Genomic DNA, 52493 nt, shown 5'->3' with positions numbered 1-52493 from the left:
TGTGGAAGGTTGACTCGAAGGATCACACGGTGACCGCGTCCACGTCCGAGACGATCACGGCAGCCACCGCGCTACACCACTATGCGGGACTCAACTGAGGGTGACGGCGACGGCCTTCCCAAGACGTTGGTTTTCTGTGACCCAAAGGGCAGCTTGACACTCAATGGACTGCAAGTCTCCAAGCGAGAATGCGGCCCAGTGCCATCCGGCCGAGCGCGCCCTCAACTTGTGTTTTTCGGGCGCGCCGCCGAAGTGCGCGACGAGTACGCAGTGAGGGAAGTGGCGTCAACGCTCGACGGCATCGAGGAGTTCGCAGGGTTCTCACCAATGACACTAACGGAGACGTTTCGACCCGAGGCCGGAGTCGCGGTGAGAGTCGATGTGGATGCCTCAGAAGTAGTTCACTGGGCGCACGGCGAATTCGAGTTCGAGATCCGCGCGAACCTCGCATGGCGTGCCACGGAAGGGCGCTCTTTCACTACTGAGAGCAGTGCCCCACTACTCGTCACGAAGCACCCCGAAGGCGCGACTGTCCAGGAGCACATAGGGCAACAACGTGCGATCCGGGCGCTCCTCACACTGGCATTTGGGCGCCCCCTCCGTTGGCGAAGCCACCGCGCCAAGGACTCCGCGTTCCCCATATTTACTTTAGACGGACAATCACACCCCGGACAATCGATTGAAGTCCAGTACCGTCAGACGGTGCGGAAGCTGAACCGGGAGGCCGTTCCGCACAGCCAACTCTTTGCGCCTGCTTTATCGCTACGTACGCTCGGAAGCGAAGGACTCAAGCGATGGATGCGACTCTATGACGACGAAGGAGTCCGTAGAGCAGTCGATGCAGCCGTCGCCGTCTTCGACGACGTTGAAGGGTACCTCGAACCGCAGATGATGATGCTGGCGACCGCCCTGGAAAGGTTCGCACACTACTGGAAAGGTGGTGGGAAAGCTGATCGCCTCGCGCGCAGCATCGAGCGCTGCCTTGAGAATACCGACGTCCAGTGGGAGGAGAGGCTCGGCACGACAAAGGATATCGCGAAATTCCTGGCCTGCATCAACAACGACCTAAAGCATGCGGACCGACCGAGCTTCCCCGATGGAGCCGAGCTCTACTGCGCTGTCGACCTAGCCGAAATAGTCGTTCGTATGCAACTTGTAAAGATGCTCGATCTCGGAGAGGTGGGGCGCGAAGGCTTCGAGAAGACTAACGACTTCCGTAATGCTATTGACGGGTTCGAGAGGAACAGTGTCAGCATCCAGTGATCAAGTCGCGATACGAGTCCAAGGCTGCGCCCCGAATCGGCTTCGGATTCCTGGACAGGGCTCACGCGATGCCGTGGTGAAGGTACTGGGTGCGGTATAGCCCCACCAGGGCCAGACCGGCGCTTCCCTGCCCATTCAGATCCAGTCGGCGGTGCGGTCCTTCAGCTCCCGGTAGGCGGCGAGCACCTCGGGGGTGGGCTCGGCCTCGAGGGTGCGGCTGCCGGTGACCTCCCACGCCGGGGGCCCCTCGGTGCCGGCGAGCGCCCAGGCGGCCTGGCGGGCGGCGCCGAGGGCCACGTACTCCGCTGCCGGGGCGACGGTGACGCCGCGGCCGAAGATGGCCGGGGCCAGCTGCTGGACGGCCTCGCTGCGGGCACCGCCGCCGATCAGCGTGATGCCCGCGGCGGTGGTGCCGGTGACCTCCTCCAGCGCCGTGACGCCGTCGGCCAGGGAGCACAGCAGGCCCTCGATGTAGGCGCGGGCGATGTCCTCGCGACTGGTCGAGGTGGACATCCCGGTCAGGGTTGCCCGGGCGTCGGGCCGATTCGGGGTGCGCTCGCCGTCGAAGTAGGGCAGCAGCGTCACGCCGTGGGCCCCGGGAACGCTGGCCAGGGCCAGCTGCGCCATCTCCTCGTGGGAGACGCCCAGCAGCGAACGGCCGGCCTCGAGGATCCGGGCGGCGTTGATGGTGGTGGCCATGGGCAGGAAGCGCCCGGTGGCGTCGGCGAATCCCGTGATCGAGCCGGTGGCGTCGTTGGGGCGGGCAGAGCTGACCATGGCGCACACGCCGGAGGTGCCGATGGAGACGGAGACATCGCCCTCGCCCTGGGAGAGGCCGAGGGCGGCGCCCATGTTGTCCCCGGTGCCGGCGGCGATCGCGGCGCCGGACGGGGTGCGGGCCATGACCTCCTGCGGGGTGCCGGGCAGCCGCGGCAGCTCGAGGGTGCGGCCGAGGGCGAGCTCGACGAGGTCGGGCTTCCATTCCTCGGTGCGGGTCGAGTAGTAGGCGGTGCCGGAGGCGTCGCCGCGGTCGGTGAACGCCTCTCCCCCGCCGGCGAGGTGACGGGAGACATAGTCGTGGGGCAGCAGCACGCTGGCAGCCCGGCGGGCGCTGTCGGGTTCGTTGTCACGCACCCAGCGCAGCTTGGAGGCGGTGAAGGAGGCGACCATGAGGCTGCCGATCTCCTCGACGGAGGCCTCCGGCCCGCCCATCTCCTCGATCAGGGCCTCGGCCTGCGGGGCGGAGCGGGTGTCGTTCCACAGCAGCGCATCACGCACCACCTCGCCGCGCTCGTCCAGCAGCACCATGCCGTGCTGCTGGCCGCCGACGGCGACGGCCTCGGCGCGCTCCAGCAAGGGGCCCGCGGCCTCGTCGACCGCGTCGAGCCAGGCTCGCGGATCGACCTCGGTGCCGTCAGGGTGGGCGGCGCGGCGCTCCTCGAGGACGGCTCCGGTCTCGGCGTCGACGAGCACTGCTTTGGTCGCCTGGGTGGAGGAGTCGATTCCGAGAACGGAGGGGGCCATGAGGGGTCCTTTCCTGCGGCGGTGGAGGCTGCGGCGGTGGAGGGTGCGACGGCGTGGAGCGAGGGCAGGGCACGGCGAGGGCGGCGCACGCAGCGATCCTACGTGCGCCGCCCTCGGCCAGTCAGACGGGTCGGCCGATCAGGCGCGGAAGCCCAGCAGGTGCTGCATGGCCAGCTGCTGGAGCCGCACGAAGCCGTAGTTGCGCTCACCGGCGGCATCGGCGTCGAAGTCCTCGTAGGTGGAACGGTCCGCGAGGACGTCCTGGAGGGACTCGCCCTCGCCGATGGTGGGCTCGGCCAGCTCGCCGATGCCGGAGTAGGCCAGCGCCTCCTGGACCTCGGAGTCCTGACGGAACGCGAGCGCGCGCTCCTTTAGCATCAGGTACATCTCCATGTTGGCCGCGGCGGAGTCGTACTGGCCCTGCTCGTGCTCGGTGCGCGAGGGCTTGAAGTCGAAGTGGCGGGCGCCCTCGTAGGCGCCGGGCTTGGACGGGAAGCCGTTCTCGAGCAGGTCGACGGTGAAGAAGGCGCTGATCAGGTCGCCGTGGCCGAACACGAGGTCCTGGTCGTACATCGGGCCGTGCTGGCCGTTGAGGTCGATGTGGAACAGCTTGCCGGCCCACAGCGCCTGGGCGAGGCCGTGGGTGTAGTTCAGCGTGGCCATCTGCTCGTGGCCGGTCTCGGGGTTGATGCCCACGATGTCGCCGTGCTCAAGCTGCTCGATGAAGGCCAGCGCGTGGCCGACGGTGGGCAGGAAGATGTTGCCGCGGGGCTCGTTGGGCTTGGGCTCGAGGCCGATGCGGAGGTCGTAGCCCTTGTCCTTGATGTAGCCGGCGACGGTGTCGATGCCCTCGGCGTAGCGCTGCATCGCGGCCAGGAGGTCCTTGGACCCGTCGTACTCGGAGCCCTCGCGGCCGCCCCACATCACGAACGTCTTCGCGCCGAGCTCAGCGGCGAGGTCGACATTGGCCAGCACCTTGCGCAGGCCGAAGCGGCGCACGGAGCGGTCGTTGGAGGTGAAGGCGCCGTCCTTGAAGACGGGGTGGGCGAAGGTGTCGGTGGTGACCATCTCGATCACCAGGCCGGTCTCGTCGGTGACCTTCTTCAGCTGATCCAGGACGCGCTGGCGCTCCTCGGGTGTGGCGTCGAAGGGGATCACGTCGTTGTCGTGGAACGTGAAGCCCCAGGCGCCCATGTCGGCGAGCTTGCGGACGTGCGCGGTCAGGTCCAGCGGCGGGCGGGTGGCGGCGCCGAACTGGTCCTGGGCCTGCCAGCCGGTGGTCCACAGACCGAATGAGAACTTGTCGTCACGGGTGGGGGTGGGTGCGGTCATCGTGAGCGCTCCTTCATCGGATCATCGGGCGGACGGCAGGCCCGCCAGGGGTCGTCCCTACGGGATCGCGGCAGGCGTCTCGACCTGGTCGCCAATCCTTAGTAAGTTTCCGTTACTAATCTAGACGTGCGACGCTGTCCGGCACAAGTCGGAGCCCGGGCGGCCAGGAGGAGGAACCGCATGCAGTCGATGCACCTGCGCGAACACAACCTCTCGGAGATCCTGCGGGCGCTCGCCGAGGCCTCCTCCCCCACCTCGCGCGCCGGCCTGTCGAAGCTCACGCGGCTGACCAAGCCGACCGTCTCCAAGCTCGTCGAGGAGCTGGTCGAGGCGCGTCTGGTCCAGGAGGACACTCCCCTCTCCTCCGGGTCCGGGCGCCCGATGGTTCCGCTGCAGCCGGCCGCCGGCACCCTGCTCGCCGTGGGGCTGGAGATCGCCGCCGACCGCATCTCCTGCCTCGGCATCGATCTGGCCGGCGGGACCGTCAGCACGTACACCGAGTACCTCCAGGTCACCGCCACGTCGGTGGATCAGGCGATCGAGGTCGCCGCGCAGCTCGTCGGCCGGGTCCGGGCCGACGCCGGTGCGCTGCCCGTGGTCGGGGTCGTGGTCGCCGTGCCCGGCCGCATCGCCCCGGACGACGGCCGCGTGCTCTCGGCCCCGAACCTCGACTGGACCGAGGTGCCCCTGGTCGGGCGCCTCCAGCAGCATCCCGAGCTGGCCGACCTGCCCGTGCGCGCGCAGAACGACAACCGGCTCTCGGTGCTCACCGAGATCGGCCACCGGCCCGGGGAGTCGTTCATCTACGTGCGCGGCTCCACGGGCGTCGGTGGGGCCGTGGTGCTCGGCGGATCCCTCCTGGACGGCGTGCACGGATGGGCCGGCGAGTTCGGGCACACCGTCGTCGCTCCCGGCGGGGCGCAGTGCCGCTGCGGCCGACGGGGATGCCTGGAGGCCTACGTCTCCTACCACTCGCTGCTGGAGCGCGCCGGGCTGGGGCAGGAGGTGCGCATCGAGGATCTCGTGGACGAGCTCTCGGCCCGCACCGACCGCGCCGAGGTGATCGGCATGATCGGCCGCTCCCTCGGGCTGGCGGTGGCCAATGCGCTGAACGTCCTGGACCTCTCGACGGTAGTGCTCTCGGGCTATCTCGCCCCGATCGCCGATGAGCTCGCCCCCGTGATCCGCGAGACCGTCGAGGCCCACGCACTCGCCGCCGAGGCCGGGCCCATCTCCATCGAACGCTCCGACGGGGTCACCGACCCCGCCCTGCGCGGCGCGGCACGGGCGGCGCTGCAGCCGGTGTTCGAGGCCCCCGGGCAGTGGATCGAGCGGATGGGCTGAGGGCGGGGAACGGTGGGCGGACGCTCGGTAACGGCGTCAGCTCTCGCCGACCGGTGCGGTGGATTCCCGCTCGATCAGCTGCGTCTCCAGCTTGAACGGGTGAGCGAACAGCCCCGGGTCCGAGGACAGCGCCAGCAGCCGCTCGACCGCCACCTGCCCCATCGAGAAGAGCGGCTGTCGCACCGCGGTCAGCTGCGGATGCGTCCAGCTCGCGATCATCGTGTCATCGAAGCTGACCACACTGAGGTCCTCCGGAACCCCGATGCCCAACTGCCGCGCCGCCCGCAGCGCCCCCACGCCCAGCGTGTCCGCGACCGCGAAGATCGCCGTCGGCGGCTCCGGCAATCGCAGCAGACGATCCGCACCGCGCTGACCGTCCTCGTAGTCGAAGCTGCCGTGCTCGATCAGGTCCTCGTCGACCGCGATACCGGCCTGCCCCAAAGCCGTGTGATACCCCTGCACCCGCTGCCGCGCCGGCACCGAATCCTCCGGTCCACCGATCAGCCCGATCCGACGATGCCCCAGATCCAGCAGATGCTGCACAGCCGCCGCACCGCCCTCCCAGTTGGTGGCGGAGATGGCGACGACGCCCTTGGTGCCAGGGCCGATGGTCACGGGGTCGATCGCGATCAGGGGCAGCTCGAGATCCTTGCTCCAGCGGGCGTGCTGCGGGCCGATCGGGGAGGTCACCGCGATGAGCCCCTCGATCCCGCGTGCGGAGAGGTCGGCCATCTGCGCGCGAGTGGGGCCTGCGTAGCCGTCGGCCTTGGCGTCGACGCTGATCACGAGCAGGTCCACGCCGGCCCGGCGGGCGGCATGCTCGGCGCCCTCGAGCACCTGCAGGGCGTAGGGGCTGGTCAGGGTGTCGAAGTGGATCATCACCGAACGCCGGCGGTCGCTCTCGCGCCGCTTGGGCTGGTACCCGAGGTCGCGGGCCGCGTCAGCGACCTCCTGGCGGGTCGAATCGCGCACGTCGGCGCGCCCGTTCATCACCTTCGACGCCGTCGCGAGGGACACGCCGGCCTTCTCGGCCACATCCTTCAAGGTGACCCGGCCCAGCCGCGCAACGTCCTCTGACATGTCCTGTCCTCATCCTCGCGTCTCGATACGGCCCCACGTCGCCCCCGGCACCCTGGAGGATATCCCGCGCCGGACTGCCTTGACCGGCCACGTCGGGGACTCTAGCCTAAACCCTGAGAGAAAATTCCGACGAATTTTCGGGCAGTTTCTGTCATTCGGCGGTCGCACCGATGCGACCTTCCTGATGACGACGACAGTACCGGTTCACATCGATGTGGAGGCGCCTCGTGGCCCTGTTCGACATGCCCCTCGAGGCCCTCCGGGAGTATCTGCCGGTGCTCGAGGAGCCCGCCGACCTCGACGACTTCTGGCGCGAAACCCTGGACCGAGCCCGCTCCCAGCCGGTGCTGATCGAGGTGGACGCGACCGAGAACGGGCTCTCGTTGGTGGAGACCTTCGACGTCAGCTTCGCCGGTCACGACGGCGCCCCGATCCGCGCCTGGTACAACCGGCCCGCCGGCGTCAGCCATGACCTCCCGGTCGTGGTCGAGTACATCGGGTACGGGGGCGGCCGGGGAGAGCCGCTCGAGCGCCTGGCCTGGGCATGCGCCGGCTACGCACACCTGTTGATGGATTCGCGTGGCCAAGGCGCGTCCGGCGCCGGTGGCCACACCCCGGATCCGATCGGCTCCGGGCCGGCCGTCCCCGGCGTGATGACGCGAGGGATCGAGTCCCCGCAGACGTCGTACCTCACGCGCCTGCTGACCGACGCGGCCCGTGCCGTCGACGCCGCCCGCGCCCTGCCCGGGACCGACGGGCGCGTGGCCGTGGCGGGGAACAGCCAGGGAGGCGGGCTCGCCCTCGCCGCCGCGGGCCTGGTTCCCGACGTCGACGCCCTGATCAGCAACGTCCCCTTCCTGACCCACATCCGGCGCGCCGTGGACATCACCGACGCGAGCCCGTACCAGGAGATCGTGCAGTACCTCTCCGTCCACCGCTGCGCGGAGGAACAGGTCTTCCGCACGCTGTCCTATATCGACGCTCTGCATCTGGGCCGACGGGCCACCGCGCCGGCTCTGTTCTCGGTGGGGCTGCGGGATGTGACCTGCCCGCCCTCGACCGTGTTCGCCGCCCACAACCACTACGGCAGCGCCACCGGGACGCCTCCGGAGCGGGAGATGGTCGTCTACCGCTTCAACAACCACGAGGGCGGCGGGCCCGTCCAGCAGCGCCGCCAGCTGGACTGGCTGCGCGAGCGTCTCTGAGAGTTCGGCGAGTTCATGAACCACCCCGGCCCTCCCAGCCGCCCCCGAAGGAGAACCTTGCGACGCCGCTCGAGGTCGTCGCCATGGCCGGTCTACGCAGCGGCGCTCAGCGCGCGAGGTCGTCAGCGGCACGGGCCAGCAGCCGCGCCAGCTCTGCCGGAGCGCTCAGCATCGGCCAGTGTCCGGAGTCGATGTCGACGTACCTGAGGTCCGTGGCCTTGGCCAACTCGGGGACGTCTCCGGCGCCGATCCACTGCTCGGCCTGCTCGACGCTGAACTCCGGGCAGAACAGCACCACCGGGACGTCGTAGCGGCGCGGGTCGGCCAGTTCGACCCGCGCCTGGGCGACACCGTCGGGCACCGGGATGGCGGTCATTGCCAGGTGCTCCTTGGTCGCCTCGTCCAGATCGGCCGAGTCCGGGCCGGCGAACGGCTCCCATCCCGGGAACGGCATGGTGCCGTCCTCGATCGGGAAGAAGTCGGCGTAAGCGGATCCGTGCTGACCGGGGATGCCTCCGATCATGCCCACCCCGGCCACCTGGTCCGGCCGGGCATCGGCGACCAGCCAGGCCAGGGCCGACGAGGCGGAATGCCCCACCACGAACGGCGAACCGTCGGCCGCGTCGACGGCTTCCGTGGCCGCGGCGATCTGGTCGACCAGAGTCGCCTCGGCATTGCCGTCCCCCTGCCCGGGAAGTGTCAGTGGGACCGCCCGGTGCCCTCGAGGTGTCGGGCGACCTCGTCCCACACCGTCACGTCCAGCCAGAGCCCGCCCATCAGAATGATGTCCATGGTGAGGACGATAGACGCCTATCAGGACACTCCAGGGCGAGAAGCGGATCCTCGCCCGCCTCACCGTGGCGCCTCTCTGCCTCGCCATGACGACGAACGGGCGGTGCATCAGTCCCGGGCGGGTCAGGATGAAGCGGACGTTCAGCCCTTGACGGAGCCGAGCATGATGCCCGAGACGAAATACCTCTGGACGAAGGGGTATACGCACAGGATCGGGATGAGGATCAGGATCATCGTGACGGACTGGATGTTCGCGTTGATGTCGCTGATGCTGGACCCCGAGGCCGCCGCCCCTTCCGACGCCGCGGTCGAGGCTCCGGCGATCAGATTCCTCAGGAACAAGGTCACCGGGAACAGGTCGGTGCGATCGAGATAGAGGAACGCAGCGAACCAGTCGTTCCAGTATTGCACCGAGTAGAAGAGCACCATCGTGGCGATGACAGCCTTGGACAGCGGCAGCGTGATGCGGAAGAAGATCCCGAACCACGAGAGGCCGTCGATGTGCGCCGCCTCCTCGAGCTCCGTCGGAAGGTTCTCGAAGAACGCCTTCATCACGAGCAGGTTGAACACCGACAGCGCGGGCGGCAGGATCACCGCCCACATCGTGTTCTTCATGCCGAGCGATGAGATCAGCACATAGTTCGGCACGATGCCGCCGTTGAAGAACATCGTGAACACGGCGATGCCGATGAGCAGACTGCGGCCCCGTAGATGCTTCTTCGACAGCACGAAAGCGTACGTCGTGGTCAGCGCCATGGCGATCGTCGTCCCGAGCACGGTGTACAGCACGGTGTTGCCGTAGCTGCGCCAGAAGTCGGCGTTGTTCGCCACGGCCCGGTACGTGTCGATATTGAAATCGACCGGGAAGACGCTGACCTTGCCGGCGTTGATCGCCCCCGCCGAGCTGAACGACTGCGCCACGAGCATGATGAAGGGGTAGAGCATCACGCCGCACAGCAGGATCAGGGCGGTCGTGTTGATGACCGTGAAGATCCGGTAGGACCGGGAGTCCTTGATCCTCGCGGCCCGAGGCACGACCGGCTCCCTGCGCGGGGCATCGGCTTTCATCGCGTCGATCACCACAGGCTCGTCCCCACCAATCGTCGAGAAATGTAGTTCGCGGTCATCACCATGGCGAATCCGATGATCGCCTGGAACAGACCGATGGCCGCGGCGTAGCTGAGGTTGTTGGAGACGAGACCCACCCGGTAGAGGTATGTGGAGATCACGTCACCGGTCGAATAGGTCATGGGGTTGTACAGCAGCAGCACCTTCTCGAAGCCGACGTTGAGGAAATTGCCGATGTTGAGGATCAGCAGCGTGACCATCGTCGGGCGAATTCCGGGCAACGTCACGTGCCACGTCTGCTGCCACCTGTTCGCGCCGTCGATCCTCGCCGCCTCGTAGAGCGCGTCATCGACAGCGGTCAGCGCCGCCAGATAGAGGATGGTTCCCCAGCCGACGGTCTGCCACGCTTCCGAGGCGACGTAGATGAACCGGAACCATTCGGGTCTCTGGAGGAACGCGACGGCGTCTCCACCGAAGAACTCCACGAGCTGGTTCACCGTGCCCTGCAGAGAGAGCAGCTGGTAGACCATGCCGACGACGATCACGACGGAGAGGAAGTGCGGGAGATAACTGATCGACTGCACGATGCGCTTGAAATGACGCCGTCTGACCTCGTTCAACATGAGCGCCAGGATGATCGGGAGCGGGAAGCACACGGCGAGCGTCATCGCGCCGATGATCGCCGTGTTCGCGAAGACGTTCCAGAAGGCGGGGTCCCGGATGAACATCTCCACGTAGAGCGTTCCCACCCACTCATCGCCGAAGATGCTGCCGCCCGGCCGGAACCGGCGGAACGCGATGGCATTGCCGAGCATCGGAAGGTACCGGAAGACGGCGAGGAACAGCAGCGGCAGCACTGCCAGCGCGTACAGCGGCCAGTCGCGACGCAGCGCTCGCCGCCAGGCGCCCGGGCGGCGTTCGGGAGCGGGACGTCGCGACGCGGGATCCTGCGCCGCGACGTCTCGGGATTCCATGATCGTCATAGGTCCACCTTCGTCGTCGACACCTTGCGATACATGAATTCGCTCAGCCGTTGGTCTCGGCGAACCGGGCCCGGGCTCCATTGAGAAGTTCGAGATATCGCGGCAGACCCGCAGCCTCGAGCTCCTCAACGAACGCCTCCCATTCGCTCATATCGCGCTGGCCCATGATGAACTGCAGCGTGGCGGTGTCCACCGCGTCCTTGAGAGGTGTGGACAGCAATGAGGCCTGTTCGAGCTCGGCCTCGTCCAGAGGCGCCGGCGGGATCGGATCCCGCGGCGTGCGCACCGTGAGCACGTCATCGATGTACTGGACGAACTCGGGCGTGCTGTAGGACTCCTTGAGGGCACGGGACTCCGTAGCCTCCGCCGGGAATGTCGAGTAGCCGAGATCGATCTTGATGTCGGTCTCGGCACCGGAATTGATGTTGTAGTCATCGAGCGAGAAGCCGTCCATCAGCTCGATGGTGCCGTCCTCGGACTTCGTGTAGTTGACGTCCTTCTCTCCCCACCGCAGCATCTCGCGGGCGTCCGGGTTGTAGTAGAGCCAGTCCAGGAACTGCAGGGTGGCCAGGAAGTGCTCGGACTCCGTGATGTCGGAGCTGAGCATGAACCCGTGCCAGAAGTTCCTCGGCTCGATCTTGTCGCCCGCGGGACCGGCGGGCGGCGGGATCAGCGTGACCGCGTAGTTCCCCTCGCCGACGGTCTCGTTGAGTGCCTGGGCGAACTCGATCGCGGTGCCCGAGGAGCCGGAGGCGGCGAAGCAGGTCTCCTGCGCGAACTTCTCGTCGACGCCCGCCGCACCGGTGCCGTCGTTGGATGCGGTGAGCGACTCGCCGTCCAGGAGCCCGTCCTCGACCAGGCCGCGGAAGTATTCCACCATCGACTTGTACTCGTCGGTGGTGGCGGCGTACACGAGCTCGCCGTCTTCCCCCTCGAGCGTGCCGTCGCCGAAGCCCCAGCCGGCGACCGTCCCGAAGGCATGGGCGGCGTAGTTGAGCATCGACTGCGCCTCGAAGCCGTCGGCGAGCGGGACGGAGTCGGGGTACTTCTCCTTGATCAGCAGCAGCGCCTCGCGCAGCTCATCCCAGGTGTCCGGCACGCCACCGGCGACCTCCTCGAAGACGTCCTTGCGCACGACCAGGCTGAACATCGGGACGGAGACCTCTTGGAAACCGGGCACCATGTAGTACTTGCCGTCGGACTGCTTGATGTTCTCGATCATCTCGCCCAGATCCCATTCCTCCACGTACTTCTGGAAGTTGGGCATCTTGTCGGCGTAGTCGCTCAGGGGGACCACGGCTCCGGACGAGACGAACGGGGAGTCCTCGCCCGTGTACACGAGAGGAATGAGGGTCGGCGCATCGCCGGCGCTGATCAGCAGACTGCGCTTCTCCTCGTGATCGCTGAAGGGGATGTGCGTCAGCGTGATCTCGACGTTGGTGAGCTCCTTGATGTGCTCGAAGATGCGCCACGTGTCCTTGACACCGACATCCGGCCAATCAGTCCAGAGCATGCTCACCTGTATCGGTTCGGTGGCCTTGAACTGCATGTCGGCGGCGTAATCCTCCATCGCCCCGACGTTCTGGCTCTCGATGTCGACCTCCTCGCCGGTCCCGGACCCGCACGAGGCGAGCGCGAGGGAGCCGAAGGCGGCGGCGGAGAGCCCGACGAAACTGCGCCGGCTGGGGGAAAAGTGGAATGGGTGTGGCGTCGTCATTGCCGTCTCCTCATCGAGATCCTCGCCGCACAGGAAGGTCTGTACGGCCGAACAGGTCGACGTCGACCTGCTGATACTGCGCGGTGCTCGGCCGTCGGGCCGGAACGAATCCACCGGATCCGCCTCATGGCCCAGTGACCGGACGCCGTGCGGGACGCATCCTCACGTCACCTCAAGGCGCCGACCGATTTTCACTGAAGTTTCGGTCCCGCTTGTACATTAGTTGTCGCACTGGTCTCGGTCAAGAGATTCGTCACATAGCCCCGAAGGCCGGGGCCGCTGGCCGCTCATCGGCTGTGACCTCTGCTTTCGTCGGGCTCGTCGGCCCGGAACAGCCATCGCGGGACATAAAGGAGCGGTAACGTTCCCGCAACAACCTCTCGCCTACTGTCGAAAGTTTCGGCCGCTCGGGACATGATGGCCATGGCTCTCAGCATCCGTCCGCGCCGGCCCGAAAGGGGAGCAATGACGCCCTCGCCCGCATCCCGCAGCCTGTTCATCGCTCTGACGGAGGGAACATACTGGTTCCTGGTCATCGGCGTGCTGCTCGCCCTCGGCTCGTCCCCGACACTGCTGGCGTGGATGCTCCTCGGCGATGCTCCGTCCACGGCGTTCGTCCAGACGATCGCTGCGGTGCCGCTCGCTCCCGCGGTGACCGCGGCGCTTCATGCCTGGCGCGCTCGCGCCCAGGATCCCGAACCGGTCCCTGCCGCCCGCTTCCTGCACGGCTATCGCGCCACCGTCGTGGACAGTCTCAAGGTCGCCGTTCCGGCCGCCGTCGTCCTGGGCGTGCTGGCCACGAACCTCAGCCACGGGTACGCCGTCGGGACGCAGGGCCTGAACCTCGCGTTCGTGGTGATCGGGGCCCTGGTGCTGGTGGTGTCGGTGCGCGCGCTGACCATCGCCTCCGGTTTCAGCTTCCGGCTGCCCGACCTCGTGCGGCTGTCGTTCCACACCTCGGTGACCATGCCGCGACCCACCGTGTCGCTGGTCTGCCTCGGGATCGTCACGCTGGGTATCGTCCACGTCGCCGGCGTCCTCACGGTCCTCCTCGCCGCACCGCTGCTGACCTTCGCGCTCTGGTGGTCGCAGCAGCCGGTCGCCCACGTGATCCGGGAGCGATTCGTCAGCCCGGAAGCGGAGTCCGCATCAACTCCCGCTGTGTGACGATGCCGCCTCGCGGCACCGTCACACAGACCGACGCACCGGCGATACTCACCGAGTAGTCACCGGCGAACCCTCGGAAGCGCAGGACGCCGTCGTCGTCCGTCCGCCGTTCCTCGCACTCCAGCCACCAGTCCGTGCCGATCAGCGCACGCAGTGCGTGATACCCCGGTTTGGGGGTGCCGTCGGGCCGGACCAGGCCGGCGGGCGCGCCGAGCCAAGCGGTGGCGTCGTCCAGACCCCAATAGGTCAGCGACTCGACCGTGTCGTGGGAGAGCACCGTGCGGTAGTGCCGCACGAGCTCGTCGGCCTGCCGCTCCTCTCCCTCGGGGGTCGAGGGCCAGGAGTCGACGACGTAGTCGTTGAGATCCCCGATGTGGGACGGCATCAGGTCGCCCGAGACCAGAGTGGTCTCGGTCATCTGGATCGGCAGGCCGAAGCGGGAGAAGCGGTCGATGACCGCGGAGATCTGCTCCTCGCCCCGATACCCCTGGTGCATGTGGGTCTGCAGGCCGATCGCATCGATGCGGATCCCGGCCTCCAGGCATTCCTCGATCACGTCCTCGTAGTCCGTGGAGAGGTCGAAGTCGTTCAGCACGAGACGTACGTCCGGATCGGTGGCTCGGGCTGTCTCGAAGGCCAGCCGGATCACGTGCATTCGTCCACGAGCCCTGGCCAGTCGGGAGATCGCATTGGGTTCGGCCTCGAAGACGGGCAGGATCACCGTCTCGTTGATCGCATCCCACTGGTCGACGAGGCCGGCGAAGTCGTTCACCTCTCGGGTGACACGAGCTCGGATGGCCTGCTCCACGTCCTCATCGCGCCGGTCCAGCAGCCACTGCGGGGCGAGCGTGTGCCACACGAGCGGGTGTCCCTTTATACGGACCCCACGACTCCGCAGCTGCTCGGCGAGGCGCCGCAGGCGAGCAGTGCCGGGGCGCCCCGGGGACGGCTCGAACCAGCGCCAGTAGAAAGGCAGGGTGGCGGAGTTGAAGAGACCGTGCCACAGGGACGCCAGGTCATCCGGGGCGCCGGGCTCGGGCAGGTCGAAGGCCGTGCACCCGAATCCGAAGGCATGCCGGGTCTGCTCGACCGTGGCGGTCACATGCTTCAGCGGAGCGCCGCTGGCATCGACCAGACGCAGTTCCACGGGTTCGAGACGTCCCGTCGGAGCCGACGAGGTCGCCATCACTCGGCCGGCGGGGAAGCCGCCACGCCGGCCAGTGCACTCGGCATCTCGCGGCCGACCGGCACGACCGTCGCCGGCGTGACGAGCACCCGGTCGCCGTCGCCGACCTCACGCACCTCGCCGACGACTCGGAAAGAGGCCTCGTGCGCGGTGTCCTCGCTCGAGGCGCCCACGCGCACCCGAAGCTCGCCGGGCTCGACGATGCGCCGGTAGTCCTCTCCGAGGAAGGCGGCGCGGTCCATGTGCAGATCGAAGGTGACCCGGGCGCTCTCCCCCGGGGCGAGAGCGACCTTGGTGAAGCCGACGAGCCGCTTCAGGGGGCGCACCACCGAGGCGACGGGGTCGCTGAGGTAGAGCTGGACGACCTCCTTGCCCTCGCGCTCGCCCACGTTGGTCACCACTGCCGAGACCTCGACGGCGCCGTCGGGCGCGACCTCGGTGGCCGAGACCTCCAGGTCCGAGTACTCGAAGCGGGAGTAGCCGAGACCGTGGCCGAAGGGGAACAGCGGCTTGGGATCGATGTTGGAGATGCCGTCGCTGACCCACGCCAGCACCGGGGCCAGATAGGTGCCGGGCTGGCCGCCCATGCCGCCGGGGATGCCGATGGGCAGGCGGCCCGAGGGGTTCACGCGACCGGAGAGGACGCCGGCGATCGCGCTGCCGCCCTCCTCGCCGGGCATGAATGCCTGCACGATGGCGGCGCAGCGGTCGACGTAGGCGCCGAGCGCGTAGGGACGACCGGTGACCATCACCAGTACCACCGGGGTGCCGGTGGCCAGGACGGCTTCGACCAGCTCGTGCTGGGCGCCGGGCAGCTGGAGGTCCGCGACGTCGCAGCCCTCGCCCGAGGTGCCGGCTCCGAAGAGTCCGGCGATGTCGCCGACGGCGAGGACCGCGACGTCGGCGGCCTCGGCCGCCGTGACGGCCTCGGCGATCCCGGCGGTGCCGGTACCGGTGAAGTCCGTGCCCGCGACGGTGGTGACCGTGGAGCCGGGGAACTCGGCGGTCATCGCCTCGGCGAGCGACGGAACGGGGACGGCGGTGCCGTTGTCCTCGAGGCGGGAGAGGACGTGGTTGGTGAAGCTGTAGCAGCCCAGGAAGCTGCGCGGCTCGACGGCGCTGGGGCCTATCAGGGCGATCCGGCCCGGGGCCGCCAGCGGCAGGGTCGCGGCGTCGTTGCGCAGCAGGACGATGGACTCCTCGGCCAGCCGGCGCGCGACCTCGCGGTTCTCGGCCGGGTCCAGGTCGATGGCCTCGCCGGTCGTGGCGGGGTCGAAGCCCGGATCCAGCAGGCCCAGCTCCACCTTTTGGCGCAGCACGCGCCGCACCGCGGTGTCCAGCACCTCGACGTCGAGGTCCCCGTCCTCGATGGCCTCCAGCAGCAGCGGGAAGGTGTTGGTCTCGGGCAGCTCGACGTCCATACCGGCGCGGAGCGTGGTCACGGCGGCCTCGCGCGTGGTCTCCACGACCCGGTGCATGGACTGCAGGAAGTTCACGGCCCAGTAGTCGGAGACCACGGTGCCCTCGAAGCCCCACGTCTCGCGCAGCAGCTCGGTCATCAGCCAGTGGCTGGCCGCGGGGGCGATGCCGTCGACGTCGGCGTAGGAGTTCATCACCGCGCCGACCTCTCCCCGGCGCACGGCCATCTCGAAGGGGACCAGGTCGATCTCGTGGAACTCGCGGCGGCCGATGGAGACCGGGGCGTGGTTGCGGCCGGCGCGCGAGGCGGCATGGCCGGCGAAGTGCTTCAGCGTGGCGATCACGCCGGAATCCTGCAGACCCCTCACGTACTCGGTGGCCAGCATGCCGGTGAGGTACGGGTCCTCCCCCATGGTCTCCTCGATGCGGCCCCAGCGGTAGTCGCGCACGATGTCGAGGACGGGCGCGAGGCCGACATGGGTTCCCAGTGCCCGCATGTCCGCGCCGATGCGACGGGACATCTCGCCGATCAGCTCCGGGTCGAAGCTCGCACCCCAGGCGATGGCGGCGGGATAGGTGGTGGCCTCGTGCGCCATCAGCCCGGTCAGGCATTCCTCGTGTGCGATCGCCGGGATCCCGTGCGGGGAGTTCTCGGTGACGGTGGCCTGCATGCGGCGCAGGTTCTCGACACCTTCCTGCGCAGTCATCGGGGCGCTGCCGAAGGGACGGGTGATGTGCCCGAGACCGTTGCGCGCCGCCTCCTCGAAGGGATCGCGGCCCTCGTCGAAGGTGGACTGCATGGGGGCGAAGCCCTCCGCGTCACCGATCTCCGGCCGCTTCCAGTAGCTGCCCAGCTGAGCGACCTTCTCCTCCAGGGTGAGGTCGGCCAGCAGCGCCTCGACGCGCTGCTCGGTGCCCACCGAGGGGTCTGTCCACGCGGGAACGGTCATGGGGTGCTCCTTCGCACTGCCGACGAGGGCACGCATCGGCGTCGGCCACTCGGGGTTCGGTCTCGTTTAGCAAGTTTTCGGCCACTTTCGGTGGTGCCGAGACTAGATGAGCGTCCGCTTGCCGGTCAACACCGGCGGCGCGATAGGGTGCAAGCGGTTCCCGACGGACGCTCCCCGGCCCCGGCGCTCCACGGCCTCCCGCGTCATCACTGGCCAACGGACTTTTTCGGCATGGACGCCGTGCCGGTGGGGATCGACCGCCGCGTCGGGAGCAGCGCCCCCCCGTCGTCCCGAAACTTTTCCCGAGGAGCCGTGAGACAGCCCGTGACATCGCCGCATCAAGATATCCGACCGCTGCACGTCGGCATGGTCGGCTACGGCTTCATGGGGGCCGCCCATTCCCATGCCTGGCGCACCGCGCATCGCTTCTTCGACCTGCCGCTGACGCCGGTTCTGCACTCCATCGCGGGCCGCACGGACAGCTCCGTGCGCGCGGCCGCCGAGCGCTACGGCTTCGCCTCCGCCACCACGCGCTGGCAGGACCTGGTCGAGGATCCCCAGATCGATCTGATCGACATCTGCACGCCGGGCGATACCCACCTCGAGATCGCCACGGCGGCGCTGGCCGCGGGCAAGCACGTGCTGTGCGAGAAGCCGCTGGCCAACTCGGTGGAGGAATCCGAGCAGATGGCCCGGGCCGCGCAGCAGGCGCGCGAGGCCGGATCACTGACGATGTGCGGGTTCAGCTACCGCCGCACCCCCGCGCTCGCCTACGCCCGCCGCCTGGTGGCGGACGGCGCGGTCGGCGAGATCCGCCAGATCCGGGCCAACTACCTCCAGGACTGGCTCTCCGACGCCGACGCCCCCATGACATGGCGTCTGGACAAGGACAAGGCGGGCTCTGGGGCCCTCGGCGACATCGGCGCCCACGTCATCGATCTCGCCCAATGGGTCTCCGGCCAGCACATCGCGGAGGTCTCCGGCACGCTGGAGACGATAGTTCCGACCCGGCCCGCGGCAGGGACCGCGGAGGGACTCGGCGGCCGCGGCGACACCTCCGGCGAGCGCCAGCAGGTCACGGTCGACGACGTCGCACTCTTCACCGCCCGCTTCGCGAACGGCACGCTGGGCTCCTTCGAAGCCACCCGGATGGCGCAGGGCCGCAAGAACGCGATGCGCCTGGAGATCAACGGCTCGAAGGGCTCCCTGTCCTTCGACTTCGAGCGGATGAACGAGCTGCAGTTCTACGACGCCACCGCACCGGAGGGGCGGCAGGGCTTCACCCGCATCCTCACCACCGAGCCCGAGCACCCCTACGCCGAGGCCTGGTGGCCCACCGGGCACGGCCTCGGCTACGAGCACACCTTCACCCACGAGATCGCGGACCTCGTGCGCGCGATCGGCGAGGGCACCGAGCCCTCCCCGTCCTTCGAGGAGGCGCTGCAGGTCCAGCGCGTCCTCGCGGCCGTCGAGTCCAGCTCGGACCACGGCAGCAGCTGGCAGCGGATCGACACTCAGGAGAACACCCGATGACCGACCACCCCACCTCCTCGACCAGCATCTTCGTCGACGAAGGCCAGGATCCCGGCGCCCGCAGGGCGCTCGTCGTCCGCGGCGGCTGGGACGGCCACCAGCCCGTCGAGACCACCGACCTGTTCATCCCTTTCCTGCGGGAGAACGGCTTCGACGTCCGCATCGAGGGCTCCCCGGCCGTCTATGCCGACGCGGAGTACATGGCCACGGTGGATCTGATCCTCCAGTGCAACACGATGTCCACCATCGAGAAGGAGGAGTTCGAGGGCCTGCGCGCGGCCGTCGAGGCCGGCACCGGGCTGGCCGGCTGGCACGGCGGCATCGCCGACAGCTACCGCAGCAACTCCGACTACCTCACGCTGATCGGCGGCCAGTTCGGCTGCCATCCCGGCAAGCATCCCGACGAGCGCACCGGCGAGCAGTCCGACAACTACGTGCCCTACACCGTGAACATGCTGCCCGAGGCCGCCGAGCATCCCATCACCCGGGGCATCGAGGACTTCGACCTGGTCACCGAGCAGTACTGGGTGCTCTCGGACGACTACATCGACGTGCTCGCCACCACCACGCAGAAGGTGCGCGAATGGGATCCGTGGCACCGCCCGGTGACGTCCCCGGCGATCTGGACACGGCAGTGGGGTCAGGGGCGCATCTTCGTCTCCACGCCCGGTCACCGGGTCGAGGTGCTCGAGGATCCGAACGTGCGCACCATCGTCGAGAGGGGCCTGCTGTGGGCAGCACGCTGAACGATCAGGAGACCACCTCGGTTCCGGCCGGGGCGGTCGGCGGCGACCGGGAGCCGATGCGGATCGGCATGATCGGCTGCGGCGTGATCTCTCGGCAGTACCTGGCCACCCTCGACGCCCTGCCGGGGGTCGAACTGGTCGCCGTCGCCGACCTCGACCCCGAGCGCGCGCAGGCCGCAGCGGAGGGCCGGGAGGGAGTGCGGGCGCTGGGAGTCGACGAGCTGATCGCCGATCCCGATGTCGACACGGTCCTGAACCTGACGATCCCCGCCGCCCACGCCGATGTCGATCTGCGCGTCATCGCCGCCGGCAAGAACGTCTACTCCGAGAAGCCGTTCGCGGTCACCACCGAGGAGGGGCGGGCGGTCCTCGAGGCCGCCCGCGGGGCCGGGGTCGTCGTCGGCAGCGCGCCGGACACGGTGCTGGGCACCGGCACCCAGACCGCCCGCGCCGCGATCGACGACGGCCTCATCGGCACCCCGATCGCCGCGACGGCGACCATGCTCACCCCGGGCCATGAGCGCTGGCATCCGCAGCCGGACTTCTACTACGTACCCGGCGGCGGCCCGCTGCTGGACATGGGGCCGTACTACATCCACGCCCTGGTCACGCTGCTGGGACCGATCGACGCGGTGATCGGGGCGAGCAGCCGGCTGCGCCCGGAGCGCACGATCGGCTCCGGTCCCCGCCAGGGCGAGAGCATCCCGGTCACCACCGACACCCATGTCACCGGTGTGCTCGTCCACGCATCCGGCGCGCTGTCGACGCTGGTGATGAGCTTCGACGCGGTTGCGACCGCGTCCCGCCCGATCGAGATCCACGGCACCGGAGGCAGCCTCGCCGTGCCCGATCCCAACCGCTTCGAGGGCGAGGTCTCCGTGCACCCGCTCGGCGGGGACGGCTGGGAGACGCTGCCGGAGTCGGCCGGATACGTCGGCGCCTCCCGCGGCATCGGACTGGCCGACATGGCCGAGCGCGGAGCAGCCCTGCGCGCGAGCGGAGAGCTGGGCCAGCACGTCCTCGAGGTCATGAACGCCGTGCTGGAGTCCTCGACCAGCGGGCGCAGGACCGAGATCACCAGCACGTGCGAGCGTCCCGACGCGGTCGGCCTCCAGGATCTGCAGACGCCCGCCTGACCTGGTGCCGTCCGAGCCGTGCCGTCCGAGCGGTGCCGTCCGAGCGGGGACGCTCGGCGGCCCGTTCGGGCTGAACCGCTCGAGGCTGCACCGCTCGGGCTGGTACGACACACCGCATGCCGTGGCAACATCCTGCACGCGACTGCTACGGCCGTGGTGATGCAGGACACTTCTGGAAACGGCTTACCGGAGCCAGGTGCGGCGCTGCAATGGCGCGACCCGCCCGATGCCGCAGCACGGCGCTGCTGGCAGGGCACGTCGTACAAGCCCGGCCCAGACTCCGAGCCACCTCTCACCCTCACTGACCCCCACCAATCGCCCACTCTCCATCGCTCACCGTTCGCCCGCCCCACCGCCGGAAAGGCTCTCCGCCTCATGCTCAACGTCGCTGTCATCGGTACCGGCAACATCTCCGACGCCCATCTCGGTGCCTACCTGGAGGCGTCCGACGAGGTGCGCATCGTCGCCCTGGCCGACCTGACGCTCGAGCGGGCCGACGCCAAGCGTGAGGCGTTCGGCCTGACGGAGGCCCGCTCGTACGCGGACACCGACGCGATGTTCGAGGCCGAGGATCTCGACCTGGTCAGCGTCACCACGCCCCCGTCGGCCCACCGCCCGGTCGCGGTCAAGGCGCTGGAGGCCGGCATCAACGTGATCGTCGAGAAGCCGATGGCCCCCTCGCTCGAGGACTGCGACGCCATGATCGAGGCGCAGCGCTCCAGCGGGAAGATCCTCTCGGTGATCGCGCAGAACCGATTCCGCGACGAGATGATGGGGCTCAAGGCCGTCCTGGACTCGGGCAAGCTCGGATCGATCTCCCACACCCGCATCGCCTCGGAATGGTGGCGCGGGCTGTCCTACTACGACCTGTGGTGGCGCGGCACCTGGGCCTCCGAGGGCGGCGGCTGCACACTGAACCACGCCATCCACCACATCGACATCGCTCTGTGGCTGCTGGGCCGGCCGCAGGCGGTCGCGGCGATGATGACCAACGCTCAGCACCACAACGCCGAGGTCGAGGATCTCGGGGTGGCGATCCTGCAGTACGAGCGCGGCCTGGCGGAGCTGACCAGCTCCGTCGTCCACCACGGCCAGCAGCAGGAGATCGTGATCCAGGGCGAGCACGCCCGCGTCTCCCAGCCCTGGGCCGTGGTCGCCGAGACCCCTCAGCCCAACGGGTTCCCGACCCCCGAGGGCAACAGCTCGCTGGTCGCCGACCTCGAATCCTTCAACGCGGCACTGCCGAAACTGGAGCACACCGGCCACGCCGGCCAACTGCGCGACGTTATCGCCGCGATCAGGGAGGGCCGGGACCCGCTGATCACCGGCGAGGACGGCCGACGGGCCCTGGAACTGGTCACGGCGATCTACGCGGCGGCCATCGAGCGCCGCACCATCGACCTGCCGATCCCGGCCGATGACCCCTACTACCGCGCCGGCACCCTGGAGGCCAGGGCACCGCACTTCTTCGAGAAGACCGCCTCGGTCGCCTCCCAGGACGGCGGCATCACCGTCGGCGGGACGGACCCGGCCGGTGCCGCGGCGGCGTCCTGAGCCTGCCCGCGCCCCTCCCGTCCGACTCCCCGTCCCAGACCACCCAGACCGTTCGTCGAAAGGACCCCTCCCATGGCCGCCTCCGAAGGAGCCGACTACGCCCCCGCCGAGATGCCCAGCCCGGTCGTCGAGCCCGGCGAGTTCGTCTTCGCCGCGATGCACCTCGACCACGGCCACATCGGCGGCATGACCCAGGGCCTGCTCGGGGCCGGGGGCACCCTGAAGTGGGTCTACGATCCCCAGCCCGAGCGCGCCCAGGCGTTCCAGGAGAAGTTCCCGCAGGTGAGAATCGCCGAGAGCGAGGAAGAGGTCCTCGCCGACGAGGAGGTCCACCTGGTCGCGGCCGCCGCGGTCACCTCCGACCGCGCGGCCCTGGGCATCCGCGTGATGGAGGCGGGGAAGGACTACTTCACCGACAAGGCCCCGCTGACCACGCTCGACCAGCTCGCGAAGGCGCGCGAGGCCACCCAGCGCACCGGGAAGAAGTACGCGGTCTACTACTCCGAGCGGATCCACGTCGAGGCCGCCGTGCTCGCCGGCCAGTACATCGAGCGTGGCGCCATCGGCGACGTCATCCAGGTGATGGGCATGGGCCCGCACCGTCTCGGTGACCCCGCCTCCCGGCCCGACTGGTTCTTCGAGCGCGCCCGCTACGGCGGCATCCTCACCGACATCGGCAGCCACAACTTCGAGCAGATGCTCACCTTCACCGGCTCCGACGACGCCGAGATCCTCTCCAGCTCGATCGGCAACTTCGGCCACCCCGACCACCCCGAGCTCGACGACTTCGGCGACGCCCACATCGCCCTGTCCAGCGGCGCCTCCGGGTACGTGCGCGTGGACTGGTTCACGCCCGACGGGCTGCGCACCTGGGGCGACGGCCGGACGTTCATCCTGGGCACCGAGGGCTACATCGAGCTGCGCAAGTACCTCGACGTCACCACCGACAACGGTGGCGGCCAGGTCATCCTCGTCGACGGCAAGGGCGAGCACCGCATCGAGGCCAACGGCCAGGTGGGCTTCCCCTACTTCGGCGAGCTCATCCTCGACGTGCTCAACCGTACGGACAACGCCATGACCCAGGACCACGCCTTCAAGGCGGTCGAACTCGCCGTGAAGGCCCAGAACCAGGCGCGGGTGCTGGCCTCGGCACCCACCGCCTGAGCCTGCCCTGCTCCCCGAGAGCCCGGTGACCTCGTGGTCGCCGGGCTCTCGTCTGTCCCCGGGCGGGGCGCGCGGGGCCTGCGAGCGGAGGGGGCGATGGCACGAACCTGTAGCTGTGTGGCATCTGCCCTGCTCTGAGAGGGGTCTCGGTCCGCTCAGCTACACCTTCGTGCCACACCCCGCTCGACACGCCCTCACGATGGCGGAGACGCTGCACACCGGCCGGGCGCTGTATGCCGCGCGGGGCGCTGCACACCGGCCGGACGCTGCACGCCGGCCGGGCGCTGCATGCCCCGGAAGACGCCCCTCCACACGCTCCCTTCCACGCACTCGCGCCAGGCCACGATGAGGAGCCGACCAGCGCCCTTCCGACTCCGCATGTGCTGGTCCGGGCAGTTCTTGTCGCGGGGAGAGTTTCGAACGGGCATCGGACCATGACCTGGGCTTGACCACTCTGGATCGCGCGGGCTACCTTGACACTGCACTCGCACTTTCCGAAAGCTTTCGGCACTGTTGCCGGACCTGCGAACTGGAGTACAGCAATGAAGCCTGTCACCCGCCGCGCGACTCTCGCCGGCCTCGGGATCTCCGTCCCTGCCCTCGCCACCCTCAGCGCCTGCGGCGGCGGCGCCCAGCCCTCGGGAGGGGCCGGCTCCCCGTCGAGCCTGTCCGTCTGGGCCCTCACAGGCGCCAAGCAGGACACCTACCAGGCCTCCTTCGACGCCTGGAACGAAGCGAACCCCGACAACGAGTTCGCCGTGCAGTTCTTCGCCAACGATGCCTACAAGGAGAAGATCCGCACCGCGATCGGCTCCGGCAACGCCCCCACCCTGGTGTTCAACTGGGCCGGCGGCACCCTGGCCGATTACGTCGACAACGAGTCCGTCGTCGACCTCACCGGCAAGGTGGACGACGTGCTGGGCCGCACCATCCCCTCGATCGCCGATGTCGGCAAGATCGAGGACAAGCAGTACGGAGTGCCCAACAACGACACCCAGCCGGTGATCCTGTACTACAACACCGAACTGTTCGAGCAGCACGGCGTCACCCCGCCCACCACGTGGGACGAGCTGATGTCCGCCATCGACACCTTCTCCGCCGCCGGCGTCACCCCGCTGTCCCTGGCCGGGCAGAGCGTGTGGCCGGAGCTGATGTACATCCAGTACCTCACCGACCGCATCGGCGGCGAGGGCGCCTTCCAGAAGGTGCTGGAAGGCGAACCGGAGGCCTGGTCCGAGCCGGCCATCACCTCCGCCCTGGAGTCCATCGTCGAGCTGGTCGACGCCGGCGCCTTCGGCTCCGGCTTCGGGTCGGTCACGGCCGATGCGGGTGCCGATGCCGCGCTCGTGCACACCGGGCAGGCCGCGATGCTGCTCCAGGGCAGCTGGGTGTACGGCACCTTCAAGCAGGACGCCCCCGAGTTCGTCGCCGACGGCAAGCTGGGCTTCCTCAACTTCCCCGAGGTCGAGGGCGGCGAGGGCGACCCGGCCAACGTGGTCGGCAACCCCGCCAACTACTGGTCCGTCTCGGCCGACGCCGACGAGGAGACCCAGGAGCTCGCGATCCAGTACCTCAACGAGTACAACCTCAACGACGACATGGTCGATGACTTCCTGTCCATCGGCGCCATCCCCGCCGTGGCCGGGCTGGAGGAGAAGCTCAAGGGTCTGGACGACGAGGACTTCCTGACCTTCGCCTACGACATGGTCCTGAACGCTCCCCACTTCCAGCTGTCCTGGGACCAGGCGCTGCCCCCGGCCCCGGCCCAGGAGCTGCTGACCAACCTCTCCCAGATCTTCCTGGGGGAGATCGAGCCCGCGGACTTCGTCGCCAACATGAACGCGACCATCGACTCATGACCTCGGCGCAGTCCCCCACGCATCCGTCCGCCGCCGGCGCGGCCGGTGTGGACCCGTCCCGGGAGGACGCTGCAGGCTCCCGGGACGGATCCCGTGGCGGTATCGACAGCCCCCGCGGAACCGGCGACCGGGCCCGCACGGGCTACCGGACCGGCCCCAGCAACTGGCTGCTGCTGCCGGCGCTGAGCTTCTTCGGCATCTTCGCGCTGCTGCCGCTGGCGGGCGTGGTCGTGCTGTCCTTCTTCGCGTGGGACGGGCTGGGCACGCCGCAGTTCGCCGGCCTCAGCGCCTGGTTCACCGTCTTCCAGGACCCGGTCACGCTGAACGCCATGAAGCTGACGTTCCTGCTGACGGCGCTGAGCTACGTGGTGCAGTTCCCGCTGAGCCTGCTGCTGGGCACGTTCATGGCCGGTCATCAGCGGTACCGCGAGGCCTTCTCCGTGCTGTACTTCCTGCCGCTGCTGTTCTCCGCCGCGGCCATCGGGATCACCTTCGGGGCGCTGCTGGACCCGAACTTCGGGCTCTCCCGCGCCTTCGGTCTCGACTGGCTCGGCCAGGACTGGCTGGGCTCGCCCAACCTGGCGTTCTACACGGTGATCATGGTGATCTCGTGGTCCTTCGTCCCGTTCCACTCCCTGCTCTACCAGGCGGGTGTGCGGCAGATCCCCGCCTCCATGTACGAGGCGGCGACGCTGGACGGGGCCGGCCGGGTGCGACAGTTCTTCAACGTCACCCTGCCGCAGCTGAAGTACACCATCGTCACCAGCTCCACCCTGATGCTGGTGGGGTCGCTGACCTACTTCGATCTGGTGTTCATCCTGACCCAGGGCGGCCCCGGCAATGCCACCCGGATCCTGCCGCTGGATATGTACCTGACCGGTTTCCGGTCCTATCAGATGGGCCCCGCCAGCGTGATCGCCGTGATCCTCGTGGTGGTGGGCCTGCTGCTGTCGCTCACCCTGAACCGGATCTCGGGAGCCGACCGCATGGAAAGCCAGATGGAGGGCGCCTGATGAGCATCTCGACCACGAGCGGTCACCGCTCCCCCAACGTCATCGGCGGCGTCCTCGCCTTCCTGTGGCTGCTGGTCATCCTGGTCCCGATCTACTACATCGTGGTCACCAGCGTGCGGCCGCAGTCGGACTACTACTCGTCCAACCCGCTGTCGCTGCCGCTGAACTTCACGTTCGAGCCGTATCGGTACGTGCTGGAGAACGACTTCCTGCGCTACTTCGCGAACTCGGTGTTCGTCACGGCGCTCACCGTGGTCGCCGTGGTGGTGTCCTCGCTGCTGGCCAGCTACGTGATCGTGCGCAGCCGCACCCGGCTGGCCCGGTTCAGCCAGCGCCTGTTCCTGCTGGGCATCGCCATCCCCCTGCAGGCCACGATCATCCCGATCTACTACCTGATCGTGGAGCTGGGCCTCTACGACACCCTGTGGGCGCTGATCCTGCCCTCGATCGCCTTCGCCATCCCGATCACCGTGCTGATCCTGACGAACTTCCTGCGGGACGTCCCCAAGGAGCTGTACGAGTCCATGACGGTCGACGGGGCGAGCGACTGGCAGATGTTCCGCTCGCTGGTGATCCCGCTGGCGAGGCCCGCGATCGTCACCGTCGGCATCTACGACGCGCTGCAGGTGTGGAACGGGTTCCTCTTCCCCCTGGTGCTCACCCAGAGCTCGGAGCAGCGCGTGCTGCCCCTGTCGCTGTGGGCCTACCAGGGCGAGTTCACCCAGAACATCCCGGCCGTGCTGGCCGCCGTGATCCTCTCCGCGCTGCCGATCCTGGCGCTGTACATCGTCGGCCGCCGACAGCTGATCAGCGGCCTGACCGCGGGCTTCAGCAAGTAGCACCCCTATCCGGCGCCAGCCGTCGGAGACGACGAGCCGGCCGCTGCATCCGATCGTGGATGCGGCGGCCGGCTCGTCATGGCTGCCGCGGAACCCGCGGGCTTCCCCATCGCTGCCCCGGCCCCCGCCACGGCCGACGGTCGTGGCGGGGCCCGGGATGGCCGGCCTGGGCTCGACCGGCCGGGGACTCAGCCGTCGATGGCGGCGATGTCGAGCCCCAGATCTTCTCCGTCGCGGACGTACAGCGGCAGCGTCATGACGCCGTGCCTCTGGCGCAGCCAGCGCCCTCCGGTCTCGACGGTGCCGTCGAACACGGAGGTCCAGCGCCCCTCGGGGAGGTAGAACTCCACCTCGCCCTGCGGGTCGAACACCGGCGCCACCAGCAGGGAATCGCCCAGCATGTACTGGGTGTCGATGGCGTGGCAGGTGCGGTCCTCGGGGAACTCGAGCACCATCGGGCGCAGCAGCGGGGTGCCGTGCTCGTGCGCCTGCCGCGCCATGTCCTGGAGGTACGGCACCAGCTGCTGCTTGAGCACGGTGAAACGGCGCGCCACGGCCACGGCCTCGTCGTCGAACGCCCACGGCACCCGGTACGAGCTGGAGCCGTGCAGGCGCGAGTGGGACGAGAGCAGGCCGAAGGCCAGCCAGCGCTTGAACACCAGCGGGTCCGGGTTGCCCTCGAAGCCTCCGATGTCGTGGCTCCAGTACCCGAAGCCGGAGAGCGCCAGCGACAGCCCGCCGCGCAGGGTCTCGCCCATCGAGGGCAGCGAGGAGTCGTTGTCCCCGCCCCAGTGGACCGGGTACTGCTGGCCGCCGGCCGTCGCGGAGCGGGCGAACAGCACGGCGTCACCCTCCCCGCGCCGCTGAACGAGCAGGTCGAACACGGTGCGGTTGAACAGGTGCGTGTAGTAGTTGTGCATCTTCTCCGGATCGGCCCCGTCGTGCCAGGAGATGTCCCGCACCGGGATGCGTTCACCGAAGTCGGTCTTGAAGCAGTCCACGCCCATGTCCAGCAGGGCCTCGAGCTTGCCGCGGTACCAGCGCACGGCCTCGGGGTTGGTGAAGTCCACCAGCGCCATCCCCGCCTGCCACAGGTCGGTCTGCCACACGTCGCCGGAGGTGGTGCGCACGAGGTAGCCGTGCTCCATGCCCTCGTCGAACAGATAGGACTTCTGGGCGATATAGGGATTGATCCACACGCAGACCTTCAGCCCGCGCTCGTGCAGGCGCCGGATCATGCCCTCGGGATCCGGGAACGTGGCCGGATCCCAGATGAAGTCGCTCCAGGTGAAGCCGCGCATCCAGAAGCAGTCGAAGTGGAAGACGGACAGCGGGATCCCGCGCTGCTCCATGCCGTCGATGAAGGACATGACGGTGGCTTCGTCGTAGTCGGTGGTGAACGACGTCGACAGCCACAGTCCGTACGACCATTCCGGCACCAGCGGCGGCCGGCCCGTCAGGCCGGTGTAGCGGCGCAGCACGTCCTTCGGCGTGGGGCCGTCGATCAGCAGGTAGGTCAGGGACTGACCCTCGACGGAGAACTGCACGCGGGTGGTCATCTCCGAGCCGACCTCGAAGGACACCCCGCCGGTGTCCTCGACGAACACGCCGTACCCCCGCGAGCTGAGGTACAGCGGCACGTTCTTGTACGCCTGCTCCGAGGTGGTCCCGCCGTCCTCGTTCCAGATGTCGACGCTCTGGCCGTTCTTCACGAAGGCGCCGAAGCGTTCACCGAGCCCGTAGATGCTCTCCCCCGGTCGGAGCGTGAGCTGCTCGTGCATGTACCGCTTCCCGTCGGGCGCGATGACGTGCGCGATCGACCGTTCCAGGGAGCTGGTCAGCTCGCGTCCGGCCGAGACGAAGTCCGCCTTCCACTCATCCCCCCGGGCGATCCGCAGCTCGAGGTCGCCGGCGGCGAGCGAGACGGCCCCGTCGGCGCCCTCGGTGATCACGCCGCGGTACTGCGCATCCGCGGCGATCTCGAAGCGCGGCTCGGGAATGCGCACCCCGCGATGATTCTGGACGCGCACCCGGATCACGCCGTCGGCGACGGCCTGGTAGGTGACGGTCAGCTGCGGGTTGTTCAGGGTGTCCCCGCGGGTGTGCACGGGCCGGACCGGGGCGTAGGCGCGCACCTCTGACTGCTCGGCATCGACCTGGAGGTCGTGGACCTGCCGTCCGCGCTGGACGGTGAAGCCTTCGCGGTCGAGCCAGTATCCGTTGGTGAAGCGCATGGTCAGCGTTCCTTTCGCGGGGTCGGGGAAGAGTCCTGCGGCGCCACGTCCTGTGGCGTCACGTCCTGTGGCGTCACGTCCTGTGATGTCACTTCACGGCCCCGGCCGTGACACCACGGGTCAGGGTGCGCTGGAAGATCAGGAAGAAGATGAAGGTGGGCAGCAGCGAGAGCAGGGCTCCCGCGTTCAGCGTCGGCACGTCGAGCATGCGGTCGCCCTGCAGCGACGACAGCGCGATGGGCACCGTCTGGTTGTCGTTGCTGGTGAGCATGACCAGCGGGATGAAGAACTCGTTCCACGTCCAGATGAAGAAGAAGATCATCAGCACGGCCATGGTCGGGCGCACCACCGGGTACACGATCCGCCACAGGATCTGCCAGCGAGTGGCACCGTCCAGCTGCGCCGCCTCCAGCAGCGCGGGCGGGAAGGTGCCGAGCACGGAGGCGAGCAGGTAGGTCCCGAACGCCGACTGGACGACGGTGAAGATGATGACGATCGACCAGGGGTTGTCCGTCAGCCCGACCATGCGTGCCATGTCGAACAGCGGGTAGATCAGCACTTCCTGCGGCAGCATGTTGGCCATCAGGAAGAGGCCGACGAGCCACAGGCGCCCCGTGACCTTCCCGACGCCGAGCGCATAGGCGTTCAGCAGGGACAGCAGCACGGCGAAGACGGAGACCAGGGCGGAGGTCCACAGCGAGTTCCACAGCTTGACCGGGAAGTTCACCCGCTCCCAGAACGCGGTGAGCCCGTCGAGGTAGAGGCCGCGGGGCAGGGACAGGGGCCCGCCGGCGGAGTAGTCCGCCGGGGACTTGAAGGCGTTCAGCAGCATCAGCAGGAACGGGGCCACCATGAACACGGCCATCGCGAGGGCGAGGGCCAGCACCACCCAGCGGGCCCACCCGCGGTGGTGGCGGTCCCGTCGACGACGCGGCGACGGGGTCGCCGGGCCGGTCGGGGCTCCGGCGCCCTCGGGCGCAGCGGCCCCGGGGGCGGGGGCGGAAGCAGTCATGTCTGCGGCCATGTCAGCGGCCCTCCTGGTCTTTGCGGGCACTGCGGTTCTGCAGCACCTGGATGCCACCGGCGATGACGACGATGATCAGGGTCAGCACGGTCGCGACCGCCGCCCCGTATCCGACCCGCGAGGTGTCGAAGAAGTTCAGGTACGAGTAGTACGAGGGCACGAGAGTGGAGCTCTCCGGGCCGCCGCGCGTGAGCACGTAGATCGGCGCGAAGACCTTCAGCGCTGCGATCGTGCAGGTCAGCACGATCACGAAGGTCTCCGGGGAGATCTGTGGGACGGTGATGGCGCGGAACCTGGCGAACCAGCCCGCTCCGTCGAGCTCGGCCGCCTCGTACAGCTCGGGCTCGACGCGCTGCAGGGCGGACATGAAGATCACGGTGGGGTAGCCGATCTGGATCCAGATCAGCACCAGCATCACCGAGGGCAGCGCGAGCGAGGGGTCGCCGAGCCAGTTGGGTGGGTCGGCGATGCCCAGCCCTTCGAGCATCGTGTTCACGGCGCCCGTCTGGCTGTTGAGGATCCAGTTCCACACGATGCCGGCGACCGAGATCGGCAGGATCTGGGGCATGTAGTACGTGGCGCGCAGGAACGCGGCGGTCTGGCTGTTCCAGTGCTTGGCGACGTAGTCGAACAGCATGGCGGCCAGCAGCAGCCCGATGAGGGTCGGCACCACGACCATGGCCGCGATCATCGAGATCGAGTTGCGGAAGGAGAGCCAGAAGGCCTCGTCGGCCAGCAGCGCGGTGTAGTTCTCCAGCCCGTTCCAGCGCTTGGGCGCGAGCCCGCCCTTCCAGCTGTGCAGGCTGTACCAGATGTTCAGCACGAAGGGGACGAGGATGACGACGAGGAAGGAGATCAGGCCGGGCAGCATGTAGGGCCAGTACCCGGCCCGGCTGTTCCTGCTCCGCCTGCGCCGCGGGGCCGGCGTCACCGCGGTCGGCGCGGCATCGGTCGTGGTCATGTGCTCTCCTCAGAGGGGTGGGGCGGACCGCTCGCGGCGGCCCGCCCCGGGGTGGTCCAGCTGGTGCTCTTACTCGCCGGTGAGGTCGGCGCGCCCGGTGGAGTAGCTCTCGCCGAGCTCTGCCATGGCGTCCGCAGGGGACTTCGAGCCGTTGATCAACGACTGCATCGCACTGACGACCTGGTCGTAGAAGCCGGCCACCGGCCAGTCCGGGTAGAAGGCAAGACCGTCGGCGTCGATGACCTCGGTGAAGTTCTCGGTCATCTCCTTGGTCTTCTCGTCCTCGATCGTGGAGGTGTCCCCGGCGACGGGCAGGCCGCCCTTCTGGCCGAGCAGGTCCTGGACCTCCTGGGTCATGGTGATCTCCATGAACTCGTAGGCCAGGTCCTTGTTGGCGGCATTGGTGGGCACGACCCAGAGGTTGCCGGAGGAGCCGATGGTCAGGTCCGTGCCGGGGAAGAGGAACTGCCCCCAGTCGTCGGACATCTCTGCCACCAGGCGCCCGAACCACCAGGAGCCGGAGAACATGATCGGGTAGGTGCCCGAGATGAAGGCGGTGCCCATGTCCTCGGCGGTCAGCCCGGCGGAGTCCGCGGAGATGTAGCCCTTCTCGACCCAGTCGGCGAAACGCTGGGCGCCGGCCATGATCGGATCCCCGGCGAAATCGACCTCGCCGTCGAACAGCTGATAGGCGTCCACGAAGCTGCGGTCACCGTGGGCGAGCACCAGCTGGTACCACAGCTGCCCGGCCGGGTACTCGGCGCCCGCTTCGGCGAGGGGGACGGTGCCCTGGTCGACGAAGGTCTGCAGGACCTCCTCGAACTCCTCGAGCGTGGTGGGGACGGAGACGCCGGCTTCGTCGAACATCCGCTTGTTGTAGAAGACGTAGACGTACTCGCCGTAGTTGGGCAGGCCGAACCAGTCGCCCGAGCCCATCAGCCCGGACTCGTCGTACCGCGAGGTGGCCTGCAGGCTCTCGGAGAGCTTGTCCCCCCAGCCGTTCTCGTCGGCGACCTCGGTCAGCGGCTCGAGCAGCCCCTGCGAGGCGAGCTGGCCGGCGGTGGAGTTGCCCTTGTTGTACTCCATCAGGTCCGGGACGTCGTTGCCGGTCAGCACGATCTTGGCGTTCTTCTGGAGCTGCTCGAAGGTCTGCTTCTCGACGGTGACGGTGACCTCGGGGTGCTTCTCCTCGAAGATCTCCTGCGCCCGGGCCCAGGCCTGGCCCATGGCGGAGTCCTCGTTCTCGTAATGCCAGATGACCAGGGACGTGCCGTCACCGGACCCGCCGCCGGAGCCGCACGCACTGAGCGTGGGGACGGCGGCGGCCCCGAGCGTCGTGGCCGCGGCGAGGGTGGTGAAATCTCTGCGCTTCATGGTTCCTACTTCCTTGTGAGGGACGGGCTGTCAGCTGCTGTCCGACGGACGCCGCGGATCGCGGGACCCGGTGCCGGGGATCGGAATGCTGGTGGGATCGCGGCGATCGCTGACGGAGTCGCCGTGGTATCGGGTGCAGGTCACGAGGACCTGGCTGGGGGCGGATTCCGGGTCGTCCAGCCGCGCGAGCAGACCGTCGACCGCCCGGCGGCCCATCTCCTCGCCGGGACCCTGCCAGCCGGCGAGCGTCGGCGTGGTCATCGATCCGGTGCGGCGGCTGGAGACGACGGTGACCACGGAGAGGTCGCGGGGCAGCTCGACGCCCATGAGCGCGAGCTCGTTGACGAGCCCGACGACGGCGAGGTCGTTCAGGGCGATCACGGCATCGGGGCGGTCCTCCCCGCTGAACAGGTCTCTCGCCAGGGCGCGACCGGCCTGGGGAGAGGCCTCGACCGTGTACTCCCGGTGGCGGATGCCGCGCTCGCCGGCGATCCGGGCGAAGGATTCGTGGGAGCGCACCGCGGGGGCGTAGCCGTCGGCCTCGAGGGCGCTCGAGCGGCCCAGCAGCGCCACGTCGCGGTGGCCGAGCTCGATCAGCTCGTCCAGGGCCTCGCGGACCGTGGCCTCGAAGTCGATGTCGACGTAGGGCAGGCGAGAGGTGTCGCCGGTACGGCCGATGGACAGGAAGGGCACGTCGGCTTCCGACAGGGCATCGATCCTGCGGTCCTCGATACCGACCTCGACCAGCAGGACGCCGTCGGCGTGCCCCTGGCCGACGAGGTCGATGAGCTCCTCGGGAGCGCGGTCGACATCGATCGGCCACACCGAGAGCAGGTATCCCAGTTCGGACGCCCGATCGTAGGCACCGCGGACGATCTCGAAGACGGTCTCGCCGGCGGTGAAGTCGAGCTCGGGCAGGTGCAGGGCGAGGATCCGGGTGCGCCGGCTGGCCAGGCTGCGAGCGATCGCGTTCGGCCGGTAGCCGAGCTCGGTCATGGCCTGCTCGATGCGTTCCTTGGTCGCCGGGGACACGGGCCGGTCCCCCGAGAGCATGTAGGACACGGTGCTCAGGGCGACGCCGGCATGGCGTGCGACCTCGCTCATCGTGGCCATCCCGCGTCCTCCTCGTCGTGGGTCGCGCTGTGCGGCGACTGCTGTGTCAACGCATCGAAGCGCTTCGTCGAAGCGTTTCGTCGAAGCGCTTCGACCGCTTAGTCTGCAACTCTTACTTAAGGACTGTCAAGATCGGCCTCGGCGCCTCCCCGTCGGCACGACCGACGCCTCGACCTCTTGATATGCTGATCGAAACATCCGTTCCGCGTTGTGGAACGCTTTGCGCCGGGCAGTCCCCCGGGTCGTGTTCCGGCGTCACGCAGACAGCGTGACCACGCACCAACCAGGAGGCTCCCGTGTCCACCTCCGGGGACGTCCCTCGTCTCGACAGGGCCCGCTCCGGCGGACTGCCCCGCCTCGGGGCCGCCGCCCCGTCGGACCCCTCCCGCGCCGGCATCATCCACCTGGGCCTCGGCGCCTTCCACCGCGCCCACGCGGCTGTGCACACTGCGCGAGCGCTCGCGGCCGAGGAGGGCGACTGGGGCATCATCGGTTTCGCCAACCGCTCCCGCTCCGTCGTCGACGCGATGAGCAGGCAGGACGGCCTCTACAGCGTTCTCGAGCTCTCCGAGAGCGGCACCCGGGCCGACGTCGTCGACGTCCACCGCGGCGTCGGGGTGATGGCCGAGGATCCGCAGGCCGTGATCCGGGAGGTCGCCGACGCCCATCGCCGGATCCTCACGCTGACCGTCTCCGAGGGCGGCTACTACGTCTCCCCGCGCACCGGTCACCTCGACGTCGACGCCGAGCCGCTGCGGGCGGACCTCGCCGATCCCTCCGCGCCCCGCACCGTGATCGGACTGCTCGCCCGCGGCCTCACCGTTCGCGCCCGCAGCGGCGAACCGTTCACCGTGCTGCCCTGCGACAACGTCTCCGCCGCCGGGCAGACCGCGCGCCGGATGGTCACCGAGTTCCTCGAGCACTCGGGGGCCGAGGACGACGTGCTGACCTACGTGCGCGACCAGGTCGCCTTCCCCGACGCCATGGTGGACCGCATCGTGCCCGCCACCACGCCCGAGACGTCCGACCAGGTCGCCGAGCTGCTGGGCGTCCGGGACGCCGCACCGGTGCGGGCCGAGCAGTTCTCCATGTGGGTGATCGAGGACGACTTCCCCGCCGGCCGGCCGGCCTGGGAGCGCGGCGGCGCCATCATGTCCGACGAGGTCGAGAAGTACGAGCAGGTCAAGCTGCGCATCCTCAACGGGCCGCACTCGCTGATCGCCTACCTCGGCGCTCTGGACGATCGTGGCACGATTCCCGAGGCCTTCGAGCAGGACTGGATCGCCGAGGCCACCCTCGCCCTCATCGAGCGCGAGAACGTGCCCACGATCGACCTCCCCGCAGGTTTCGACGTCGACGAATACATCGCTGACCTGCAGCACCGCTGGCGCAACCACGACCTGGGCCACCGCACCCGCCAAGTGGGGTCCGACGGGTCGATGCGCCTGCCGCAGCGTGTCCCGGTCCCGGCCCTGTTCCACCTCGAGCGCGGCGACATGCCGGCCCTGCTGGCCCTGACGGTCGCGGCCTGGTTCGCGTGCGTGATCCCGCCGCGCGGCATCGAGCCCGGTGAGCAGGCCCGGGCGATGAGCGATCCTGCCCAGCAGCGACTGCAGGAGGTCGCAGCCTCGGCCGCGACCCCGGCGGAGCACGCCCGGGTGCTGCTGGAGAGCGGATGCCTCTCCGCGCAGCTGGCCGAGCATGAGGAGTTCGTCGAGACCGTCGGCCACCTGCTGACCACCATCGTCCGGTCGGGCCCGCGCGCCGCGGCCGGCGAGGCCCTGTCCGCGTCCCTGACGTCCGCCCCCTCGAAGGAGAACCGCCCGTGAAGGCCCTGACCATCCATGCCGCAGGCGACATCCGCTGGCAGGACGTCCCCGACGTCGAGCCGGGCGAGGGCGAGGTGCGCCTGCGGGTCGCCTACGTCGGCATCTGCGGCTCCGACCTGCACTACTACTTCCACGGCGCCAACGGTGCGTTCGTCATCCGCGAGCCGCTGATCCCGGGCCACGAGCTGTCGGCCGTCGTGGATCTGGACCCCACCGGTGAGTACGCGCCCGGCACTCCGGTGACCGTGCACCCGGCCCGGTACGGCACCAGCCAGCCGGGCCTGGAGGACCGCCCCCATCTGTGGCCGCACGGTGACTACCTCGGCAGCGCCAGCGTGTTCCCTCACCGCCAGGGCGCCGCCGCCGAGTACCTCGTCATCGATCGCGGGAACCTGCGTCCACTGCCGGAGAACCTGCCGCTGCGTCGGGCGACCCTGGCGGAGCCCTTCGCTGTCTCCCTCCACGCCGTCACCATCGCCGGTGACGTCACCGGGAAGAAGTGCCTGGTCCTGGGAGCAGGGCCGATCGGTCTGCTGGCCGTCTCCGCCCTGCTGCACCGCGGGGCCGACTCGGTCGATGTGACCGACGTGCGCCCCGAGCCGCTCGAGCGCGCGGCGGCCCTCGGAGCCTCGAGGACGATTCAGGTGACCGACGAGGCCCCGGCCGACGACACCTACGACGTCGTGCTCGAATGCTCCTCGGCGCCGGCCTCGCTGTCCTCCGGCGTGCGCGCCGTGCGACCGGCCGGGATCATCGTGCAGGTCGCGATCCTGCCGGACACCGAGATCCCGGTGAACCTCGCCCGCCTGGTCGCCAAGGAGGTCCAGCTGCGCGGGACCCAGCGCTTCGACACGGAGATCGACGAGGCCATCGAGCTGCTGGCCGCCGACGAACGGTTCGACGCGGTGATCACCCAGATGCTCCCGGGCTCCGAGGCCACCGAGGCGTTCGCGACCGCGAAGGACGCCTCCCGCTCGGCCAAGGTGCTGCTGGAGCTGTCACCACCGCAGCGATGAGGATCGAGGCCGCCGGGGCTCGAGCCGTGCGCACCGCAGCTGTGAGAATCGGGGTGCAGGTGCATCCCGTCGACCGCCATCCACGACAAGGGGACCTCTCATGACCACCACCGACCGCCCCACCCTTCCCGAGCGCACCGCGGCCGCGCGCCTGATCGTGGTGATCCGCGGCGAGCGTGCCGACCAGTACGCCCCGATCCTGGAGACCCTCGCCGGCGCCGGCATCCGCTCCGTCGAGCTGACCCTCTCCACCCCCGGCACCCTCGAGGAGCTGCCGGGCCTGGTGGAGCGCTTCGGCGACCAGCTGGACATCGCCGTCGGCACCGTCACCGACCCGGGCGACCTGCGCACGGCCGCCAAGCACGGCGCCCGTTACATCGTCACCCCGATCACCCGCCCCGACCTGCTCGAGGCCGCCGCCGAGGCAGGCATCGCGATCATTCCCGGCGGCCTCACCCCGAGCGAGCTGCACCAGGGCTGGGCCGCGGGCGCGGCGGCGGTCAAGGTGTTCCCCGCCAGCGTCGTCGGCCCCGGCTACGTCAAGGACCTGCGCGGCCCGTTCCCCGGCATCCGAGTGATCCCCTCCGGCGGCGTGGACCTGGAGGCGGCCCGCCGCTGGCTGCAGGCCGGAGCCGACGCCGTCAGCGTCGGCGGCCCGCTGCTCGGCGACGCCCTCAAGGGGGGCAGCCTCGATGCCCTGGCCGATCGCGCCGTGCAGTTCGTCGGCGCGACCACCCGGGAGGCCGGGGCGTGAGCAGTCCCGCCGGCCCGCCCGCGCCCGCCGTCCCCGAACAGCCGGTGCCCGCGGGCTCCGCACCTTGGGTCGTGACCCTCGGCGAGACCATGGCGCTGATGCGCAGCGCCGCCGTCGGCTCCCTCGCCCACCTGTCCTCGGTGGACATCGCGCTCGGCGGCGCCGAATCGAACCTCGCGATCGGCCTGCGTCGCCTCGGCGTCCCGTCGGCCTGGGTCAGCCGGGTGGGCGATGATCCGCTGGGCACGCGGGTGATCCGCGAGGTCCGTGGCGAGGGCGTGGAGGTGCACTGTGGGATCGATCCCGAGCGGCCGACGGGGCTGATGGTCAAGTCGCGCCCCAGCGCCACCACCACGCGCGTGGACTACTACCGGGCCGGCTCCGCCGCCTCCGCGATCAGGCCGGAAGACCTCCCCGCGGGCCTCATCGAGCACGCCCGCCTCCTGCACCTCAGCGGCATCACTCCGCTGCTCTCGGAGACCGCGCACGCCACCAACGTGGCCGCCGTCCAGCGGGCCGTCGCCGCCGGCGTGACCGTCAGCCTCGACGTGAACTACCGCTCCCGCCTGGGCTCCCGCGAGCGCCTCGGCGAGCTGCTCGGGGACATCCTCGAGCACGTCGACATCCTCTTCGGCGGGCCGGAGGAGCTCTCGATCCTGGCGCCGGATGTCGCCGAGGATGATCACCGCGGGCTGCTGCGGGCGCTGTCCGCCGGGTCCCGCCGCGAGGTCGTCGTCAAGCTCGGCGCCGACGGGGCCGCGGCTCTCGCCGGGGGCGACGCCACGGAGATCGCTGAAGCACCTGGGCATGAGGTCGACGTGGTCGACACCGTCGGCGCCGGAGACGCGTTCGTCGCCGGCTACCTCAGCGCGCGCCTCGAGGGGCTCGATGTGCCCGCCCGCCTCACCCGGGCCAACGCCTGCGGAGCCCTCGCCTGCACGACCCCCGGCGACTGGGAAGGCTCCCCGCGCCTTCGCGACCTCGGCACGCTGCTCGCCGGGAGTGGCGCCGACCCGGTCAGCCGCTGATCCGCTGAGCCGGGCCGTGCTGCCTCCTGCGCGTGGCACACTTCTCGCCGTGGGCACGAGCGACGCGGTATCCGTACGGCCGACCTCAGCGGCCGACTTCGCGGAACTTCGGGCACTCTTCGACGATCCGTCCTTCCACGGCTGGGGCGGGCCGAGCCCCTTGCCGGATGCGGTGATCCGGGCGAAGTACCTCGGGGCGCGTCTGCCGGAGGTGGAGTGCTTCCTGGTCCTCCGCCACGGTGAAGCCGTCGGGCTCGCCCAGCTCCACGCCGCTGATGACAGGCACAGCGGCGGGATGGACCTGATCCTCCTGGCCCGGGTGCGCGGCGCAGGCATCGGCCGCGCGGTCGTCTCGATCCTGGTGGAGCGAGCGCGAAGTGTGCACGGATGGTCGCGTCTGACAGTGGACCCCGAGGGGCCGCCTTGTCTCGTGCGTCTCCCGCCCGGGCCGAGGACGTTGCACTGGTTAGCATTGCTCACTATCGTGAGTGCCTGTGACGACTCCTCCCCCGCCCTCCGCTGAGCTCTCGCAGCATCTTGCGCTGGTCTGCAGCCAGTTCTCGCGGCTCGCCGCCCGACGGTCCGAGGTCGGGGTCGGCACGGTGTCCTGGCGCGTGGTCGCCACGATCGACCGGCACGGACCGCTGCGCCTCAGCGAGATCGCCGACCGTGAGCGGGTCTCCCGTCCCACGGCGACCACGGTCATCAAGCGTCTCGAGGAGGAGGGCCTCGTCCAGCGTGAGCTCGATCCCGACGACTCCCGCTCCTCGCTCGTCTCCATCACCGATCAGGGCTCGGCCCAGCTCGCGCAGTGGAGAACGCAGCTCGCGGACGGGGTCGGGACGCTTCTCGACCCCCTCCCCGCCGAGGACCTCGACGCGCTCGATCGGGCCGCGGAGATCCTCGCCCGCATCGTCGACACGCACGACGGGTAACCCGCACGACGGCATGGCCGTCGGCCCGTCGACCCGAGAGGTCACACGGCTGCAGGCCGGCGTCCTCGTGCCCGCCCGGTGCCCCCGCCGGCGAACGCGTGCCCTGCGCCGACGACCACATCCCGAACCGCCCGCCCTTTCCCCATCCCATCCCGCTCGAAGGACTCTTCCGCATGGCTTCCCAGGCTCCCGAGTCGGCGTCGCGACACGCCGCCACCTCACCGTCGGCCCCTCAGACCGCTCCCGCTGACCGCCCGCCGTCGGCCTCGCAGACCGCGCCGGCCGGCAGCTCTGCCCCGACCCTGCGCGAGGCTTTCCGCCAGCCCAAGGCCGTGTGGGCGATCGCCTTCGCCGCGACCGTGTCCTTCATGGGCATCGGCCTGGTCGACCCGATCCTGCCTGCCATCAGCACCCAGCTCGAGGCCACGCCCTCGCAGGCGATGCTGCTGTTCACCAGCTACCTCTTCGTCACCGCGATCGCCATGTTCTTCACCAGCTGGTTCGCCTCGCGGGTGGGCGTCAAGCGCACCCTGCTGATCGGCCTGACCCTGGTGGTCATCTTCGCGGCGCTGGCCGCAGGGGCCGGATCCGTCGGCGAGATCATCGGGCTGCGGGCCGGCTGGGGCCTGGGCAATGCCCTGTTCATCTCGACCGCGCTGGCCGCGATCGTGGGTGCGACCGCCGGGCCCAGCGCCGGCGCGATCATCCTCTACGAGACGGCGCTCGGCATCGGCATGGCCGTCGGACCGCTGCTGGGCGGGCTGCTCGGCCATGTCTCCTGGCGCGCCCCCTTCGCGGGCACCGCCGTGCTCATGGCCGTCGGTTTCCTCGCGATCATGGTGCTGCTGCAGAAGGAGGCCAAGCCCGCACACGTCTCCCCGCTGGCCTCGCTGCGGGCGCTGGCCCACCCGGCGCTGCGCACCCTCGCCCTGACCGCGATCTTCTACAACTTCGCCTTCTTCACGCTGCTGGCCTACTCACCCTTCCCCCTGGAGGACGCAGCCGCCGCCCACGGACTCGAGTTCGGCGCCCTCGGCATCGGCGGCGTGTTCTTCGGGTGGGGCGTGGCACTGGCGATCACCTCGGTGTTCGTCGCCCCGATCCTGACTCGCAGGCTCGGGCTGATCCCCACCCTGCTGGGCACGCTCGGGCTGCTCACCGTGCTGATGCTGGTCCTCAGCGTCTTCCATGAGTCGATGGCCGGCCTGGTGGTGCTGATCGTGATCGGCGGCCTGCTGCTGGGCATCATGAACACCGCCCTGACCGAGACCGTCATGGAGGCCACCGACCTTCCGCGTGGAGTGGCCAGCTCCGCCTACTCCGGCGTGCGCTTCCTCGGCGGGGCGATCGCCCCGGCCGTCGCCGGCCCGCTCGCGGCCGCGACCGCAGCGGGTGCTCCGTATCTGCTGGCCGCTGCCAGCGTGGTGGCCAGCATGCTCATGCTGGTCATCGGCCGGCGCCACCTGGACTCGGTCGGCCAGCACCACCTCACCGGTGTCGAGGAGGCCGAGGCGATCACGGCCGGCGACGAGGCCTGAACCCGCCGAAGGGCCGCCGAACGCCAGGGCACCTGGCGAACGCCACGCAGTGCACGATCGGGGCGGCGTGCAGCCGAGAAGGACTCTCGCGTAGTTGAGCGTGTCCACTGCCTGGTCAGCACGTCGAGGGGTTACCTGCTTGTATACAATCCGCAACATGGTGCGCGCTCGTCCACATCTCACCCTCATGCTCGCCCTGACCTTCTCGACGGGGGTGATCGATGCGGTCGGCTACCTCGGTTTCGACCGGGTCTTCAGCGGCAACATGACCGGCAACGTGGTCCTGCTCGGGATGGGACTCGCGGGCGCCAACGGGCTCCCGATCGTCCGGCCGGCACTGGCCCTGCTCGGCTTCCTGGCGGGGGCCGTCCTGGGCGGGCGCGTGCTCGGCCCCACCCCCAAGGGCACGTGGACCACGCGCACCACAGTGCTCCTGGTGCTGGTCACGGCCGGTCTGCTCGGTTCCGCGATCATCGCCGCGCTGCCCGGCACGCCGTCCCATGCGGTCCTCGGAGCCGCCACCACCACTCTGCTCGCGGTGGCGATGGGCATGCAGGCGGCCGCGGCCCGGCGCCTCGCCGTCGCCGACGTCACCACCGTCGTGGTCACCTCCACCATCGTGGGGCTGGCCGCCGATTCCCGTCTCGCCGGCGGCACGGGCGAGGCCTGGGGCCGACGGATCCTGGCCATCGTGCTCATCGTGCTCGGCGCCTTCGTCGGCGCACTGACGCTCTACATCTCGTTGTGGCTGGGTATCGCGGTGACCGTCGCCGTCACCCTCAGCGTCGCGATCCTCGGGCACCGGCTGCGCGAGAGCGAGTGAGAGAGCCCGCACGTCTCAGAAACGTTCCCGCGGGAACGCTTTCGAGCCGTAGACGTTCCCGCGGGAACGTCTACGAGATGCGCGCGTTCCCGCGGGAGCGTTCTCCGGGCGGGTGAATCGCCGCGCCGACCCGGGATCGCCGCGTCGCCCCGGGATCGCCGCGTCGACTCGGGTGGGCGGCGGCAGCTCACGCCCGGCGGACCCGACCGGCCCCTCAGGCCTGCTCGGGCGTACGGGAGGCCAGGAAGGCGTTCCGGGAGCGTTCGAGGTGGCGGGACATGAGGTCGCTGGCCTCGCGGGCGTTGCCGCGGCCGATGTGCTCGAGGATCTCCCGGTGCTCGTTCCATGCGGCGTCTCCGCGGTGGCGCACGTGGGCCGGGGCCAAGGCGTGCATCCACTGCGTGCGCCCGGTGAGCTGGCGCAGCAGCGAGGTGAAGCTGGCCCGCCCCGACAGCGCCCCCAGCGCATTGTGGAAGCGCACGTTCAGAGCGGCCAGCTCCTCCGGACGATCTGCAGAGATGGCGTCGTCACCGGCTCGCAGGATCTCGTGCGCCGCCTCCCATGCCGCTGCCCATTCCGGGTCCCCCTGCGGCGAGGTCAGGCGGGCGGCGCGCTCGGCCGCGGTGCGGGTCGTGGAGGTCTCCAGCACGATCCTCATGTCGAACAGCACGCGCATATCCTCATGCTCGGGCTCGGCCACGCGGGCCCCGGCGTTGGGGCGCAGCTGCACGTAGCCGTCGGTGGCGAGCTCACGCAGCGCCTCCCGGACGGGGACGCGGGAGATTCCGAACTGCTGGGCGAGAGCGACCTCGCGCAACCGTTCGCCGGGGGCGAGGGCGCCGGTGATGATCGCCTCGCGCAGGTCGCCAGCGATTCTCACCGCCGCCGGATCAGACATTCATGAACTCCCGACCCGGCGCTGCCTCGAGCAGGCCACGGGTGTAGTCGTGGGTAGGATCGCTGATCACTGTACCGGTGGCTCCGGTCTCCACGATGCTGCCGCGGTGCATGACCACCACGTCGTCGGCGAGGTTCGCGACCACCGCCAGGTCGTGCGTGATGAACAGGCAGGAGATGCCCAGCTGCGTCTGCAGGTCGCCCAGCAGCTCCAGGATCTGGTCCTGGACGAGGACGTCGAGCGCGGAGACCGCCTCGTCGCACACCAGCAGCTGCGGGGAGCTCGACAGCGCCCGGGCGATCGCGACCCGCTGGCGCTGACCGCCGGAGAGCTCTCCGGGCAGGCGGGAGTCCACCTCGCGTGGCAGCGCCACCTGGTCCAGCAGCTCCGCGACGCGCCGAGCCCGCTCGGCCCGGGTGCCGATGCCGAAGACCGCGAGTGGCTCGGCGATGATGCGCTGCACCGTCCACGTCGGATCCAGCGAGGAGTAGGGGTCCTGGAAGACGGGCTGGGCGAAGCGACGCAGGTCGCGGCGCACCGATGAACGGCGCGTGTCCACCGGGCGGCCGTCCATGAGCACCGTGCCCCCGCTGGCCTTCTCCAGTCCGAGGATGATCTTGGCGAGCGTCGATTTGCCCGAGCCGGATTCGCCGATGACCGCCGTGGTGCGGCCGCGGCGGGCGGTGAAGGAGATGCCGTCCAGGGCGACGACCTCACTGCGGCCGCCGCGCAGCCGGTAGACCTTGCGCAGGTCCTCGATGCGCAGCACCTGCTCACGACGGGCCTGCGCGGACGAGCGCGGGGGCGGCTCCTCCTGCCGCGGCGCGACCTCGAGGGTGGGCGAGGCCTCGACCAGCCGCTTGGTGTACTCCTCCCGGGCCGATCGCAGCACCGCGTTCGGCGATCCGCGCTCGATGACACGGCCCTCGTGCATGACCAGGATGGTGTCGGTGCGGTCGGCGGCCACCCCGAGGTCGTGGGTGACGAACAGCAGGGACATGCCGCGCTGGACGACGAGGCGCTCGAGATGGTCGAGGATCTGCTTCTGCACGCTGACGTCGAGGGCGCTGGTGGGTTCGTCGGCGATGATCACGTCGGGGTCCCCGGCGAGCGCGATCGCGATCAGCACCCGCTGACGCATGCCGCCGGAGAACTCGTGCGGGAACTGCTTGCGGCGCCGTTCGGCCTCGGGGATGCCGGCCTCGGTCATCAGCCGGACGACGTCCTGCGTGATGGCGGCGCGGTCGCGGTGGCCGTAGGCGCGCAGGGCGTCGGCGATGTGGTCGCCGATGCGCATCGTGGGGTTGAGGTTGGTCATCGGGTCCTGCGGGACAAGGGCGATCCCCTGCCCGCGCAGCCGGCGATAGGTGGCCTCGGGGGCGCCGGCGAGCTCCCGGCCGCGGTAGCGGATGGAGCCGGCGGTGATCCGGCCGGCGCCGGGCAGCAGCCCCAGGATCGCCGAGATCGTCGTGGACTTGCCCGATCCCGAGCCGCCCACGATCGCGGCGCGCTCTCCCGGCGCGAGGGTGAGACCGACGTCCTGGAGGACCGCGGTGTCGCCGTAGGCGACCGACAGGTCCCGGATCTCGAGGACGAGCTCGTCCTGCGGGGCCGACGGGGCGGCTCCGGCGGCCGGGCGCTCCGGGGCCGACGGCTGCTGCGGGGCCGAGATGCCGGGGTCGTGCTCTCTCGCATCGTTCATGCCGCTCACCGTCCTGCCGCGTAGCCCTGGGCGCCGCGGGGATTCGCGGCGGATCGGAGGATCCCGGTGGCCGGGTCCCGGCTCACGCAGGACAGCCGCCCCAGGGCCCAGTCGCCGGCCCGGACCACGCGATGACCGCGTGCTTCGAGGCCGGCGATGACGTCGGGTCCCAGCCGGTCCTCGACCACCGCCCCGCCCGGTGTCCACGTGCGCGGCCAGAACGAGCCCGGCATCGACGTGGTGTGCAGCGCGGGCGCGTCGATGGCCTGCTGCGGTTCGAGGCCGCCCACGAGCACCCGCAGCAGGAACAGCAGCTGCCACTGGTCCTGCTGGTCGCCGCCGGGGGAACCGCAGGCGAGCACCGGGATGCCGTCGCGCAGCACGAGGGTCGGGGTCAGGGTGGTGCGCGGTCGCTTCCCCGGCCGCAGGGCGGAGGGCATGTCCTCGTCCAGCCACATCATCTGCAGGCGGGTGCCCAGGCAGAACCCGAGCCCGGGGACGGCCGGTGAGGACTGCAGCCAGCCGCCCGAGGGGGTGGCGCTGATGATGTTGCCCCAGCGGTCGACGACGTCGATGTGGCAGGTGTCCCCGCGTGCCTCGCCGCTGGGCCGGACCGTCGGCTCCCCGGCGCCGTGGTCGACGTCGCCGCCGGTGGCCTGCGCGAATTGTTCCTCGGTGACCAGGGGCGGCAGCGGCAGGGGCCCGTCGCCGACGCGGCCGGGGCGGAACTCGTGGGAGGCCTCCTCGGTGATCAGGGCGCGCCGGGAGGCGATGTACTCCTCGCTCAGGAGGGTCTGCAGCGGCACCTGGCCATCGCCGTAGTGCGCGTCGCGGTCGGCCAGGGCCAGCTTCAGCGCCTCGAGGATGGTGTGGGCGCCGAGCTCGGTGGCCGGGTCGAGGTGGTCGTCGTCGAAGCCGTCGAGGAGGCGCAGGGCCTGCAGCAGCACCGGGCCCTGGCCCCAGGGGCCGGTCTTGGCGATCGTCCATCCGCGGAAGCTGGCGGTCGCGGCGGGCTCGAAGGTGGCCTCGGTGGCGGCGAGGTCGGCGGCCGTGATGACGCCGGCGTGGTCGGCGCCGTCGGAGTGGCGATGCGGGGTGCGCACGAACTCGGCGATCGCCTCGGCGACCGGTCCGGTGCGCCACCGCTCGCGGGCCGCCTGGATCCGGGCCGCGCGCCCATCGTCCTCGGTGCCGGTCTCGACAGCCTCGCCGGCTGCGATGAGGTCGCGCAGCACGGCCGCGTACTCAGTATTGTGCACGAGCTGCCCCGGGGCGGGCGGCGCACCGTCCGGCATCCACAGCGCCGCCGAGCTGGGCCAGTGCTCGGTGAACATCTGCGAGAGCGCCTCGATCTGGGCGCTGACTCGGGCGAGCACGGGGTGGCCGTCCTCGGCGAGCTCGATCGCGTAGGCCAGGACGTCGGCCAGCTCCCACGTGCCGTGCTCGGCCAGGAGCTTCAGCCAGGCGTCGACCGCCGTGGGGATCGCGGCCGCCAGGGCGCCTGTGCCGGGAACCCGTTCGAGCCCTTCGGCGCGGTAGTGCTCGATCGTTGCGCCCGCGGGGGCGGCGCCCTGGCCCATCATCACCACCGGCGTGGGGTCCTCCGCCGTGGCGAAGACCCCGGTCATGTCGCCTCCGGGGCCGTTGAGATGCGGCTCGACCACGTGCAGCGCGAAGGCCGCGGCGGTGGCGGCGTCGAAGGCGTTCCCGCCGCGCTCCAGGACGGCCTGAGAGCACGCGGTCGCGATCCAGTGGGTGGTCGCGCTCATCCCGAAGGTGCCCTCGAGAGTGGGACGGGTGGTCGGACCGGGCGGCACCACGAACCCGGGCTGCGGGCGGCCGGAGCTGGTCGAGGTGGAGGGGCTGGTCGGGCTGGAGGGCGTCATCGGCGGCTTCCCTTGGTCACGGACGGATCGAAGGCATCCCGCAGGGCGTCTCCGAAGATGTTGAAGGCGAGGCAGATCAGGACGATCGCCAGGCCGGGAAAGATCGCCGCGGACGACGACCGGTAGATGTACTGCTGGGCGTCGGAGAGCATGATCCCGAGGCTGGGCGAGGGCGGCTGGATGCCCAGGCCGAGAAACGAGAGGGTCGCCTCCCCGATCACGGCCACCGGCATGATCACCGTGGCCTGGACGATGATGGCGCTGACCGCGCCCGGCAGGATGTGCAGTCCCAGGATGCGGGGCGCCGAGGCATCCGTCGCGATCGCCGCCTTGACGAACTCCGTCTCACGCAGTCGCAGCGTCTCGCCGCGCACCACCCGGACCATGGTGGGGATGTTCGCGATGCCCAGTGCGAGGGCGGCATTGGTCAGGCTCGCCCCGGCGATCGCCGTCAGCCCGACGGCGAGCACGAGGAACGGGAAGGCGAGGGCCACATCGGTCAGGCGGGAGACGACGAGGTCGGCCGGCCGCCAGTAGCCGGCGAGCAGTCCCAGCGGGGTGCCGATGCCCACGGCCAGCACGATCGTCAGGAGGCCGACGATCATCGAGGCCCGCACCCCGTGCAGCAGGCGGGAGAGGATGTCGCGGCCCAGGTCGTCGGTCCCCAGCGGGTAGCCGACGGTGCGGGGCACCTGGAACGGGTGGGCGAAGTTGGTCTCGGCGAAGCCGTGCGGAGCGAGCAGGGGCCCGAGGACGGCCGCGCCCACCACGAGCGCCACCAGTACGGAGCCGATGACGCCCTGGGGCGTGGAGACCAGTGCGCCCAGCACGCTCTGGCGCCGGGGCGTGCCCGCGACCGGCGCGTCCGTCGGGCCCTTCGCACCGGGGCCCGGCGTGGCCGTCCCGGCGGTGGGGCCCGAGCTCGAGCCGGTGCCCCGGGCGGGGGTCGAGGGGGTTCTCAGCGCGTCGGTCACGAGGTGGCACCGCCTGTCCGGATCTGTGGATTGATGACGGAGTAGAGGACGTCGACGAGAATGTTGATCAGGACGTAGCCGGCGGTGATGACCAGCACCACGGCCTGGATCACGGGATAGTCGCGGGCGAAGACGGCATCGAGCGTGAGCCGTCCCAGGCCCGGCAGCGCGAAGATGCGCTCGGTGACCACCGCCCCGGAGATGAGCGCTCCCAGCTGCAGGCCGACGATGGTGACCAGCACGATCAGGGAGTTTCGCAGTCCGTAGCGCAGCAGGATGCGCCCGCGCCCGATGCCGGTGGCGCGGGCGGTGCGCACGTAGTCGGTGCTCATGGTCTCGATCATCGAGGCTCGGGTCTGCCGGGTGATGACCGCGGCGAGGCTGGTCCCCAGGATCACCGAGGGCAGGAACAGGTGGTGGATGCCGCGTATCGGGTCCTCCAGCACATCGACGTATCCCGAGGCGGGGAACCAGCCCAGTCCGACGGCGAGCAGCAGGATCGCCAGCAGCCCCAGCCAGAAGTTGGGCACGGACAGCCCGATGAGGGCGAAGAGATTGGCGCCCACCTCTTCGGGACGCCCACGGCGTCGCTCGGCGAGCATGCCGAGCGTGATCCCGACGATCACGGCCACCAGGATGGCGAACCCGGAGAGCCACATGGTCACCGGCAGCGTGGTCGCGATCATCTGGGTGACGGGCTGGCCGGTGCGGGTGGAGGCGCCCAGGTCGCCGGTGACGATGCTCTGCAGGAACGCCAGGAACTGCACCGGCAGCGGTTCGTCCAGGCCCAGTTCGGTGCGCACCGCGGCGACCTGCTCCGGGGTGGCCTCCTCCCCCGCCATGGCCAGGGCCGGGTCGCCGGGCAGGGCACGCACGCCCAGGAAGATGACGAGGGCGGCGATCAGCAGCGTGGTCAGCGCCTCGGCCATTCGCACGAGCAGGAAACGGATCATGAACGATCACCATCCAGGAAGGCGGCGTGGGAGAGGTGGACGACCCCGTCTGCGTACACGGCCACGCCGGCGACGTCATCGCGGTGAGCGGTCAGGCTGCGCACGCGATAGAGGTAGATGAAGGCATTGACCTCCTGCATGCGGGCGACCGCCTCGCCGTAGACCTCGGCGCGCTCGCCGATATCGGTGACCTGGGTGGCGTCCTCCAGCAGCCGGTCGACCTCGGGGTCGGAGACTCCCGGGTAGTTGTTGCCGCCGCCGGTGGTCCAGAAGGAGTAGGCGTTGCCGTGGGGGTCGACACGGCCGGACCATCCCAGCAGCACGACCTCGAAATCCCCGCGGCTCTGTGCGTCCAGCACCGCCGTGTACTCCATCGGCGCGACGTGGATGGCGAACCCGGCCTCCTTCGCCTGGGCCTGCAGGGCCTGGGCGTAGCGCAATCCGTCCTGGGTGTTCGAGACCGTCACCCGGACCGGGTACGGGATCTCCACCCCGGCCTCCTCGAGGAGGGCCTTCGCGGCGTCCGGGTCGTAGGCCGGCAGATGGCGGCTCTCGGGCGAGGTATACGGTGAGGAGGGCGAGATCGGGGAGCCCGCCGCCGTGTACCAGCCGTTGAAGACGGTGTTGACCAGGGCGTTCCGGTCCACGGCGTGGGACAGGGCCTGTCGCACGCGCTCGTCGGTGGCCAAAGGGGTGCTCGGGGGCTCCTGCCCCTCGGGGGCGTGGCCGACGTTGACGGTCAGCCCTTGGTAGCCCAGTGACTCCACCTGCAGGGTGCCCACGCCGTCCACGGCCTGGAGCGCTTCGAAGTCCTGCGGGGAGATGCTGTCGGCGACGTGGACATCACCGGACTGGATGTTGGCGGCGCGGATGTTCGCATCGGTCATGATCCGGTAGGTGATGCGGTCGAGATGGACGTTGTCCGCGTCGTAGTACAGAGGATCAGCCTCGACCTCGATGGCAGTCTGCGGCACGCGACGGACGAACTTGAACGCGCCGACGCCGACGGGGTGGTTGCCGAAGTCCTCCCCGAGCTCGTCGAGCGCCTGCGGCGACATGATCATGCCGGCGCGATCGGCCAGGGCCGCGGTGAACGGGGCGAAGGGGCTCTCGAACTTCACGCGCACGCGCAGCGGCTCTATGGCCTCCACGGCGCTGATCGGCCCCAGCTCGGAGGCACGGGTCGAGCCCTCGAGGGTGAGGTGGCGTTCGAGAGTGAGGCGTACGGCCTCCGCGTCGAACTCGGCTCCGTCGGCGAACAGGACGCCGTCCTTGAGGGGGATCTCGACGGTGAGGCCGTCCTCGGAGATCGTGGGCAGCTCGGTGGCGAGCATGGGCACGATCTCGCCGTCGGCCGAGATGTCGTAGAGCTTCTCGCACATCGTCTGCATGACGAAGCGCGTATACAAAGAGCTCGAGGTGGTGGGGTCCAGCCGGTCCGGCTCGGAGGACAGCGCCATGACCAGATGCCCGCCCTCGCGGAGCGGCCTGCCGTCAGCGCTGACCTGCTTGCGCTCGGGGCGTTCGGGCGGGTCTCCCAGTGGCTGGAGCGGCACGCACCCCGTCACCAGCGCAGCAGCGCCTGCTGCTCCGAGACCCAGTGCTGAGCGTCGTCTCACGTGGCCACCTCCGTCCTGCTGCGGGATGACGAAGAGTTCGGGGGGTCAGGACCTCTCCGACGACACGTCGATCCGAACTGCTCGGATCCGAACTCCTCGCGTCGTCACGCCACTTTTGTATACATTCCGGCGCCAGACGAGAGAGGGGCGCATGGTGGACACAAGATCACGGACCGATAACGGCGACGCCGTGCGATCGGACTCCGAGCAGCGGGAGCCGGCGCGAGCGAGCCCCTCAGAGCCCGAGGACGGCCGTGGCGATCGTGAAGTAGATGATCAGGCCGGTGGCGTCGCAGAACGTGGAGATGAAGGGGTTGGAGAACACGGCCGGATCCGCCCCCACCCGCTTCGCCACCAGCGGCATCAGGCCGCCGACCATCGCCGCCATCATGCACACCGACAGCAGGGTCGCCCCCATCACGAGGCCGATGGGCCAGCCGTAGACCAGCCCCGCGATCACGAGCCCGAGGCTGCCGAGGACGGCGCCGAGGGTGGCCCCGACCCGCAGCTCGCGCCACACCACCCGCGGGAGATCGCGCACTCGCACCTCCCCTGTCGCCAGCGCCCGGGTCACGGTGGTCGCGGCCTGGTTGCCGGTATTGCCGCCGGTGCCGGTCAGCAGCGGGATGAACAGGGCGAGCACGACGACCTGGTGGAGCCGGTCCTCGAAGATCTCGAGCACCTGGACGGTGAGGATCGCCGAGACCGCCAGGATCAGCAGCCACACGATGCGGCTGCGCACGATCCGCAGGATCGGCGTGGAGAGGTAGGCCCGGGGCAGCGGCTCGGACCCCCCGGTGCGCGCGGAGTCCTCGGCGTTCTCCTGCTCGATGATGTCGACGGCATCATCGATGGTCACGATCCCCACCAGCCTGCCCTCGCGATCGAGGACGGGCATCGCCAGCAGCTTCGCGCCGAGGAATCGCCGCGCCGCCTCCTCGCGGCCGTCGGTGGCCAGGGCGTGGACGGCCTCGTGGGCGAGGTCGCCCACTAGCTGCTCCTCGTCCGAGACCAGCAGCCGGCGCAGGCCCACGACGCCGAGCAGGCGTCGCGTGCCGTCCACGACCGGCAGCATGTAGATCGTCTCGGGCTCGTCCGCGTGGGAACGCACGTGCTCCAGCGCCTCGCGCACGGTCGCCGACGGCCGCAGGGTGAGCATCTCCGGCGACATGTACCGGCCGATGGAGTCCCGCGGATATCCCAGCACCACCGTGGTCATGGCGCGCTGACCGGCGTCAAGACCTCGCATCAGGCGCTCGGCGACCGAGGCCGGCAGCTCGTCGAACAGGGAGGCCCTGTCATCGGGGTCCAGGTCGTCGATGATCTCGGCGACCTGGGGAGCGCGCAGCCCGGAGATCAGCCCCGCCTGGTGGTCCGCGGGCAGCGCCTCGAAGACCGCCAGTGCGGTGCCCTTGTCGAGCACGCGGAACAGCAGCGCGGCCTCCGTGGCGGGCCGGGACTCAACAAGATAGACGAGCTCCGCGGTAGGCAGGAGGCCGGCCTCGAGGGCCAGCTGTTCGAGCTGGCCCTCGCCCAGCGGCTCGGCGCGCAGCAGGGTGAGGACGGAGTCGACGGTCGTCTGGGTCTCGCTCACCGTGCCATTGTCGCCGAGGCCGCCGCTCACCAGTCGTGCACGGAACCGTCCCGCAGCCGATTGACGGGCAGATAGGCCGGCACGTACTCGTGGGCCGCCGCGGCCTGCTCGTCGAGCTCGACGCCGAGCCCCGGGGTCTCCCCCGGGTGCAGCATGCCGCCGTCGACGCTGTAGCTGGTACGGAACACCTCGAGCGCGGTGGCCGAGTGCGGCATGTACTCCTGGATGCCGAAGTTGTGGATCGCCAGGCCCAAGTGGAGGTTCGCGGCCATGCCCACGGGAGAGACGTCCGTCGGCCCGTGGAAGCCCGAGCGGATCCCGTAGATGCCGGCGAAGGTCATGATCTGGCGCAGACCGGTGATGCCGCCGGCGTGGGTGGTCGAGGAGCGCACGTAGTCGATGAGGCGCTCGGTGATCAGCGTCTGGTAGTCGTGGACCGAGTTGAACACCTCGCCGATCGCCAGCGGGGTCACGGAGTGCTGACGCACCAGGCGCAGCGCGGCCTGGTCCTCGCCGGGCGTGCAGTCCTCCAGCCAGAACGGGTCGTAGGGCTCGATCGCCTTGGCGAGCTTGGCCGCTTCGATGGGCGACATGCGGTGGTGCCCGTCGTGCAGGAGCCGCAGCTCGCCGCCGAACTGCTCGCGCACCGCGGCGAAGACCGAGGGCAGGTGGCGCAGGTACGCGGCGGTGTCCCAGGTCTCCTCCGTCGGCCGCAGCGCCGCGGGCTCGGAGCCATCGGTGGCGGGCCGGCCGGCGGGCTCGTACTCGTAGGCAGCCCCCGGGGCCGCGTCGTGAACGCCGTAGATCTGCCCCAGGCCCGGCACCCCGCTCTGGATGCGCACAGCCTGGAAGCCCTGGTCGACGTATCCGGCAACGGCGTCGTTCAGCCGTTCGATGGTGCTGCCGGAGGCGTGGACGTAGGCCATCAGCCCGGTGCGGGAGGCGCCGCCGAGCAGCTTGTACAGGGGCTCGCCGGCCTTCTTCGCGGCGATGTCCCACAGGGCCATGTCCACCGCGGCGACGGCGGCCATGGTGACGGGCCCGCGCCGCCAGTACGGGCTGCGGTAGAGGTACTGCCAGGTCTGCTCGATCGCGGACTCGTCGCGGCCGACGAGGGTGGGAGCGACGTGGTCGCGCAGGTAGGAGGCGACCGCGAGCTCGCGTCCGTTCAGGGTGCCGTCACCCCAGCCGATGATCCCGTCGCTGGTGGTGATCTTGAGGGTCACGAAGTTGCGACCGGGGCTGGTGACGATGACGTCGAGGCGCTGGATGCTCACTGGGGGACCCTCCTTAGTGCGGCCTTGTTCGGTAGGGTCGTGACCACTCGGTCCCGGCGGGTGCATGGCCTAGGATGCGAGCCGTTC

General features: G+C 69.8%; 42 protein-coding genes. 20 read left to right on the top strand and 22 right to left on the bottom strand.

Annotation, left to right across the window (positions count from 1 at the left end):
• Nucleotides 1-81: 81 nt before the first annotated feature.
• The gene (locus ACFQRD_RS16090; protein ID WP_377804760.1) at nt 82-1263 is read left to right on the top strand and encodes a hypothetical protein; all 1182 of its coding nucleotides are present in this window, start codon (nt 82-84) and stop codon (nt 1261-1263) included.
• A gap of 135 nt (nt 1264-1398) precedes the next feature.
• Here the strand turns inward: ACFQRD_RS16090 and xylB are convergent, their stop codons facing one another.
• Both xylB and xylA read right to left on the bottom strand, forming a co-directional pair.
• Nucleotides 1399-2787 carry a xylulokinase gene (gene xylB / locus ACFQRD_RS16085; RefSeq protein WP_377018672.1) on the bottom strand — a complete coding sequence of 463 codons (1389 nt, stop codon included), beginning with the start codon at nt 2785-2787 and terminating at the stop codon, nt 1399-1401.
• Between the two features lie 138 nt (nt 2788-2925).
• A complete protein-coding gene (gene xylA, locus ACFQRD_RS16080) occupies nt 2926-4119 on the bottom strand; it encodes a xylose isomerase (RefSeq protein ID WP_377018671.1) in 1194 nt (397 codons plus the stop codon).
• Between the two features lie 180 nt (nt 4120-4299).
• Between xylA and ACFQRD_RS16075 the strand changes: the two genes are divergently transcribed.
• Entirely contained in the window at nt 4300-5463 is a 1164-nt protein-coding gene (locus ACFQRD_RS16075; protein WP_377018670.1) for an ROK family protein, read from the top strand.
• 36 nt (nt 5464-5499) lie between these two features.
• Here ACFQRD_RS16075 and ACFQRD_RS16070 read toward each other — a convergent pair whose 3' ends face one another.
• On the bottom strand, nt 5500-6543 hold the full coding sequence (locus ACFQRD_RS16070) for a LacI family DNA-binding transcriptional regulator (protein WP_377018669.1): 1044 nt from the start codon (nt 6541-6543) through the stop codon (nt 5500-5502).
• A gap of 227 nt (nt 6544-6770) precedes the next feature.
• Between ACFQRD_RS16070 and ACFQRD_RS16065 the strand changes: the two genes are divergently transcribed.
• Nucleotides 6771-7748, top strand: a complete 978-nt coding sequence (locus tag ACFQRD_RS16065) for an acetylxylan esterase (protein WP_377804759.1) — start codon at nt 6771-6773, stop codon at nt 7746-7748.
• Between the two features lie 106 nt (nt 7749-7854).
• On the opposite strand, the gene ACFQRD_RS16060 is transcribed toward ACFQRD_RS16065, so the two are convergent.
• From ACFQRD_RS16060 to ACFQRD_RS16045, 4 genes are all read right to left on the bottom strand, one after another.
• Nucleotides 7855-8451, bottom strand: a complete 597-nt coding sequence (locus ACFQRD_RS16060) for an alpha/beta hydrolase (RefSeq protein ID WP_377018998.1) — start codon at nt 8449-8451, stop codon at nt 7855-7857.
• A gap of 230 nt (nt 8452-8681) precedes the next feature.
• Entirely contained in the window at nt 8682-9608 is a 927-nt protein-coding gene (locus ACFQRD_RS16055) for a carbohydrate ABC transporter permease (protein ID WP_377018997.1), read from the bottom strand.
• A gap of 8 nt (nt 9609-9616) precedes the next feature.
• Entirely contained in the window at nt 9617-10591 is a 975-nt protein-coding gene (locus tag ACFQRD_RS16050; RefSeq protein ID WP_377018666.1) for an ABC transporter permease, read from the bottom strand.
• A gap of 43 nt (nt 10592-10634) precedes the next feature.
• Nucleotides 10635-12308, bottom strand: coding sequence for an extracellular solute-binding protein (locus tag ACFQRD_RS16045; RefSeq protein ID WP_377018665.1), 1674 nt, complete (start codon nt 12306-12308; stop codon nt 10635-10637).
• Between the two features lie 465 nt (nt 12309-12773).
• Here ACFQRD_RS16045 and ACFQRD_RS16040 point away from each other — a divergent pair, with 465 nt between their 5' ends.
• A complete protein-coding gene (locus ACFQRD_RS16040) occupies nt 12774-13475 on the top strand; it encodes a hypothetical protein (RefSeq protein WP_377018663.1) in 702 nt (233 codons plus the stop codon).
• On the opposite strand, the gene ACFQRD_RS16035 is transcribed toward ACFQRD_RS16040, so the two are convergent.
• Together ACFQRD_RS16035 and ACFQRD_RS16030 are read right to left on the bottom strand one after the other, a co-directional pair.
• The gene (locus tag ACFQRD_RS16035; RefSeq protein ID WP_377018662.1) at nt 13435-14622 is read right to left on the bottom strand and encodes an endo-1,4-beta-xylanase; all 1188 of its coding nucleotides are present in this window, start codon (nt 14620-14622) and stop codon (nt 13435-13437) included. The genes ACFQRD_RS16040 and ACFQRD_RS16035 overlap by 41 nt on opposite strands.
• A gap of 38 nt (nt 14623-14660) precedes the next feature.
• Complete coding sequence (locus ACFQRD_RS16030; protein ID WP_377018661.1) at nt 14661-17030, bottom strand: glycoside hydrolase family 3 N-terminal domain-containing protein; 2370 nt, start codon at nt 17028-17030, stop codon at nt 14661-14663.
• Nucleotides 17031-17396: 366 nt separating this feature from the next.
• Between ACFQRD_RS16030 and ACFQRD_RS16025 the strand changes: the two genes are divergently transcribed.
• From ACFQRD_RS16025 to ACFQRD_RS15990, 8 genes are all read left to right on the top strand, one after another.
• The gene (locus ACFQRD_RS16025) at nt 17397-18563 is read left to right on the top strand and encodes a Gfo/Idh/MocA family protein (protein ID WP_377018996.1); all 1167 of its coding nucleotides are present in this window, start codon (nt 17397-17399) and stop codon (nt 18561-18563) included.
• Nucleotides 18560-19309 carry a ThuA domain-containing protein gene (locus tag ACFQRD_RS16020; protein WP_377018660.1) on the top strand — a complete coding sequence of 250 codons (750 nt, stop codon included), beginning with the start codon at nt 18560-18562 and terminating at the stop codon, nt 19307-19309. The genes ACFQRD_RS16025 and ACFQRD_RS16020 overlap by 4 nt, the downstream gene beginning before the upstream one ends.
• Nucleotides 19310-19365: 56 nt before the next feature.
• Nucleotides 19366-20445, top strand: coding sequence for a Gfo/Idh/MocA family protein (locus ACFQRD_RS16015; RefSeq protein ID WP_377018995.1), 1080 nt, complete (start codon nt 19366-19368; stop codon nt 20443-20445).
• Between the two features lie 375 nt (nt 20446-20820).
• On the top strand, nt 20821-21999 hold the full coding sequence (locus ACFQRD_RS16010) for a Gfo/Idh/MocA family protein (protein ID WP_377018659.1): 1179 nt from the start codon (nt 20821-20823) through the stop codon (nt 21997-21999).
• Between the two features lie 72 nt (nt 22000-22071).
• On the top strand, nt 22072-23163 hold the full coding sequence (locus tag ACFQRD_RS16005) for a Gfo/Idh/MocA family protein (protein WP_377018658.1): 1092 nt from the start codon (nt 22072-22074) through the stop codon (nt 23161-23163).
• A 542-nt stretch (nt 23164-23705) separates the two neighbouring features.
• Nucleotides 23706-25022 carry an extracellular solute-binding protein gene (locus ACFQRD_RS16000; protein WP_377018657.1) on the top strand — a complete coding sequence of 439 codons (1317 nt, stop codon included), beginning with the start codon at nt 23706-23708 and terminating at the stop codon, nt 25020-25022.
• Nucleotides 25019-26035, top strand: coding sequence for a carbohydrate ABC transporter permease (locus ACFQRD_RS15995; protein ID WP_377018656.1), 1017 nt, complete (start codon nt 25019-25021; stop codon nt 26033-26035). The genes ACFQRD_RS16000 and ACFQRD_RS15995 overlap by 4 nt, the downstream gene beginning before the upstream one ends.
• Nucleotides 26035-26874 (top strand): carbohydrate ABC transporter permease, encoded by an 840-nt coding sequence (locus ACFQRD_RS15990; protein ID WP_377018655.1) that lies wholly within the window; start codon nt 26035-26037, stop codon nt 26872-26874. The genes ACFQRD_RS15995 and ACFQRD_RS15990 overlap by 1 nt, the downstream gene beginning before the upstream one ends.
• Before the next feature lie 188 nt (nt 26875-27062).
• Here the strand turns inward: ACFQRD_RS15990 and yicI are convergent, their stop codons facing one another.
• From yicI to ACFQRD_RS15965, 5 genes are all read right to left on the bottom strand, one after another.
• Nucleotides 27063-29108 (bottom strand): alpha-xylosidase, encoded by a 2046-nt coding sequence (gene yicI / locus ACFQRD_RS15985; protein ID WP_377018653.1) that lies wholly within the window; start codon nt 29106-29108, stop codon nt 27063-27065.
• An 88-nt stretch (nt 29109-29196) separates the two neighbouring features.
• Nucleotides 29197-30132, bottom strand: a complete 936-nt coding sequence (locus tag ACFQRD_RS15980; RefSeq protein WP_377018652.1) for a carbohydrate ABC transporter permease — start codon at nt 30130-30132, stop codon at nt 29197-29199.
• 1 nt (nt 30133) lies between these two features.
• Nucleotides 30134-31093: a carbohydrate ABC transporter permease gene (locus ACFQRD_RS15975; RefSeq protein ID WP_377018650.1), complete on the bottom strand. Its 960-nt coding sequence runs from the start codon at nt 31091-31093 to the stop codon at nt 30134-30136.
• Between the two features lie 69 nt (nt 31094-31162).
• Nucleotides 31163-32467, bottom strand: coding sequence for an ABC transporter substrate-binding protein (locus ACFQRD_RS15970; protein WP_377018649.1), 1305 nt, complete (start codon nt 32465-32467; stop codon nt 31163-31165).
• A 30-nt stretch (nt 32468-32497) separates the two neighbouring features.
• The gene (locus ACFQRD_RS15965; protein WP_377018648.1) at nt 32498-33580 is read right to left on the bottom strand and encodes a LacI family DNA-binding transcriptional regulator; all 1083 of its coding nucleotides are present in this window, start codon (nt 33578-33580) and stop codon (nt 32498-32500) included.
• 296 nt (nt 33581-33876) lie between these two features.
• On the opposite strand from ACFQRD_RS15965, the gene ACFQRD_RS15960 reads away from it, so the two are divergent.
• The 8 genes from ACFQRD_RS15960 (at nt 33877) to ACFQRD_RS15925 (ending at nt 41503) form a co-directional block, all read left to right on the top strand.
• Nucleotides 33877-35409, top strand: a complete 1533-nt coding sequence (locus tag ACFQRD_RS15960) for a mannitol dehydrogenase family protein (RefSeq protein WP_377804758.1) — start codon at nt 33877-33879, stop codon at nt 35407-35409.
• A complete protein-coding gene (locus ACFQRD_RS15955; RefSeq protein ID WP_377018646.1) occupies nt 35406-36425 on the top strand; it encodes an L-idonate 5-dehydrogenase in 1020 nt (339 codons plus the stop codon). The genes ACFQRD_RS15960 and ACFQRD_RS15955 overlap by 4 nt, the downstream gene beginning before the upstream one ends.
• A gap of 100 nt (nt 36426-36525) precedes the next feature.
• Nucleotides 36526-37179, top strand: coding sequence for a bifunctional 4-hydroxy-2-oxoglutarate aldolase/2-dehydro-3-deoxy-phosphogluconate aldolase (locus ACFQRD_RS15950; protein WP_377804757.1), 654 nt, complete (start codon nt 36526-36528; stop codon nt 37177-37179).
• A complete protein-coding gene (locus ACFQRD_RS15945; RefSeq protein WP_377804756.1) occupies nt 37176-38207 on the top strand; it encodes a sugar kinase in 1032 nt (343 codons plus the stop codon). The genes ACFQRD_RS15950 and ACFQRD_RS15945 overlap by 4 nt, the downstream gene beginning before the upstream one ends.
• 49 nt (nt 38208-38256) lie before the next feature.
• Nucleotides 38257-38730, top strand: coding sequence for a GNAT family N-acetyltransferase (locus tag ACFQRD_RS15940; RefSeq protein WP_377804755.1), 474 nt, complete (start codon nt 38257-38259; stop codon nt 38728-38730).
• Nucleotides 38702-39142 carry a MarR family winged helix-turn-helix transcriptional regulator gene (locus ACFQRD_RS15935; protein ID WP_377018641.1) on the top strand — a complete coding sequence of 147 codons (441 nt, stop codon included), beginning with the start codon at nt 38702-38704 and terminating at the stop codon, nt 39140-39142. The genes ACFQRD_RS15940 and ACFQRD_RS15935 overlap by 29 nt, the downstream gene beginning before the upstream one ends.
• A gap of 173 nt (nt 39143-39315) precedes the next feature.
• On the top strand, nt 39316-40680 hold the full coding sequence (locus ACFQRD_RS15930; RefSeq protein WP_377018640.1) for an MFS transporter: 1365 nt from the start codon (nt 39316-39318) through the stop codon (nt 40678-40680).
• Nucleotides 40681-40837: 157 nt separating this feature from the next.
• Nucleotides 40838-41503, top strand: coding sequence for a YoaK family protein (locus ACFQRD_RS15925; protein WP_377018639.1), 666 nt, complete (start codon nt 40838-40840; stop codon nt 41501-41503).
• Between the two features lie 214 nt (nt 41504-41717).
• On the opposite strand, the gene ACFQRD_RS15920 is transcribed toward ACFQRD_RS15925, so the two are convergent.
• The 8 genes from ACFQRD_RS15920 to manD form a co-directional block, all read right to left on the bottom strand.
• Nucleotides 41718-42383 carry a GntR family transcriptional regulator gene (locus ACFQRD_RS15920; RefSeq protein ID WP_377018638.1) on the bottom strand — a complete coding sequence of 222 codons (666 nt, stop codon included), beginning with the start codon at nt 42381-42383 and terminating at the stop codon, nt 41718-41720.
• A gap of 10 nt (nt 42384-42393) precedes the next feature.
• Entirely contained in the window at nt 42394-44103 is a 1710-nt protein-coding gene (locus ACFQRD_RS15915; protein ID WP_377018637.1) for a dipeptide ABC transporter ATP-binding protein, read from the bottom strand.
• A gap of 5 nt (nt 44104-44108) precedes the next feature.
• Nucleotides 44109-45872, bottom strand: coding sequence for a gamma-glutamyltransferase family protein (locus ACFQRD_RS15910; protein WP_377018994.1), 1764 nt, complete (start codon nt 45870-45872; stop codon nt 44109-44111).
• 113 nt (nt 45873-45985) lie between these two features.
• Nucleotides 45986-46963, bottom strand: a complete 978-nt coding sequence (locus tag ACFQRD_RS15905; protein WP_377018636.1) for an ABC transporter permease — start codon at nt 46961-46963, stop codon at nt 45986-45988.
• Nucleotides 46960-47916, bottom strand: a complete 957-nt coding sequence (locus tag ACFQRD_RS15900; RefSeq protein WP_377018635.1) for an ABC transporter permease — start codon at nt 47914-47916, stop codon at nt 46960-46962. The genes ACFQRD_RS15905 and ACFQRD_RS15900 overlap by 4 nt, the downstream gene beginning before the upstream one ends.
• On the bottom strand, nt 47913-49535 hold the full coding sequence (locus tag ACFQRD_RS15895) for an ABC transporter substrate-binding protein (protein ID WP_377804754.1): 1623 nt from the start codon (nt 49533-49535) through the stop codon (nt 47913-47915). The genes ACFQRD_RS15900 and ACFQRD_RS15895 overlap by 4 nt, the downstream gene beginning before the upstream one ends.
• 235 nt (nt 49536-49770) lie before the next feature.
• On the bottom strand, nt 49771-51129 hold the full coding sequence (gene mgtE / locus ACFQRD_RS15890; RefSeq protein ID WP_377804753.1) for a magnesium transporter: 1359 nt from the start codon (nt 51127-51129) through the stop codon (nt 49771-49773).
• Nucleotides 51130-51155: 26 nt separating this feature from the next.
• On the bottom strand, nt 51156-52406 hold the full coding sequence (gene manD, locus ACFQRD_RS15885; RefSeq protein ID WP_377804752.1) for a D-mannonate dehydratase ManD: 1251 nt from the start codon (nt 52404-52406) through the stop codon (nt 51156-51158).
• Between the last annotated feature and the right edge of the window lie 87 nt (nt 52407-52493).

The organism is Brachybacterium sp. GCM10030268 (assembly GCF_042666305.1).
Lineage (GTDB): Bacteria > Actinomycetota > Actinomycetes > Actinomycetales > Dermabacteraceae > Brachybacterium.
The sequence above is the reverse complement of the archived record's forward strand: the minus strand, read 5'-3'. Positions and strand labels throughout refer to the sequence as shown.

What these genes read in the sequence shown, in the direction of transcription:
- ACFQRD_RS15910 (WP_377018994.1), bottom strand. Translation starts at nt 45,872, where the DNA reads ATGAGCGCGACCACCCACTGGATCGCGACCGCGTGCTCTCAGGCCGTC.
- ACFQRD_RS16030 (WP_377018661.1), bottom strand. Translation starts at nt 17,030, where the DNA reads ATGACCGTTCCCGCGTGGACAGACCCCTCGGTGGGCACCGAGCAGCGC.
- xylB (WP_377018672.1), bottom strand. Translation starts at nt 2,787, where the DNA reads ATGGCCCCCTCCGTTCTCGGAATCGACTCCTCCACCCAGGCGACCAAA.
- ACFQRD_RS16015 (WP_377018995.1), top strand. Translation starts at nt 19,366, where the DNA reads ATGCGGATCGGCATGATCGGCTGCGGCGTGATCTCTCGGCAGTACCTG.
- ACFQRD_RS16090 (WP_377804760.1), top strand. Translation starts at nt 82, where the DNA reads ATGCGGGACTCAACTGAGGGTGACGGCGACGGCCTTCCCAAGACGTTG.
- ACFQRD_RS16040 (WP_377018663.1), top strand. Translation starts at nt 12,774, where the DNA reads ATGACGCCCTCGCCCGCATCCCGCAGCCTGTTCATCGCTCTGACGGAG.
- ACFQRD_RS15990 (WP_377018655.1), top strand. Translation starts at nt 26,035, where the DNA reads ATGAGCATCTCGACCACGAGCGGTCACCGCTCCCCCAACGTCATCGGC.
- ACFQRD_RS16045 (WP_377018665.1), bottom strand. Translation starts at nt 12,308, where the DNA reads ATGACGACGCCACACCCATTCCACTTTTCCCCCAGCCGGCGCAGTTTC.
- ACFQRD_RS16025 (WP_377018996.1), top strand. Translation starts at nt 17,397, where the DNA reads ATGGTCGGCTACGGCTTCATGGGGGCCGCCCATTCCCATGCCTGGCGC.
- ACFQRD_RS15930 (WP_377018640.1), top strand. Translation starts at nt 39,316, where the DNA reads ATGGCTTCCCAGGCTCCCGAGTCGGCGTCGCGACACGCCGCCACCTCA.
- ACFQRD_RS15900 (WP_377018635.1), bottom strand. Translation starts at nt 47,916, where the DNA reads ATGATCCGTTTCCTGCTCGTGCGAATGGCCGAGGCGCTGACCACGCTG.
- yicI (WP_377018653.1), bottom strand. Translation starts at nt 29,108, where the DNA reads ATGCGCTTCACCAACGGATACTGGCTCGACCGCGAAGGCTTCACCGTC.
- xylA (WP_377018671.1), bottom strand. Translation starts at nt 4,119, where the DNA reads ATGACCGCACCCACCCCCACCCGTGACGACAAGTTCTCATTCGGTCTG.
- ACFQRD_RS16005 (WP_377018658.1), top strand. Translation starts at nt 22,072, where the DNA reads ATGGCCGCCTCCGAAGGAGCCGACTACGCCCCCGCCGAGATGCCCAGC.
- ACFQRD_RS15965 (WP_377018648.1), bottom strand. Translation starts at nt 33,580, where the DNA reads ATGGCCACGATGAGCGAGGTCGCACGCCATGCCGGCGTCGCCCTGAGC.
- ACFQRD_RS16075 (WP_377018670.1), top strand. Translation starts at nt 4,300, where the DNA reads ATGCAGTCGATGCACCTGCGCGAACACAACCTCTCGGAGATCCTGCGG.
- ACFQRD_RS15975 (WP_377018650.1), bottom strand. Translation starts at nt 31,093, where the DNA reads ATGACCACGACCGATGCCGCGCCGACCGCGGTGACGCCGGCCCCGCGG.
- ACFQRD_RS16055 (WP_377018997.1), bottom strand. Translation starts at nt 9,608, where the DNA reads ATGAAAGCCGATGCCCCGCGCAGGGAGCCGGTCGTGCCTCGGGCCGCG.
- ACFQRD_RS15995 (WP_377018656.1), top strand. Translation starts at nt 25,019, where the DNA reads ATGACCTCGGCGCAGTCCCCCACGCATCCGTCCGCCGCCGGCGCGGCC.
- ACFQRD_RS16070 (WP_377018669.1), bottom strand. Translation starts at nt 6,543, where the DNA reads ATGTCAGAGGACGTTGCGCGGCTGGGCCGGGTCACCTTGAAGGATGTG.
- ACFQRD_RS16020 (WP_377018660.1), top strand. Translation starts at nt 18,560, where the DNA reads ATGACCGACCACCCCACCTCCTCGACCAGCATCTTCGTCGACGAAGGC.
- ACFQRD_RS15970 (WP_377018649.1), bottom strand. Translation starts at nt 32,467, where the DNA reads ATGAAGCGCAGAGATTTCACCACCCTCGCCGCGGCCACGACGCTCGGG.
- ACFQRD_RS15950 (WP_377804757.1), top strand. Translation starts at nt 36,526, where the DNA reads ATGACCACCACCGACCGCCCCACCCTTCCCGAGCGCACCGCGGCCGCG.
- ACFQRD_RS16000 (WP_377018657.1), top strand. Translation starts at nt 23,706, where the DNA reads ATGAAGCCTGTCACCCGCCGCGCGACTCTCGCCGGCCTCGGGATCTCC.
- ACFQRD_RS15915 (WP_377018637.1), bottom strand. Translation starts at nt 44,103, where the DNA reads ATGAACGATGCGAGAGAGCACGACCCCGGCATCTCGGCCCCGCAGCAG.
- ACFQRD_RS15925 (WP_377018639.1), top strand. Translation starts at nt 40,838, where the DNA reads ATGGTGCGCGCTCGTCCACATCTCACCCTCATGCTCGCCCTGACCTTC.
- ACFQRD_RS16050 (WP_377018666.1), bottom strand. Translation starts at nt 10,591, where the DNA reads ATGACGATCATGGAATCCCGAGACGTCGCGGCGCAGGATCCCGCGTCG.
- ACFQRD_RS15980 (WP_377018652.1), bottom strand. Translation starts at nt 30,132, where the DNA reads ATGGCCGCAGACATGACTGCTTCCGCCCCCGCCCCCGGGGCCGCTGCG.
- ACFQRD_RS16010 (WP_377018659.1), top strand. Translation starts at nt 20,821, where the DNA reads ATGCTCAACGTCGCTGTCATCGGTACCGGCAACATCTCCGACGCCCAT.